The organism is Photobacterium sp. 270122K, from assembly GCF_059941365.1.
The window spans coordinates 57672-115342 of the sequence record NZ_JBPOEN010000007.1; the positions used below are offsets into that span (position 1 = coordinate 57672).

49 protein-coding genes, 3 tRNA genes and 3 rRNA genes (2 of these 55 cut by a window edge) are annotated in these 57671 nt (G+C 50.1%); 37 read left to right on the forward strand and 18 right to left on the reverse strand.

The window, feature by feature from the left end; genetic code table 11:
• The 19 genes from tsf to ACSF8W_RS13605 form a co-directional block, all read left to right on the forward strand.
• Positions 1-609 carry the 3' portion of a translation elongation factor Ts gene (tsf, locus tag ACSF8W_RS13515; protein WP_500847847.1) on the forward strand. 237 nt of this gene lie to the left of the window's left edge, so 609 of the gene's 846 nt are visible here — the last part of the coding sequence; its start codon lies beyond the left edge, outside the window; its stop codon occupies positions 607-609.
• A gap of 90 nt (positions 610-699) precedes the next feature.
• Positions 700-1428, forward strand: a complete 729-nt coding sequence (gene pyrH, locus ACSF8W_RS13520; protein ID WP_428478637.1) for a UMP kinase — start codon at positions 700-702, stop codon at positions 1426-1428.
• An 80-nt stretch (positions 1429-1508) separates the two neighbouring features.
• Positions 1509-2066 (forward strand): ribosome recycling factor, encoded by a 558-nt coding sequence (frr, locus tag ACSF8W_RS13525; RefSeq protein WP_428478636.1) that lies wholly within the window; start codon positions 1509-1511, stop codon positions 2064-2066.
• A gap of 83 nt (positions 2067-2149) precedes the next feature.
• Complete coding sequence (uppS, locus tag ACSF8W_RS13530; RefSeq protein ID WP_500847848.1) at positions 2150-2911, forward strand: undecaprenyl pyrophosphate synthase; 762 nt, start codon at positions 2150-2152, stop codon at positions 2909-2911.
• A gap of 151 nt (positions 2912-3062) precedes the next feature.
• Positions 3063-3911 carry a phosphatidate cytidylyltransferase gene (locus tag ACSF8W_RS13535; protein ID WP_500847849.1) on the forward strand — a complete coding sequence of 283 codons (849 nt, stop codon included), beginning with the start codon at positions 3063-3065 and terminating at the stop codon, positions 3909-3911.
• A 116-nt stretch (positions 3912-4027) separates the two neighbouring features.
• Entirely contained in the window at positions 4028-5224 is a 1197-nt protein-coding gene (gene ispC / locus ACSF8W_RS13540; RefSeq protein ID WP_500847850.1) for a 1-deoxy-D-xylulose-5-phosphate reductoisomerase, read from the forward strand.
• Positions 5221-6576 carry a sigma E protease regulator RseP gene (rseP, locus tag ACSF8W_RS13545; protein ID WP_500847851.1) on the forward strand — a complete coding sequence of 452 codons (1356 nt, stop codon included), beginning with the start codon at positions 5221-5223 and terminating at the stop codon, positions 6574-6576. Before ispC ends, rseP begins: the two co-directional genes overlap by 4 nt.
• Positions 6577-6612: 36 nt before the next feature.
• Complete coding sequence (gene bamA / locus ACSF8W_RS13550) at positions 6613-9018, forward strand: outer membrane protein assembly factor BamA (RefSeq protein ID WP_500847852.1); 2406 nt, start codon at positions 6613-6615, stop codon at positions 9016-9018.
• 19 nt (positions 9019-9037) lie between these two features.
• On the forward strand, positions 9038-9547 hold the full coding sequence (locus ACSF8W_RS13555; RefSeq protein WP_428478630.1) for an OmpH family outer membrane protein: 510 nt from the start codon (positions 9038-9040) through the stop codon (positions 9545-9547).
• 227 nt (positions 9548-9774) lie between these two features.
• Positions 9775-10803 (forward strand): UDP-3-O-(3-hydroxymyristoyl)glucosamine N-acyltransferase, encoded by a 1029-nt coding sequence (gene lpxD / locus ACSF8W_RS13560; RefSeq protein ID WP_500847853.1) that lies wholly within the window; start codon positions 9775-9777, stop codon positions 10801-10803.
• Positions 10804-10899: 96 nt separating this feature from the next.
• Positions 10900-11352 carry a 3-hydroxyacyl-ACP dehydratase FabZ gene (fabZ, locus tag ACSF8W_RS13565; protein WP_428478628.1) on the forward strand — a complete coding sequence of 151 codons (453 nt, stop codon included), beginning with the start codon at positions 10900-10902 and terminating at the stop codon, positions 11350-11352.
• Positions 11352-12140, forward strand: coding sequence for an acyl-ACP--UDP-N-acetylglucosamine O-acyltransferase (gene lpxA / locus ACSF8W_RS13570; protein WP_500847854.1), 789 nt, complete (start codon positions 11352-11354; stop codon positions 12138-12140). The genes fabZ and lpxA overlap by 1 nt, the downstream gene beginning before the upstream one ends.
• A gap of 1 nt (position 12141) precedes the next feature.
• On the forward strand, positions 12142-13293 hold the full coding sequence (lpxB, locus tag ACSF8W_RS13575) for a lipid-A-disaccharide synthase (protein WP_500847855.1): 1152 nt from the start codon (positions 12142-12144) through the stop codon (positions 13291-13293).
• Positions 13294-13352: 59 nt separating this feature from the next.
• Positions 13353-13958: a ribonuclease HII gene (rnhB, locus tag ACSF8W_RS13580; protein ID WP_500847856.1), complete on the forward strand. Its 606-nt coding sequence runs from the start codon at positions 13353-13355 to the stop codon at positions 13956-13958.
• A gap of 160 nt (positions 13959-14118) precedes the next feature.
• Entirely contained in the window at positions 14119-17598 is a 3480-nt protein-coding gene (dnaE, locus tag ACSF8W_RS13585) for a DNA polymerase III subunit alpha (protein ID WP_500847857.1), read from the forward strand.
• 56 nt (positions 17599-17654) lie between these two features.
• On the forward strand, positions 17655-18614 hold the full coding sequence (gene accA / locus ACSF8W_RS13590) for an acetyl-CoA carboxylase carboxyl transferase subunit alpha (RefSeq protein WP_500847858.1): 960 nt from the start codon (positions 17655-17657) through the stop codon (positions 18612-18614).
• Positions 18615-18794: 180 nt separating this feature from the next.
• Positions 18795-20165 carry a tRNA lysidine(34) synthetase TilS gene (gene tilS / locus ACSF8W_RS13595; protein WP_500847859.1) on the forward strand — a complete coding sequence of 457 codons (1371 nt, stop codon included), beginning with the start codon at positions 18795-18797 and terminating at the stop codon, positions 20163-20165.
• Positions 20166-20192: 27 nt separating this feature from the next.
• Entirely contained in the window at positions 20193-20504 is a 312-nt protein-coding gene (locus ACSF8W_RS13600) for a c-type cytochrome (protein ID WP_500847860.1), read from the forward strand.
• 224 nt (positions 20505-20728) lie between these two features.
• Positions 20729-21943, forward strand: coding sequence for an aromatic amino acid transporter (locus ACSF8W_RS13605; protein ID WP_500847861.1), 1215 nt, complete (start codon positions 20729-20731; stop codon positions 21941-21943).
• A gap of 162 nt (positions 21944-22105) precedes the next feature.
• Here ACSF8W_RS13605 and ACSF8W_RS13610 read toward each other — a convergent pair whose 3' ends face one another.
• From ACSF8W_RS13610 to tsaA, 6 genes are all read right to left on the reverse strand, one after another.
• Positions 22106-22294: a DUF4250 domain-containing protein gene (locus ACSF8W_RS13610; RefSeq protein ID WP_500847862.1), complete on the reverse strand. Its 189-nt coding sequence runs from the start codon at positions 22292-22294 to the stop codon at positions 22106-22108.
• A complete protein-coding gene (locus ACSF8W_RS13615; RefSeq protein ID WP_500847863.1) occupies positions 22294-22500 on the reverse strand; it encodes a YaeP family protein in 207 nt (68 codons plus the stop codon). Before ACSF8W_RS13615 ends, ACSF8W_RS13610 begins: the two co-directional genes overlap by 1 nt.
• Before the next feature lie 160 nt (positions 22501-22660).
• The gene (locus ACSF8W_RS13620) at positions 22661-23518 is read right to left on the reverse strand and encodes a GGDEF domain-containing protein (RefSeq protein ID WP_500847864.1); all 858 of its coding nucleotides are present in this window, start codon (positions 23516-23518) and stop codon (positions 22661-22663) included.
• A 76-nt stretch (positions 23519-23594) separates the two neighbouring features.
• Positions 23595-24743: a patatin-like phospholipase family protein gene (locus ACSF8W_RS13625; protein ID WP_500847865.1), complete on the reverse strand. Its 1149-nt coding sequence runs from the start codon at positions 24741-24743 to the stop codon at positions 23595-23597.
• Positions 24744-24844: 101 nt separating this feature from the next.
• Positions 24845-26560 carry a proline--tRNA ligase gene (locus tag ACSF8W_RS13630; protein WP_500847866.1) on the reverse strand — a complete coding sequence of 572 codons (1716 nt, stop codon included), beginning with the start codon at positions 26558-26560 and terminating at the stop codon, positions 24845-24847.
• Between the two features lie 138 nt (positions 26561-26698).
• Complete coding sequence (gene tsaA / locus ACSF8W_RS13635; RefSeq protein ID WP_500847867.1) at positions 26699-27388, reverse strand: tRNA (N6-threonylcarbamoyladenosine(37)-N6)-methyltransferase TrmO; 690 nt, start codon at positions 27386-27388, stop codon at positions 26699-26701.
• 193 nt (positions 27389-27581) lie between these two features.
• Here tsaA and ACSF8W_RS13640 point away from each other — a divergent pair, with 193 nt between their 5' ends.
• Both ACSF8W_RS13640 and ykgO read left to right on the forward strand, forming a co-directional pair.
• Positions 27582-27851, forward strand: coding sequence for a type B 50S ribosomal protein L31 (locus tag ACSF8W_RS13640; RefSeq protein ID WP_500847868.1), 270 nt, complete (start codon positions 27582-27584; stop codon positions 27849-27851).
• The gene (gene ykgO / locus ACSF8W_RS13645) at positions 27848-27973 is read left to right on the forward strand and encodes a type B 50S ribosomal protein L36 (protein WP_047875828.1); all 126 of its coding nucleotides are present in this window, start codon (positions 27848-27850) and stop codon (positions 27971-27973) included. The genes ACSF8W_RS13640 and ykgO overlap by 4 nt, the downstream gene beginning before the upstream one ends.
• A gap of 114 nt (positions 27974-28087) precedes the next feature.
• Here ykgO and ACSF8W_RS13650 read toward each other — a convergent pair whose 3' ends face one another.
• The 3 genes from ACSF8W_RS13650 to metN form a co-directional block, all read right to left on the reverse strand.
• Positions 28088-28903, reverse strand: coding sequence for a MetQ/NlpA family lipoprotein (locus ACSF8W_RS13650; RefSeq protein ID WP_500847869.1), 816 nt, complete (start codon positions 28901-28903; stop codon positions 28088-28090).
• Positions 28904-29029: 126 nt separating this feature from the next.
• Entirely contained in the window at positions 29030-29716 is a 687-nt protein-coding gene (locus ACSF8W_RS13655; RefSeq protein WP_500847870.1) for a methionine ABC transporter permease, read from the reverse strand.
• Positions 29706-30740: a methionine ABC transporter ATP-binding protein MetN gene (gene metN / locus ACSF8W_RS13660; RefSeq protein WP_500848017.1), complete on the reverse strand. Its 1035-nt coding sequence runs from the start codon at positions 30738-30740 to the stop codon at positions 29706-29708. The genes ACSF8W_RS13655 and metN overlap by 11 nt, the downstream gene beginning before the upstream one ends.
• 381 nt (positions 30741-31121) lie before the next feature.
• On the opposite strand from metN, the gene gmhB reads away from it, so the two are divergent.
• Together gmhB and ACSF8W_RS13670 are read left to right on the forward strand one after the other, a co-directional pair.
• The gene (gmhB, locus tag ACSF8W_RS13665) at positions 31122-31682 is read left to right on the forward strand and encodes a D-glycero-beta-D-manno-heptose 1,7-bisphosphate 7-phosphatase (protein WP_500847871.1); all 561 of its coding nucleotides are present in this window, start codon (positions 31122-31124) and stop codon (positions 31680-31682) included.
• Between the two features lie 337 nt (positions 31683-32019).
• Positions 32020-32358 (forward strand): hypothetical protein, encoded by a 339-nt coding sequence (locus ACSF8W_RS13670; RefSeq protein WP_500847872.1) that lies wholly within the window; start codon positions 32020-32022, stop codon positions 32356-32358.
• A gap of 209 nt (positions 32359-32567) precedes the next feature.
• Here the strand turns inward: ACSF8W_RS13670 and ACSF8W_RS13675 are convergent, their stop codons facing one another.
• The 7 genes from ACSF8W_RS13675 to ACSF8W_RS13705 form a co-directional block, all read right to left on the reverse strand.
• Complete coding sequence (locus ACSF8W_RS13675) at positions 32568-33785, reverse strand: tetratricopeptide repeat protein (protein WP_500847873.1); 1218 nt, start codon at positions 33783-33785, stop codon at positions 32568-32570.
• Between the two features lie 9 nt (positions 33786-33794).
• Positions 33795-34427: an energy transducer TonB gene (locus ACSF8W_RS13680; protein WP_500847874.1), complete on the reverse strand. Its 633-nt coding sequence runs from the start codon at positions 34425-34427 to the stop codon at positions 33795-33797.
• Between the two features lie 4 nt (positions 34428-34431).
• Positions 34432-34839, reverse strand: a complete 408-nt coding sequence (locus ACSF8W_RS13685) for an ExbD/TolR family protein (RefSeq protein ID WP_428478607.1) — start codon at positions 34837-34839, stop codon at positions 34432-34434.
• A gap of 24 nt (positions 34840-34863) precedes the next feature.
• Complete coding sequence (locus ACSF8W_RS13690) at positions 34864-35391, reverse strand: MotA/TolQ/ExbB proton channel family protein (protein ID WP_500847875.1); 528 nt, start codon at positions 35389-35391, stop codon at positions 34864-34866.
• Between the two features lie 9 nt (positions 35392-35400).
• Positions 35401-36762, reverse strand: a complete 1362-nt coding sequence (locus ACSF8W_RS13695; protein WP_500847876.1) for a MotA/TolQ/ExbB proton channel family protein — start codon at positions 36760-36762, stop codon at positions 35401-35403.
• Positions 36762-37529, reverse strand: coding sequence for a DUF3450 domain-containing protein (locus tag ACSF8W_RS13700; RefSeq protein ID WP_500847877.1), 768 nt, complete (start codon positions 37527-37529; stop codon positions 36762-36764). The genes ACSF8W_RS13695 and ACSF8W_RS13700 overlap by 1 nt, the downstream gene beginning before the upstream one ends.
• A 76-nt stretch (positions 37530-37605) precedes the next feature.
• On the reverse strand, positions 37606-40206 hold the full coding sequence (locus ACSF8W_RS13705) for a TonB-dependent receptor plug domain-containing protein (protein WP_500847878.1): 2601 nt from the start codon (positions 40204-40206) through the stop codon (positions 37606-37608).
• Between the two features lie 819 nt (positions 40207-41025).
• Here ACSF8W_RS13705 and ACSF8W_RS13710 point away from each other — a divergent pair.
• From ACSF8W_RS13710 to ACSF8W_RS13775, 14 genes are all read left to right on the forward strand, one after another.
• Positions 41026-42051, forward strand: coding sequence for an ABC transporter permease subunit (locus ACSF8W_RS13710; protein WP_500847879.1), 1026 nt, complete (start codon positions 41026-41028; stop codon positions 42049-42051).
• Position 42052: 1 nt separating this feature from the next.
• Positions 42053-43096: an ABC transporter permease gene (locus ACSF8W_RS13715; protein ID WP_500847880.1), complete on the forward strand. Its 1044-nt coding sequence runs from the start codon at positions 42053-42055 to the stop codon at positions 43094-43096.
• A gap of 25 nt (positions 43097-43121) precedes the next feature.
• Entirely contained in the window at positions 43122-44975 is a 1854-nt protein-coding gene (locus ACSF8W_RS13720) for an extracellular solute-binding protein (protein WP_500847881.1), read from the forward strand.
• A 17-nt stretch (positions 44976-44992) separates the two neighbouring features.
• Positions 44993-45859 (forward strand): ABC transporter ATP-binding protein, encoded by an 867-nt coding sequence (locus ACSF8W_RS13725; RefSeq protein ID WP_500847882.1) that lies wholly within the window; start codon positions 44993-44995, stop codon positions 45857-45859.
• 33 nt (positions 45860-45892) lie between these two features.
• Complete coding sequence (locus tag ACSF8W_RS13730; protein WP_500847883.1) at positions 45893-46729, forward strand: ABC transporter ATP-binding protein; 837 nt, start codon at positions 45893-45895, stop codon at positions 46727-46729.
• A 69-nt stretch (positions 46730-46798) separates the two neighbouring features.
• Positions 46799-48625: an extracellular solute-binding protein gene (locus tag ACSF8W_RS13735; RefSeq protein WP_500848018.1), complete on the forward strand. Its 1827-nt coding sequence runs from the start codon at positions 46799-46801 to the stop codon at positions 48623-48625.
• Between the two features lie 435 nt (positions 48626-49060).
• A 16S ribosomal RNA gene (locus ACSF8W_RS13740) occupies positions 49061-50605 on the forward strand.
• 68 nt (positions 50606-50673) lie between these two features.
• Positions 50674-50749: transfer RNA gene (locus ACSF8W_RS13745), tRNA-Glu, on the forward strand.
• Positions 50750-51059: 310 nt separating this feature from the next.
• A 23S ribosomal RNA gene (locus ACSF8W_RS13750) occupies positions 51060-53951 on the forward strand.
• Between the two features lie 243 nt (positions 53952-54194).
• Positions 54195-54310 (forward strand): 5S ribosomal RNA (gene rrf / locus ACSF8W_RS13755).
• Together the 16S, 23S and 5S rRNA genes with 3 tRNA genes alongside form the textbook arrangement of a ribosomal RNA operon.
• 108 nt (positions 54311-54418) lie before the next feature.
• Positions 54419-54495 (forward strand) — tRNA-Asp (locus ACSF8W_RS13760).
• A 37-nt stretch (positions 54496-54532) separates the two neighbouring features.
• Positions 54533-54609, forward strand: a tRNA-Trp gene (locus ACSF8W_RS13765).
• 765 nt (positions 54610-55374) lie between these two features.
• The gene (locus ACSF8W_RS13770) at positions 55375-55710 is read left to right on the forward strand and encodes a DUF1904 domain-containing protein (protein ID WP_500847884.1); all 336 of its coding nucleotides are present in this window, start codon (positions 55375-55377) and stop codon (positions 55708-55710) included.
• Between the two features lie 59 nt (positions 55711-55769).
• Positions 55770-56615 (forward strand): endonuclease/exonuclease/phosphatase family protein, encoded by an 846-nt coding sequence (locus ACSF8W_RS13775; RefSeq protein WP_500847885.1) that lies wholly within the window; start codon positions 55770-55772, stop codon positions 56613-56615.
• On the opposite strand, the gene ACSF8W_RS13780 is transcribed toward ACSF8W_RS13775, so the two are convergent.
• Positions 56602-57291, reverse strand: a complete 690-nt coding sequence (locus tag ACSF8W_RS13780) for a YIP1 family protein (RefSeq protein ID WP_500847886.1) — start codon at positions 57289-57291, stop codon at positions 56602-56604. The genes ACSF8W_RS13775 and ACSF8W_RS13780 overlap by 14 nt on opposite strands.
• Positions 57288-57671 carry the final stretch of a LysM peptidoglycan-binding domain-containing protein gene (locus tag ACSF8W_RS13785; RefSeq protein ID WP_500847887.1) on the reverse strand. Its footprint extends 1194 nt past the window's final position, so the window shows 384 of its 1578 coding nt (coding positions 1195-1578); its start codon lies off the right edge, out of view; the stop codon is at positions 57288-57290. Before ACSF8W_RS13785 ends, ACSF8W_RS13780 begins: the two co-directional genes overlap by 4 nt.

The window sequence follows — 57671 nt, forward strand, 5'->3', positions numbered from 1 at the left end:
ACTGACTTCGTTGCTAAAGACGGTAGCTTCCTTGCATTCGCTAACGAAGTTGCTGACGCAGCACTAGCTGGTCAAGCTTCAGTTGAAGAACTTCAAGCTCAGTTTGAAGAACAGCGTATCGCGCTTGTTGCTAAGATCGGTGAGAACATCTCTATCCGTCGCGTAGCATACATCGCGGGCGATAAAGTGTCTGCTTACACGCACGGCGCACGTATCGCAGTAGTTGTTGCTGGTAACGGCGACGACGAAATGCTTAAGCACGTTGCAATGCACGTAGCAGCTTCTAAGCCTGAGTACGTAAACCCAACTGACGTTCCTGCTGAAGTAGTAGCAAAAGAGCGTGAAGTTCAGGTTGAAATCGCAATGAACGAAGGCAAGCCTAAAGAAATCGCTGAAAAGATGGTTGAAGGCCGCATGAAGAAGTTCACTGGCGAAGTTTCTCTAACTGGCCAGGCATTCATCATGGAACCTAAGAAAACTGTTGCTGACGTTCTAAAAGAAAGCGGCGCATCAGTTTCTAACTTCATTCGTCTAGAAGTGGGTGAGGGCATCGAGAAAGTTGCTGCTCTAAGCTTCGCAGAAGAAGTAGCACTTGTGCAGAAAGGTTAATCCTTAGCGAATTGCTCTTAGAAGACCGTGGCCTAGGCTGCGGTCTTTTTACAACTCCATATCTTAAAGTAAGCCTGGAAGGTATCACTAATGACCACAAATCCTAAACCGACTTATCAACGTATTCTGCTTAAGCTCAGTGGGGAAGCACTGCAAGGCAGCGAAGGTTTTGGTATTGACGCACAAGTTCTTGACCGTATGGCTCAGGAAATCAAAGAACTGATTGAACTCGGTGTACAGGTTGGCCTGGTTATCGGTGGCGGTAACTTGTTCCGCGGTGCTGGCCTGGCAGAAGCAGGTATGAACCGAGTTGTGGGCGACCACATGGGTATGCTAGCAACCGTGATGAACGGCTTGGCAATGCGTGACGCACTACATCGTGCCTATGTGAACGCTCGAGTGATGTCTGCAATTCCGCTAAACGGCGTATGTGATAACTACAACTGGGCTGATGCAATCAGCCAGTTGCGTCAAGGTCGTGTTGTGATCTTCTCTGCGGGTACCGGTAACCCATTCTTCACAACCGATTCAGCTGCGTGTCTACGCGGCATCGAAATCGAAGCAGACGTTGTCCTAAAAGCAACAAAAGTCGATGGCGTCTTCACAGAAGATCCAGTTAAAAACCCAGACGCGAAGCTTTATGATAAGCTTAGCTATCAAGATGTTCTTGAACAAGAACTGAAAGTGATGGATCTTGCGGCATTTACCTTGGCACGTGACCACGGTATGCCAATTCGCGTGTTCAACATGAACAAGCCTGGTTCGCTTCGCCGTGTGGTGATGGGTGAGCAAGAAGGCACGCTAATCGCGAATCATTAAGTTTAACCGTAGTGCCAGCCTTGGCTGGCGCTATATGGGATCACAGTCCCGCATTTACCGAATCATTAAGGGTATTTATCGTGATTGATGCAATCAAACAAGATGCGCAAGAGCGCATGGGCAAAAGCGTTGAGTCGCTAAAAAGTCAGCTAGCTAAAGTGCGTACAGGCCGTGCACACCCAAGCCTACTTGATACTATTTACGTAGAATATTACGGCGCAAACACGCCGCTTAAGCAGCTAGCGAACGTTGTTGCTGAAGATTCTCGTACACTGGCTATTACAGTATTTGACCGTGAACTTACGCCAAAAATCGAAAAAGCGATCATGATGTCTGACTTGGGCCTAAACCCAATGTCAACCGGTACCGTTATTCGCGTACCATTGCCAGCGCTAACTGAAGAGCGTCGTCGTGATCTGGTTAAGATCGTACGTGCAGAAGCAGAGCAAGGCCGTGTTGCTATTCGTAACATCCGTCGTGACGCGAACGCCGACATCAAAGGTCTTCTAAAAGAGAAAGAAATCTCTGAAGATGACGATCGTCGTAGCCAAGATGAAATCCAGAAGCTAACTGATGCAGCTGTGAAGAACATCGATGCGATTCTTGAAGTCAAAGAAAAAGAGCTAATGGAAGTATAAGGTTCGCCTTAACTTGCTAAACGCTTAATGTGATTCAGGGCGCTGTGCGTACAGCACAGCGCTTTTTTTTTTGAGGGAGAGGTATGGCAGATACAATCGATTCTGCACTTTGCGCGGACAGCTTACCTAAACATGTTGCCATCATTATGGACGGTAACGGTCGGTGGGCAAAAGCCAAGGGCAAGCCTCGAGTGTTTGGCCACAAAGCCGGTGTGGATGCCGTACGCAAGACCGTCTCAACGGCCAATCGCCTAGGGATTCAGGCAGTGACCTTGTTTGCGTTCAGCAGCGAAAACTGGCGTCGCCCTGAAGATGAAGTGTCTTTGCTGATGGAACTCTTTATGACGGTATTAAGTCGTGAAGTGAAGCGTCTGCATAAAAACAATATCCGTTTGCGCATTATTGGTGATACCGGACGTTTCAGTGACCGCTTGCAACAAAAAATTGCGGATGCGGAAGCGTTAACGGCGGACAATACCGGTATGGTGCTGAATGTGGCAGCGAACTATGGCGGACAGTGGGATATCCTACAGGCCACCAAACGCCTCGCTATACAAGTGGCTGAGCAAGGATTGACAGCATCCGATATTACGGAAGATATGCTGGCAGCGGGCTTAACCACCGCCGATTTACCCGATGTGGATTTGTTGATCCGCACCAGTGGGGAATGCCGGATCAGTAACTTCATGCTATGGCAGACTGCCTATGCGGAGTTGTATTTCACTGAACAGCATTGGCCGGATTTCGACGAAGCCAGTTTTGCTCAAGCTGTCGCCTGGTTTGTGAACCGTGAACGCCGATTTGGCTGTACGGGTGAGCAAATTCAAGCGCTATTAGAACATTAATACCCAGTATGCCATGGCATAATGGGTATCTTTAATTTGGGGCATCTGACTTAGGTCTTGATGCCTTTTTTGCTGTTTGCCTGGAATGGCAACACTCTGGTTAGCACCAAGCGTCTAACCAGCAACAGAAGAAAAATCGAGAGGACGCAGTTTGCTTAAGCAACGTATTATCACCGCAGTCATCCTCGCTCCCTTAGTTATTGCAGGAATCTTCTTTTTACCTTTTCCTGCCTTCATTGCGGCGTTAGCGGCAATCACCCTGATTGGGTTTTGGGAGTGGACACAATTTGTTGAGACGAAGTCACGTGTTGTGGCGATGATTGTCCCTGTTATCAGCTTAGGGGCCTCGCTCTGCTTAATGCCGACCGATCCACAAGCCTTATCCGCATTAACCTCGTCACACCAAGGCATGCTCCTTATCGGTGGCGTGTGGTGGCTGGTCGCCTCCGCATTGGCCATTACCTATCCGCGCAGCGCGGCGGGGTGGTCAGGGATCTCCTCTTTAAAATACCTGTTCGGTTTACTGACCCTCCTGCCTTTCTTTTGGAGCATCTTGATGCTTCGCGCGGTAAATTACCTTGAAACCCCTTACCATGGTGCAAAATTAGTGCTGTTGGTCTGCTTGCTCGTCTGGGCGGCGGATACGGGCGCCTATTTCTCGGGTAAGCGATTTGGTAAGCATAAAATGGCACCGGCAGTGAGCCCAAACAAAACCATCGAAGGGTTAGTGGGTGGCGCATTGCTGGCGATTGTTGTGACGTGGGGCGGTGCCGCACTGATGGACATTCCGTTTGCGAGCGTGGGCAGTTTATTGTTCATTGCCGTGGTCACTGTGGTGGCGTCCGTCTTGGGTGATTTGGTTGAAAGCATGTTCAAACGTGTTTCTGGGATCAAAGACAGCAGTCAGATCCTACCGGGACACGGTGGGGTGCTTGACCGTATAGATAGCCTGACGGCTGCCCTGCCTGTGTTCGCCCTCCTGTATTTGTGGTTGGTGTAATCTCTCCTTGTTTTTCTTGTGCCTTGCCGGTGCCCCATCACGATGGATAGGCAATAAACCGGCAAGGTTGCCATGCTTAAATGGCCTGACAAAACATTCTAGTGTTAAGTGATAGTATGCGTAAGTTAACGATTCTTGGTGCAACAGGTTCTATCGGGAGCAGCACGCTAGCCGTCGCCGCTCAGAGCCCTGATTTGTTTGACGTAGTCGCATTAGCGGCAGGCAGCAACAGCCAAAAAATGTTTGAGCTGTGCCAACAATGGCAGCCAAAATACGCCGCGATGGCGTCTGAGCAGGCCGCCCAGGAATTGGCTGCGTTGCTGAAGCAACACCAGATCGCAACCGAAGTGCTGGCCGGTGAGGCTGGTATGTGCCACGTAGCGGCGTTGGATGAGGTGGACACCGTGATGGCCGCGATTGTCGGCGCTGCGGGGTTGTTGCCGACCATGGCGGCAGTGAAAGCGGGCAAACGCATTTTGTTGGCAAACAAAGAAGCCTTGGTCATGTCAGGCCAAATGTTCATTGATGCATGCCGTCAGTACGGTGCTGAATTGCTGCCGGTAGACAGTGAGCACAATGCGATTTTCCAAAGCCTGCCTGCCGATGTACAGCGTCAGATGGGTTACTGTGATTTGGCTGGTGCCGGCGTGAGCAAAATTTTGCTGACCGGCTCGGGCGGCCCGTTCCGCTATACCGACGTGGCTGAATTGGCTGCGGTGACGCCAGCGATGGCAATTGCTCATCCAAATTGGTCAATGGGACCTAAAATCTCCGTTGACTCTGCCACCATGATGAACAAGGGGCTGGAGTACATTGAAGCGCGCTGGTTGTTCAATGCCGCCCGCGAGCAGATGGATGTGATCATTCACCCGCAATCGGTGATCCACTCCATGGTGCAGTATAAAGATGGCTCCGTGATTGCCCAAATGGGCTTGCCGGACATGCGCACTCCTATCGCTTGTGCAATGTCCTATCCTGAAAGGGTAGACGCGGGTGTTGCGCCATTGGATTTCAGTCAGATTGGTGAGTTTTCGTTCCTTAAGCCTGACTTTAGCCGTTATCCTTGCCTTAAATTGGCCATGGATGCTTGTTATAGTGGGCAAGCGGCGACAACCACGTTGAATGCTGCGAATGAAGTCGCGGTAGCGGCATTTTTAGAGCACCGTCTGGGTTTCACTGACATCGCACGCATTAACAGCGAGGTGTTAGCACTGGCAAACCTGACCGAGCCAAGCGATTTGGCTGGTGTGCTTGAGCTGGATCGTCTAGCGCGTATTGCGGCTCAGACCCTGATTCAAAAGGTAACGCTATGATGGGAATATTGTGGAACCTTGGCGCCTTTTTGCTGGCGCTGGGTGTGTTGATTGCCGTGCATGAATATGGCCACTTTTGGGTCGCGCGCCGTTGTGGCGTGTTCGTCGAAAAATTCTCGATCGGCTTTGGTAAGGCCCTATGGCGTAAAGTCGGTAAAGATGGCACGGAATACACCCTTGCGATGATCCCGCTTGGCGGCTACGTCAAGATGCTGGATGAACGTGTCGAGGCGGTGCCAGAAGCGCGTCGCCACATGGCATTTAACAACAAAAAATTGTGGCAGCGCAGTGCGATTGTTGCGGCGGGGCCACTGGCGAACTTCTTGTTTGCCATTTTTGCTTACTGGGTGGTATTCCTGATTGGCTTGCCAGCGGTGAAGCCCGTGATTGGCGAAGTGGCGCCCCAATCGATTGCTGCAGACGCAGGAATTGTCTCAGGGATGGAACTAAAATCCATATCGGGACTCAAAACTGCAGATTGGGAATCGGTCAACATGGCCATGATTTCCCATATTGGTGATACGAGTATGTCGTTGACCGCCCGCGACCCACAAAGCGGTATGGTGGTCGATCGCACCTTGGATTTGACCCATTGGTCGTATGATCCTGAGAGTGAGCGAGTACTGACCACCTTGGGGATCACCCCGTTTTACCCGAAATTTACGCTAATCATTTCACAACTTGTGGAAGATGGAGCAGCAATTCACGCGGGATTACGGTTAAATGACAAAATTGTGGCTGTGGACGACCAACCGGTAACGACCTGGCAGCAAGTGGTAGATCGTGTTCGCTCACACCCTGAGCAAACATTGACCATGACCGTGAAGCGCGGTGAGGAGACAGTCTCACTGCCATTGACGCCAGCGCCGAAAACCCTCGACAATGGTGATGTCATTGGTTATGCCGGTTTTGCTTCAGCCCGCGACCCGTGGCCGGAAGCAAACCTGATCCACATGCAATATGGTCCGATTGAGGCCATTGGCAAAGCGTCTGAGCGCACGTGGCAGTTAGTGACCATTACGTTTGATATGGTGACCAAGCTGTTTACAGGCGATGTAGCGCTGAAAAACTTGAGTGGCCCTATTTCCATTGCTAAAGGGGCAGGGATGACGGCCGATATTGGTTTATTGTCGTTCCTCGGCTTTTTGGCCCTGATCAGTGTGAATTTGGGTATTGTGAATTTATTACCGCTTCCTGTGCTGGACGGTGGACATCTGATGTTCTTCGCCATCGAAGCAGTAACACGTCGTCCTGTTTCTGAACGCGTTCAGGAAATGGGCTATAGAGTGGGTTCAGCCATTTTGGTTGCGTTAATGGCCGTTGCGCTATTCAATGATTTTACCCGCTTTTAAATAAGAGCGTTTTAGCAAGGAATAATCAGAACAGTAATGGCGATGAAGAAACTGTTGATCGCATCACTGCTTTTCGGAAGCAGCGTTGCGCAGAGTGCGGATCAATTTGTGGTGGAAGATATCCGCTTTGACGGCCTACAGCGTGTGACGCTGGGGGCGGCGTTGTTAAAAATGCCTGTCCGAGTGGGTGACACAATTGATGATCGCGATGTCTCCGAATTGATCCAGTCGTTATTTGCGTCGGGCAACTTTGAAGATATCAAGGTATATCGTGACGGCAGCACCTTGGTGGTGGCCGTGCAAGAACGCCCAACGATTGCCAACATTACCTTCTCTGGTAACAAGGCTATCAAGGAAGAGCAGCTCAAAGAAAACCTCGATGCCTCCCGCATTCGCGTGGGGGAATCTCTCGATCGCACCACCCTGAGCAAAATTGAAAAAGGGTTGGAAGATTTCTACTACAGCGTCGGTAAGTACAATGCCTCGGTACAAGCAGTGGTCACGCCATTGCCGCGTAACCGTGCGGATTTGAAGTTTGTCTTCACCGAAGGGGTGTCTGCGGAAATTCAGCAAATTAACTTTGTCGGGAACACGGTGTTCACCGATGAAGAGTTGCTGGACAAGTTTAATCTGCAAGATGATCTGCCGTGGTGGAACTTCTTTGGTGAAAGAAAGTACCAGAAGCAAGTGCTGGCCGGTGACTTAGAAACCCTGCGTTCGATGTACCTCAATAACGGTTACCTGAAATACCGTCTTGATGCGACGCAAGTGGCGATCTCTCCGGATAAAAAAGGCGTATACATTACCCTGAAGGTGAATGAAGGCGAGCAGTACAACGTTGAAAACGTACAACTGCGCGGCGATCTGCTGGGTAAAGATGCGGAATTAGACAGCTTGGTGGCGATCAAAACCGGTGATGTTTACAACGGTGCTGAAGTCACGGCGTTGGAAGAGTCCCTCAAGCGTAAGCTGGGTGAGATGGGCTATGCCTATCCGCAGGTTAACACCTTGCCGGACTTCGATGACGAGAGCCAACAAGTCACCTTGATTGTGAACGTTGAGCCAGGCAAGCGCATTTACGTGCGTGATATTGCCTTCTCAGGGAACACGTCGACCAAAGATGAAGTCTTACGCCGTGAAATGCGTCAGATGGAAGGCAGCTGGCTGAACTCGCGCATGGTCGAACGGGGTAAAGAGCGTTTGAACCGTACCGGTTTCTTTGAAACCGTTGATGTACAGACCGTTCGTGTACCGGGCAGTGATGACGAAGTTGATCTGAAATACACGGTTAAAGAAGCCAACGCCGGTAACGTGAACTTTGGTGTGGGCTACGGTACAGAGTCAGGGATCAGCTTCCAGGCCGGTATCTTGCAGGATAACTTCTTGGGCACCGGTAACCGTTTCGGCATCAATGCCATGATCAACGATTACCAGAAAAACCTGAGCTTGGAATACCGTGACCCGTACTTCACCCTTGATGGGATCAGTCTGGGCGGTAAGGTGTACTACAACGAGTTTGAAGCCTCTGATGCGAACATCTCGGACTACACCAACCAAAGCTACGGTGCTAGCCTGACATGGGGTTTCCCGTTTGATGAACTGAACTTCTTTGAATTCGGTTTGGGTTACGACCACAACAAGATTTCGAATACCCAAGAGTATTACCAGATCGAAAAATTCAAAGCGATCCACGGCTTTAACCGTGGTGACAACGCGATTGAATTGGATGACTTAAACTGGTCAATTTCTTGGACCCGTAATAACCTGAACCGTGGCTACTTCCCAACCGCGGGTAACCACCAACGTGCGTCATTCCGTATGACGATCCCGGGGTCGGATGCCCAGTTCTTCAAAGCGCAGTACGATGTGCGTCAGTACTTCCCGATCACCGAGAAGCATGACTACACCCTATTGCTACGTGGCCGTTTAGGTTACGGGAACGGTTATGGCACCACCGATAACGGCAGCGATCAGTTGCTACCGTTCTACGAAAACTACTATGCGGGTGGTTTCTCTACCTTGCGTGGTTTCCGTTCTAACACGGTCGGTCCAAAAGCGGTTTACTTGGATTATACCAACGGGGGTAACAACCCAGAATTGATCGGAACCGACGATGCAGCCGGCGGTAATGCCGTGGCATTGGCCAGTATGGAACTGATTGTTCCAACGCCATTTGCATCCGAAGAAATCCGTAACCAAATTCGTACCAGCTTCTTTGTCGATGCCGGTACGGTGTGGGATACAGAATACGACTTGAGTGAATCTGAAGGTAAATACCTTCATGACTATTCTGATCCGTCTTTGATTCGAGCGTCTTATGGTGCCGCGTTACAGTGGATGTCACCGATGGGGCCTTTGGTGTTCTCGGTAGCGAAACCGATCAAGAAATACGAAGGCGATGATGAAGAGTTCTTTACCTTCACTATCGGTCGAACATTCTAAAAAATTTAAGGAGATACCTTTGAAACAGTGGATTAAAGCGGCTGGTCTTGGCCTAGTGATTTTGACTTCATCAATCTACGCTCAAGCAGCGGAAGCAGCGCAAAAAGTCGGTTATGTTGCAACGGGCCAAGCGATGCAGCAATTGGCACAGCGTTACAATGTGGCAGAAAAACTGCGTAAAGAGTTTAAAGACCGTATCGATGAATTGCGTGGCATTGAAGGCCGCATGAAAACCAAAGTTGATAAGATGAAGCGTGACGGCGAGCTAATGAGCGCGAGCGATCGCACCAAGCTGCAGCGTGAAATGGCAGCATTGGAATCTGACTATAAACTTAAAGCAAAAGCCCTGCAGGAAGATCAACGTCGCCGCGGTGCAGAAGAAGAGCAGAAACTGGTGAAGAAAATCCGTACTGCGATTCAGGATGTGTCAAAGCGTGAAGGCTATGATCTGGTGGTTGACGCGAACGCCGTGTTGTACGCCAATCCAAAAGACGATCTATCGTCAAAAGTGATTTCTGCTGTGAAGTAAGGCCTCGCCTTTCTCACACATAAACACAAAACAGAAGTCGAAAGAAGGGGGTGAACTTTGGTAAACTCCCGTCTTTCGGCTTGTTTTATATGGGTGTCTGGTTAATTTGACTGGTCTTACCAAGCGGAATGCGATTCTGGTGACGCTGGATACCATTACCGGTTGGTAGACAATGGGTAGACAATAAATAACCCGTACCAACAGAAGAATAGATAAAAAGGTTAATAATGGTTGCTATAACGCTTGCTGAACTGGCAGAAAAATTGGGTGCAGAGCTTCGTGGTGAAGGTGCTGTGGAAGTCCACTCTTTAGCTGGCATGGCGAAAGCGGGCGAGGGACAAATCACGTTCCTTTCTGACAGCAAATACCGCAAGATGCTGGCGGATTGCCAAGCCTCCGCTGTCATGCTGCGTGAAGGTGATGCGGAATATTTTTCAGGTAATGCCCTGATTGTTAGCGACCCTTATGTGTGTTACGCCCGTGTCGCACAATTGCTGGATACCACACCCGTTGCTGCTGCTGACATTGCACCGTCGGCATTTATTGACCCGACCGCCGTGTTGGGTGCAAACGTCGCGGTTGGCCATAATGCCGTGATTGAAGCCGGTGCCCGCATTGGCGATAACGCCCAAATTGGCGCGGGTTGCTTTATCGGTAAAGGCGCTCAAATTGGTGCGAACACCAAGCTGTGGGCGAACGTCACGATCTACCACAACGTGGTACTTGGCGATCACTGTTTGGTTCAGTCAAGCACCGTGATCGGTGCCGATGGCTTCGGTTATGCCAACGAGAAAGGCGAGTGGGTGAAAATTCCACAGCTAGGTACCGTACGTATTGGTAACCGCGTGGAAATTGGCGCGTGTACCACCATTGACCGTGGTGCGCTGGATGACACCATCATTGACGATAACGTGATCATCGACAACCAAATGCAGATCGCCCACAACGTGCAGATCGGATATGGTACGGCGATGGCGGGTGGTACAATTGTTGCCGGCAGTACTAAAATCGGTAAATACTGCATTATTGGCGGTGCGTCTGTGCTTAACGGCCACATTGAAATCGCCGATGGCGTGACCATTACCGGTATGGGTATGGTGATGCGCAGTATTGAAGAAAAAGGCATGTTCTCTTCTGGCATTCCCTTGCAGCCAAACCGTGAGTGGCGTAAAACCGCGACCCGCGTGATGAAGATTGATGAGATGAACAAACGTCTCAAAGCCGTTGAAAAACAATTGACCCCAAAAGGCGAATAATCGCGCCTTTACGTGGCAAGCGGCCCCGTTAGGATGGCCGCTTTGCGTGTCCATAACACACGCATTTCTCCTATTTGACTAGACAGGAATTCAGTTTTGACTAGCGAAAATAAAACGCTGAATATCACCGAGATTCAAGAGCTTCTTCCGCACCGTTACCCGTTCCTTATGATTGATCGCGTGACGCATTATGAAGAAGGCAAAACCCTGACAGCGATTAAAAACGTATCGGTCAACGAACCGCAATTTACGGGTCACTTCCCGAAAATGCCGGTATTCCCTGGTGTGATGATCCTTGAAGCCATGGCACAAGCGACTGGTCTGTTGGCCTTTAAAACCTTTGGTGCGCCAGCAGAAAACGAGCTTTACTACTTCGCCAGCATCGACAACGCGAAGTTCCGTAAGCCGGTTGTGCCGGGTGATCAGATGATCATTGAAGTTGAATTTCTAAAAGAGCGCCGTGGCATTGCTTTGTTCAACGGTGTAGCAAAAGTGGACGACCAAGTGGTGTGTTCTGCTGAGCTAAAATGTGCAAGACGAGAATTCTAATGATCCACGAAACTGCGCAAATTCACCCGTCAGCGGTGATTGAAGAAGGTGTGGTGATTGGTGCCAACACCACCGTGGGACCGTTTACTTACATCGCCAAAGATGTGGTGATCGGGGACGGTAACGAAATCATGTCCCACGTTGTGATGAAGGGCCCGATGACCATGGGCAATGATAACCGCGTGTTCCCGTATGCCATTCTTGGTGAAGAGTGTCAGGACAAGAAATACAACGGTGAGCCGACCCGCCTTGAAATTGGCGATCGTAACGTGATCCGTGAAAGCGTTCAGATCCACCGTGGCACCGTACAAGACAAAGGTGTGACCATTGTCGGTAACGACAACCTACTGTGTGTGAACGCACACGTGGCGCACGATGTTGTGATCGGTAACCACACCCACATTGGTAATAACTCGATTCTGGGTGGCCATGTGAGCGTGGGCGATTATGCGGGCGTAATGGCCTTGTCTGCCATCCACCCGTTCTGTTCGGTGGGTGCATACAGCTACATCGGTGGGTGTTCTGCCGTGGTGCAAGATGTGCCGCCTTACGTGCTCGCACAAGGCAACCACGCATCACCGTTTGGTCTGAACTTGGTCGGTTTGCAGCGTAATGGTTTTGAAAAACCAGAACTGCATGCCCTGCGCCGTGCGTACAAAGAACTGTACCGTTCAGGAAAAACACTGGCTGAAGTGAAGCCTATTTTGGCTGAAATGGCCGAAGAGTGGCCATCGGTTGGTCACTTCCTGGATGCTATCAACAACTCAGAACGCGGAATCATTCGTTAATATGACGAAGCCACTTCGTATAGGAATTGTCGCCGGGGAAATCTCCGGCGATATTTTAGGTGCCGGTTTTATGCAAGCCGTGCGCGCGCAGTACCCGGATGCGGAGTTTGTCGGCATTGCCGGGCCGCGTATGCAGGCCGAAGGTTGCGAAACCTTGTTTGACATGGAAGAGTTGGCGGTCATGGGGATTGTTGAAGTCCTTGGCCGTTTGCCTCGCCTGTTCAAAGTCAAAGCCGAACTGGTCACGTATTTTACGGACAACCCGCCGGATGTGTTTGTGGGCATTGATGCACCGGATTTCAATTTACGCCTTGAGCGTAACTTGAAAGATGCTGGGATCAAAACCGTCCATTACGTCAGCCCGTCAGTTTGGGCATGGCGTCAGAACCGCATTCACGGCATTGCGGCGGCCACCAATTTGGTGCTGGCCTTTTTGCCGTTTGAAAAAGCCTTCTACGATAAATTCAATGTGCCGTGTGAGTTTATTGGCCACACCATGGCCGATAGCATTCCGCTGGACACCGATCAACACGCCGCACAACAACTACTGGGGTTAGACAGCAGCAAGCGTTGGCTTGCGGTGTTGCCGGGGAGTCGAGGTGGCGAGATGGAGCTATTGGCTCCGCCGTTTATTGAAACCTGTCGTTTGCTCAAGCAGCAACATCCGGATCTCGGCTTTGTGGTCGCGCTGGTGAACTCAAAGCGCCGAGCGCAGTTTGAGCAGGCTTGGCAGGCTACCGCGCCAGAGCTTGATTTTGTGCTGGTGGACGATACCGCGCGCAATGTGATGATTGCGTCTGATGCCGTTTTGTTGGCATCCGGTACGGTCGCACTGGAATGCATGCTGGTGAAGCGTCCGATGGTGGTGGGCTATAAAGTGAAACCGCTGACCGCGTGGCTGGCCAAGCGCCTGCTGAAAACCAAGTATGTGTCGCTGGCGAACATTCTGGCGGATCGCGAGTTGGTGCCGGAGCTGCTGCAAGAAGACTGCACCCCTGAGAATCTTGTCCGGGAAGTGAACCGCTTCTTGTCGCCAGAGTATCAAGCAGACAACGCCGCCTTGATGGCCGAGTTCACCCGTTTGCATCAGCTGATCAAATGCGATGCGGATAAGAAAGCCGCACACGCCGTGTTGGCGCTCATCAATAAGTGATCGATCAGTGACGGTCAACAGTGGCCGTCACTCTCTCAATCTGTAAGTAGATAAAGACGATGGCAATAGAATTTCCCCCGTTTGAATACCCGGTTGCGTCTTGCATTGCAGGCGTAGACGAAGTTGGCCGTGGCCCGTTAGTGGGCGCAGTTGTGACCGCTGCGGTCATTTTGGATCCGAATAACCCGATTGAAGGGCTGACTGATTCGAAAAAACTTAGCGAAAAGAAACGCAACCTGCTGTTTGATGAAATCAAAGAGAAGGCCTTGGCGTGGTCATTGGGCCGCTGCGAGCCGGAAGAAATTGATGAACTCAATATTCTGCAAGCGACCATGGTAGCGATGCAGCGTGCGGTGGCGGGTTTATCTGTACAGCCTGATTTTGTGCTGGTCGATGGCAACAAAGTGCCGGCGTTACCGATGGCGGCGCAAGCCGTGGTGAAAGGCGACTTGCGTGTGGCAGAGATCAGTGCGGCCTCCATTTTGGCGAAAGTCACCCGTGACCGTGAAATGGAAGTGCTGGATGCGCAGTATCCGCAGTACGGCTTTGCCAAGCACAAAGGGTATCCGACCAAAGCGCACTTTGACGCCTTGGAAGCCCACGGTGCCATTGAACAGCACCGCAAGAGCTTTAAGCCAGTGAAGCGAATTCTCGGGCTTGACTGAGTCGTGTCACATAAGCCACTCGGCATAAGTGTTTGAAAAGACGGCGATGTAAAATTTGTCGCACAGCAAACGCCCTATCAAGGTGATTAGAGTCAACAGCGTGAGCGCTTTGGGCTATAATCACCTTCTTTGTTTTACCCACACATAATATTGGTTAGTCATGGCTGATCCTCGCTTTATTCATCTTCGTGTCCACAGTGACTTTTCAATGGTCGATGGCTTGTCCAAAGTTGGGCCGCTGGTTAAAACCGTGGCCGGCATGGGCATGCCTGCGATGGCATTGACCGACTTTACCAACCTGTGTGGTCTGGTGAAATTCTACTATTCTGCCCACGGGGCAGGTATGAAGCCGATCATCGGTGCTGACTTCAAAGTGATGTCAGAAGAGATGGGCGACGAGTTATGGGATCTGACCATACTGGCTGCCGATAATGAAGGCTACCAGAACCTGACCATGCTGATCTCCAAAGCCTACCAGCGTGGCCATGTGCAGCACATGCCGGTGATGGACAAAGCGTGGTTGATGGAACATGCCAAAGGCTTGATCTTGCTCTCTGGCGGTAAAAGCGGTGACGTGGGTAAAGCGTTGCTGAAAGGCAACCAGCAACTGGTTGATAAATGCGTGGCGTTTTATCAGACCTACTTCCCCGATGCGTATTATCTGGAGCTGGTGCGAACGGGGCGTCCTGATGAAGAGGCCTATTTGCACTTTGCGGTTGCCTTAGCCGAACAAGCCGATTTGCCCGTGGTGGCGACCAACGACGTGCGTTTTCTGACGGCCGATAAATTTGATGCCCATGAAATTCGTGTCTCGATTCATGATGGCTACACGCTGGTCGATCCCAACCGTCCGAAACTCTACAGTAACCAGCAATACTTGCGCACCGAAGACGAAATGTGCGCGCTATTTGCGGATATCCCTGAAGCGCTGGAAAACAGTGTCGAAATCGCCAAACGCTGTAATGTCACAGTGCGTTTGGGCGAATACTTCCTGCCCAACTTCCCGACCGGCGACATGAGCATTGAAGACTTTTTGGTCAAAGTGTCGAAAGAGGGCCTTGAACGCCGTTTGGCGTTTTTGTTCCCGGATGAGGCCGTGCGGGCAGAGCGTCGCCCTGAATATGACGACCGTCTGGATATTGAGCTGAAAGTGATCAACCAGATGGGCTTCCCGGGTTACTTCCTGATCGTTATGGAATTTATCCAGTGGTCGAAAGATAACGGCGTGCCGGTAGGACCGGGTCGAGGGTCAGGTGCCGGTTCACTGGTGGCATATGCGCTGGACATCACGGATTTGGATCCGCTGGAATTTGACCTTCTGTTCGAACGTTTCTTGAACCCTGAACGTGTTTCCATGCCCGATTTCGATATCGACTTCTGTATGGATAAGCGTGATCAGGTGATTGATCACGTGGCCGAAATGTACGGCCGTGATGCGGTATCCCAGATCATCACCTTTGGTACGATGGCCGCCAAAGCCGTTATCCGCGATGTGGGCCGCGTGCTCGGGCATCCGTACGGATTTGTTGATCGTCTGTCCAAACTGATCCCGGCAGAACCCGGCATGACGCTGGCGAAAGCGTTCGAGGCCGAACCGCAACTGCCACAAATGTATGATTCGGACGAAGAGGTCAAAGATCTGATCGACATGTGTCGGATCTTGGAAGGGGTCACGCGAAACGCCGGTAAACACGCCGGGGGCGTGGTGATCTCGCCGACCACTATCACTGACTTTGCACCGCTGTATTGTGACGCCGAAGGGGGTAACCCGGTCACCCAGTTCGATAAGAATGACGTGGAAACGGCCGGTCTGGTGAAGTTTGACTTCTTGGGGCTGCGTACCCTGACGATCATCGACTGGGCATTGGGGATGATCAACCCCCGCTTGGAAGCGGAAGGGAAAGCGCCGGTCAATATTGCGGCTATTCCGATGGCGGATGCGAAGTCCTTTGCCATGTTACAACGTTCGGAATCGACCGCGGTATTCCAGCTCGAATCCCGCGGTATGAAAGATTTGATCAAACGTCTGCAGCCCGACTGTTTTGAAGACATGATCGCACTGGTGGCCTTGTTCCGTCCGGGGCCGTTGCAATCGGGCATGGTAGATAACTTTATCGACCGTAAGCACGGTCGTGAAGAGATCTCCTACCCGGATGCGACGTGGCAGCATGAGTCGTTAAAAGAAATTCTGGAACCGACGTACGGCATCATTCTGTATCAGGAACAGGTGATGCAGATCGCACAGGTACTGTCTGGCTACACCTTGGGTGGTGCCGACATGTTGCGTCGTGCGATGGGTAAGAAAAAACCGGAAGAAATGGCCAAGCAGCGTGCCACGTTTGAACAAGGCGCGATAGATAACGGCGTTGACGGCGAGTTGGCGATGAAAATCTTCGACTTGGTGGAAAAGTTTGCGGGCTACGGTTTCAACAAATCCCACTCCGCAGCGTATGCCTTGGTGTCTTACCAAACCTTGTGGCTAAAAGCCCACTATCCGGCTGAATTTATGGCGGCGGTAATGACCGCCGATATGGATAACACCGATAAGATCATTGGCTTGGTGGACGAATGCTTACGCATGAAAATCGCCTTGCTGCCACCGGATGTGAACAAAGGCCTGTACCGCTTTAACGTGGATGACAATGGCGCCATTGTGTACGGTATCGGTGCGGTCAAAGGGGTGGGTGAAGGCCCGATTGAAAACATTATTGCCGCGCGTGAAAAAGGCGGCCACTTTAAAGATCTGTTTGATTTTTGTGCGCGAATTGACACGAAAAAGGTCAACAAGCGCGTACTGGAAAAATTGATTAAATCCGGTGCGATGGACCGATTGGGGCCAAACCGTGCCGCCATGATGGCCACGCTGGACGATGCGATTCGCGCCGCCAGCCAGCATCACCAAGCGGAAGCGTTTGGTCAGGCGGACATGTTCGGCGTACTGACTGCCGCCCCGGAAGAAGTGGAGCACGCGTACGCTAACATCCCAGAATGGCCGGAAAAAGTCTGGCTGGAAGGGGAACGCGAGACGCTCGGGTTGTACCTCACCGGTCACCCGATCAACGCCTATGTCTCGGAGTTGAAGCACTACACCACGTGGCGTTTGAAGGATGCCCATCCGACCGGACGCGACAAAGTGGTGAGTGTCGCGGGCTTGGTGATTGCTGCCCGCGTGATGACCACCAAACGCGGAACACGCATTGGCCTGTTGACCCTGGATGACCGTTCTGGTCGAATGGAGGTTATGCTGTATTCTGAAGCACTTGATCGCTATCTGGATCTGCTTGAAAAAGATAGAATAGTGGTCGTTTCAGGACAGGTCAGCTTTGATGATTTCAATGGTGGCCTTAAAATGTCAGCCAGAGAAGTACTCGACATATCGGATGCACGCGAAAAGCACCTGCGAGGGTTAGCGATTTCCGTGACAGAAGAGCAGATCGATCAACAGTTTTTTGAACGTTTCAGCACTGTGCTGGAACCGCACCGCGCAGGTACTGTACCTGTTTACGTGTATTATCAGCGCTCGAACGCACGTGCCAAATTGACCTTAGGGACAGAATGGCGTGTCACACCCGCAGATCAACTTATCTCAGATCTCAAAATATTACTGGGTGAGAAGCAGGTCGAGCTTGAGTTTAATTAAGTTAGCCCATCGTTATTGCATAGAGCAATGATGATGAGCAAAAGGATTGAAGTGGTATGAGCCTGAACTTCCTTGAGTTTGAACAGCCGATTGCAGAGCTGGAAGCCAAAATTGAAGCATTGCGTGATGTATCTAGCCGTGATGATTCTGAATCGGTTGATTTACATAAAGAAATTGAGCAACTTGAAAAGAAAAGCCTCGAGCTGACCAAAAAGATTTTTAACGATCTTGGCGCTTGGCAGGTTGCCCAGCTGGCGCGTCATCCACAGCGTCCGTATACGTTTGATTACGTTGAGCACATGTTTACCGAGTTCGATGAACTGGCGGGTGATCGTGCGTTTGCCGATGACAAAGCGTTGGTGGGCGGTATTGCCCGTTTGGATGGTCGCCCTGTGATGATCATTGGTCACCAAAAAGGCCGTGAAACCAAAGAGAAAGTGCTACGCAACTTTGGGATGCCAAAGCCGGAAGGTTACCGTAAAGCCTTGCGTTTAATGAAAATGGCTGAGCGTTTCAAGATGCCAATCATTACCTTCATTGACACCGCAGGTGCTTACCCAGGTGTGGGCGCGGAAGAGCGCGGTCAGTCTGAAGCGATTGCAACAAACTTGAAAGCGATGGCTGGTCTGACGGTACCGGTGATCTGTAACGTTGTGGGTGAAGGCGGCTCAGGCGGTGCATTGGCCATTGGCGTGGGCGACTGCGTGAACATGCTGCAATACTCCACGTATTCGGTGATTTCACCAGAAGGCTGTGCGTCTATTCTGTGGCGTGATTCGGATAAAGCCCCACAAGCGGCAGAAGCGATGGGGATGACGGCAGAACGCTTGAAAGAGCTTTCGTTGATCGACAACATCGTGGAAGAGCCATTGGGTGGTGCACACCGTAATGTGGCAGACATGGCGGCGTCATTGAAGCAGCAGATTGTGGCGACGTTGGCTGATTTGGATCAGTTGGACACAGAAGCATTATTGGCGCGTCGTTATGAGCGTTTGATGGGCTACGGTTACTGCTGATCGTCAGCATCAACCCTTGTATAAAGAGGTCAGCCAGCGGCTGGCCTTTTTTGTTTCTGCGCTTTTTGACTTTGTGCTTTTTTGACTCTGTACCTTGTAGACTTTGCGCCTTGTAGACTTTGCGCGATGATCCCCGCCTTTTGATATACTTGCTTTGTCACTGCTTTTGGAATGCTCTCAATGCTTTATGCAACCCTACACCGTTTTCTTCAGACGCAGCAAATCCCTGATACCCGTTACGTGCTGGCCCTTAGTGGGGGCATGGACTCGCGGGTGTTGTTGCATTTGCTGGCGCGCTATCAGCAGGCATACCCTGATGTGGTTTGTCAGGCGGTGCATGTGCACCATGGCCTGAGCGCCCATGCAGATACATGGGCAGCGCAATGTGTGGCGTGGGCGGCAGCGGTTGGCATTGAGTGTGTGGTCGAGCGCGTGACGCTGCCTGACGGGCCACGACAAAGCGTTGAGCAGTTAGCGCGTGATGCGCGTTATCAGGCGTTAGCAAAGCATGTGGATGCCCATACCGTGTTATTGACCGCCCAGCATGCCGATGATCAGCTGGAAACCTTTTTACTCGCGTTAAAGCGCGGCAGCGGCCCGGCCGGCTTATCTGCCATGCCGGCACACATGGCATTTGCTGCCGGACAGCATTACCGTCCGTTACTGGATGTCCCCCGAGAAGCCATTGAGCAGTATGCCCATACCCACCAGTTAGCGTGGGTGGAAGACGAAAGTAACCAAGATACGCGTTACGATCGTAATTTTTTGCGTCATCACATTACGCCAGTGTTAGCTGAACGTTGGCCGGGGATCCGCAAGGCGGTAGCGCGCAGTGCGGCATTGTGTGGCGAACAAGAGCGGTTACTGGAAGAGTTATTGGCTGTGCAATTGGCGCAGGCCGTACAGCCCGATGGCAGCTTGGCGATCGCGGCGTTGGGCAGCGAACGGCAAGGCAAAGCCCTGATCCGACTGTGGCTGGCGAAACAGGCTCTGTTAATGCCCTCACAGGCACAATTGGCTGAAATGTGGGACAGCGTGGTCGGTGCCAAGGCCGATGCCAATCCGCAATTGTGCTGGCATCAGTATACCTTGCGTCGTTTTCAGCAGCGGCTGTATGTGGTGCAACCGTATGCCGCGATCGATCAGATTGTGTTGCCGTGCCCGTTAGATACCCCGTGTGCGCTGCCTACCGGATTGGGCACCCTGTCGCTGCAACGTATTTCGGGGGCAAACGTGTTACCCCAATCGGCTCATACGACCTTGCGTGCACCAGAGAAGGATGAAGCGGTCACGGTGCGGTTTGCTGCACCAGCCGGGCTGGAAGTCTGCCCGGTAGGGCGATCGGGTAAGCGGAAATTGAAAAAGCTGTATCAGGAGTACGGCGTACCGAGTTGGCAGCGTCGTCGTTTACCATTGATTTTTTACGGTGAACAGCTGGTGGCAGTGGCGGGCATCTTTGTGGTGGCGGCCTTTGCGGGAGATGAGTGTGACATCGTGTGGCATACCGACGTGACAGTGCGACAGGCTGGCGGAAAAGCAGGCACACCCTAGAACAATGGACAAATGAAGGAGGAAGTAATGAAAAGCGTGTTAGCCAGTGTATTGTTAACGGCGGTCATGGTCTCGCCCGCCATGGCGGCGGGGGATCCTGTGGCAGGGAAAGCCAAATCGGTTATTTGTGCGGCGTGCCATGGGGCTGATGGCATTGCCACTATTCCAAGTTATCCAAATCTGAAAGGTCAAAATGCCCAGTATCTGACCAGCGCGCTGAAAGCGTACCAGAGCAAGGAACGCACCGGTGCGATGGCGCAGATGATGCAGCCGATGGCGGGGATGCTCAATGATCAAGATATTGCTAACCTTGCCGCGTACTATTCACAATTGAAATAGCGCTTGCTGGCGCGATCCCGTGATAAAAAGCAAACGGGAAAGGCACGACGATCACACATTGGTGGTGATCGCCGTGCCTTTTTTTATGTGGCGCAGGAATTTCTCCTGCAACGAATCACTGTGCGGGGTCTTTTTTGATAAAAAGATAATCTTCAGTTGCTTAAATAATCAGAACATATTATCGTACTAGCACGCTGATACATTAATCATATTTAGGAGTCATTATGAGTAAACCATCCACACTCGGGGGAGCCTGTATAATCGCCAGTGTTTGCGTCGGTGCAGGCATGTTGGGCCTACCCAGCGCCGGTGCGGGTGCGTGGACGCTATGGAGTGTGATTGCCATTTCTTTCACGATGATCATGATGACGCTATCGGGCTGGTTATTACTTGAAGCTCTTAAACATTATGAGTTTAAAGCCTCATTCAATACGGTGACCAAAGACGTTCTTAGCAGTAAGGTGAATGTTATCAATAACTTGTCGCTGTATTTTGTCGGTGGGATTTTATTGTATGCGTACATCTCAACCGCAGGGGATATTTTTGGAGGCATGCTTTCTATCGGCACGAAACCCGCGTCGGTTTTATTTGTAGCGTTGTGCTCGGCGTTTGTTTTGCACTCCACCCGTGCTGTTGACCGTATCTCCATTGTCTTGATCTTATTTATGATCATCAGCTTCGTGCTGGGTATTTCCGGTTTGGCTTCACAGATCAGTGTGCCGGTTCTTTTCGGGCAAGCTCAAGGTGATGCGCCGGCGTACTCCAGTTATGCCCTTGCGTTACTGCCGGTTGCGTTGACGTCCTTTGGTTACCACCATTCTGTGAGCACCATGCGTGATTATTATCAGGATGAGCAGCAAGCGAAAAAAGCGATCTTGGCGGGCACGGCCATTGCCCTGACCTTCTATTTGGTGTGGGTGATTTGTATCTTCGGTAACTTGCCTCGCGAATCTTTTGGTCCGGTCGTGAGTGCGGGCGGCAGTGTGGATGCGTTGTTGTCTGCCCTGACGACGGGTGTTGACTCTAACAGTATCAAGCAGGCGCTGAACATTTTCTCTATTGCTGCCGTGGTGTCTTCTTTCATTGGTGTTGGGCTGGGCGTGTTTGACTATTTAGCCGATTTCTTTGGCTTTGAAGATACCAAGCAAGGTCGATTCAAAACGTGGGCAGTCACTTTCCTTCCGCCATTGTTGTTCTCATTGGTGGCGCCGTTTGGCTTTGTGGCGGCGATTGGTTTAGCGGGTGCAGCAGCAACGATTTGGGCCTGTATTATTCCGGCGACCTTGGCGAAAACCTTGCGTCAACGCCAACCTGAACAAACCGGCTTTGTGGTACCGGGCGGGAACCTGACCATTAATGTCGTGATCACCTTTGGGGTCTTGACCGCGGCCTTCCATGTGTTGGCGATGGTCAATGTATTACCGGTATTCAAAGGCTAATCGCGAAGACTTAGCACCCAATACCTCAGCATCTTCAGTTATCAGTCTGATGTGCAATAAAAAACGGAAGCCTTGGCTTCCGTTTTTTTATGCTTTGTCTTTTGAGGTGGCAGGAGGGATGCTGTGATCACACCGGCTCAGTCCAAAATACAGCATGAGCGATTAACGAAATTGCTTCGCATCCGGCAGGTAATCGAACCCCGCGGCGGCCAGTTTGGCCACCAGTGCGTCTTTGTCGATATCATAGAACGCCACGAGGTTATCGAGATCGGTAAACTCATCACGTAACTTCATGTTGACGATGCTCATCAGCATCACCGGATCCATCTTTTCAAAGTTGCTTAAGTTCATTAGGCGTCCTCGTGATCGCTCATCAGCAGATTAGCGGCAGCGAAAGCCGCGCGCTCGCGTACGTCGAGTGGCAAGGTATCATTAGCAGCGATGTCGTTAAGTGTCGTAATGGTGCACTGAATGGCGTTCGGGATATAACCTTGGTCACCACTGCCAATTTGTGCATACATCATGCGGATCAATTCACAACAGTCATAAACTTTCATCGTTTTTCTTCCTTAAACAGTGATTTTATTAATGCCTGTACCGTGATTAAACCGGTCAAAGGCATTGATGAAATCACTGTCATGAGGCGAAGGCCTCGTGTGTTGCGTATCAGTATGAGAACAGGAATGACTATACCAGAGGTTACCGAAGAGGGGAAAATCACTTCGTGCGTTTATGTTGGTAGAGATGACGATCAGCGCGATCGATCAAGGTAGTCGTCGTGTCGCCAGGCTGGTGGTTGGTGAACCCACAGGAACAACCAATATTGAGCGCCTGCATCGTATTGTCGGTCAACATGCACTGTTGGATACGCTTGATCACATGCTGTGCCGAGGTGTCGCTGGCCGGTTGCAGTAAGACGGCAAATTCATCGCCCCCGATGCGGTAACAGCGATCAGACGCACGCACCGCGTGTTTTAGCAGGGTGGAAAAATGGCGGATCACTTTATCACCATCTGGGTGACCAAAGCGATCGTTCACCTGTTTGAAATTGTCGAGATCAAACATCGCTAAGGCTAATCCGACTTGGCGGCGCTCACTCATGGCCAGCGCATGGTGCAAGTCTTGCTCAAAACGACTGCGATTGCCCAAGCCTGACAGGTAATCCCGCAACGCCATTTGTTTTACGCGGCGGTATTCCAGCGCATTGATCAGCGGGCCGGCAAACAGGCGGTGGTAGGTATGAAGCAGATTGACTTCGTCTTTATCGAGCGGATAAGGGGTGTGGTACAGTAACTTCCCTAATTCATTTTGATTAAACCGTAGCAGAAAGGCCTGACGATACCCTGTCGCAGGGCCACGTCGTACCAATGTAGCGGTTTCCTCTTGTTCCCAAATCAAGCGGCTAAGATCGATTTGCTTTTCGATCTCACGGGCCAATACCTCAAACAAAAGGTGTAGGTCGAGTTTACCTTGCAGTCTTTGCAAAATAAGCAGGCGCTGATCCGCCCCAAGCGGCTTGGTACGGGGTTTGCAATTTTGTGCTGTATTTTGCGAGATCGTAATGTCTGGTTTCATACTAGCGTCAAAAAAATGTTAGGGCGGTCACTATAGTGGGTTGTGAAGACATTTCAATAGTTAATAAATAAATATATCAGTAGGATGATGATTTATTTAAAAAAGTGCGAAGTTCAGCTTCTTTTTCCAACACATCTTCATAACCCATCTGGATCAACGCCTGAATGTAAGCCGGCTCAAACAACAGGTAACTGGTAATGGCGGCGTCATTTTTTGGACTGATCCCAATCAGACGCATTAACGCACGGGTCATCGGAGGAAGGTGGCTGTAATACTGCTGCACGAGCGGCTCAAAGGAACGGCGTGGGGAGAGGTGAATATGCTCAATATTACGCATGTCGATGTTGTTGTTGGACGAGCTGTGGGTGTGTGCCAATTGGGTCAGTAAGGCATTGGTGCGAGATAAATTTTCTAAATCGGCGGCCAAGGTATCACTGAAAATGGTATCCATCAGGTGACCACCAAGGGTCGCGAGACCAGGGGCTTGGCGATGATCGGGCGGACTTTGCTGTTGATTAATGAGATCGATGATCAGAATTTTGTCGGCACCCATTTTCAGTGAGGGCCGTAACGGCGCTAATTGGTGAATGGATCCATCCCCATAGTAGCTCTGGCCTAAGCGGGTAGCTGGAAACACCAAGGGGATCGCAGCAGAGGCCAATAGATGATCGGTGGCGATTAAGGAACGGCGTCCTTTTGATTTCGCCCGATCCCATTCGGGAATAGAGGCATGACCTTGGAAAAAACTGACAGAATGGCCACTTTTGTAACTGGAGGCGGTAATCGCGATACCGTGTAAATGACCCGCGGCGATTTGTTTTTCCAAGCGCGGATAATTGTTCACTTGGTTCAGCAGGTGGCGTAAAGGACGGTTGTTGAGTAACCCAAAGGGAGGGCGATCGTGGTGCGTGGCTTGCAGGCGAGCAAAGCCTTGTCGTGCGAGATAGCCTGTTGTGCCCAGTGGGGTGGTGGTGAAGATGCGGCGGCTGTGCAGGCGAGACCAGATCCATTCCAGTTTTTTGACGCCCAAGCGAAAACAAGAGGCATAGCTGGCCAGCGCAATGGCATTGATGGCACCGGCAGACGTACCGCTGTAGATAGCAAAGGGACTATGGTGAACACGCGGATACCACTCGGCAATGGCTTTCAGTACGCCGACTTGGTAGGCCGCCCGTGCTCCACCACCGGTCAGTAGCAAACTGATCTTGGGTGTCGATCTGGTCATTTGCTCTCCTTGCGTGATGATCCTTAGTTAACTATATATGAAAATGCCCCCATAAAAAAAGCCTCCGCGAGGGAGGCTTTTTATGTGCTGACTGAAATCAATTAAGCCATTTTTTGCTTAAGGAATTCAACGATACCTTCTGCAGCAACGTTTTCTTTGTTGCCAGTGCGACGGTTTTTGTATTCCATCTCACCGTTATCTAGGCTGCGGTCACCGATCACGATAGTGTGAGGGATGCCGATCAGTTCCATATCAGAGAACATCACGCCTGGGCGTTCTTTACGGTCATCAAACAGCACTTCGATACCCATTGCAGTCAGTTCAGCGTATAGCTTCTCGGCCGCTTCTTGAACGCGCTCAGATTTGTGCATGTTCATTGGTACGATAGCCACTTGGAAAGGCGCAAGCGCGTCTGGCCAGATGATGCCGTATTTATCGTTGTTCTGCTCGATAGCAGAAGCGACAACACGGGATACACCGATACCGTAACAACCCATCTCTAGGATAGAGTTCTTACCGTTTGAATCGAGAACGCTACAGTTCATCGCTTCTGAGTACGTGGTACCTAGCTGGAAGATGTGGCCGACTTCGATACCACGCTTAAGCATTAGCGTACCTTGACCACATGGGCTTGCATCGCCTTCTACGACATTACGTAGGTCAGCCACTTGGCCTAGCTCTACGTCACGACCCCAGTTGATACCGAAGTAGTGTTTGCCGTCGATGTTGGCGCCCGCGCCGAAGTCACTCATTACTGCTACAGAGCGGTCAACGATGAATGGCAGCTCAAGACCCACAGGGCCTAGAGAGCCTGCACCTGCACCGATGAGTGCTTGCATTTCTTCTTCGGTTGCCATCTCTAGTGGAGAAGCCACTTCAGCCAGATTTTCAGCTTTGATTTCGTTTAGCTCGTGATCACCACGGATGATCAGTGCAACGATAGAAGCATCGATTTCATCAGACGCTTTAACGAACAGTGTCTTAACGGTTTTTTCGATTGACAGACCGTGTTGCTCAACCAATTCCGCGATAGTTTTCGCGTTTGGTGTATCAACCAGCGTCATCTCTTGTGTTGGCGCTGCACGCTCAACAGCAGGGGCTACTGCCTCTGCTTTTTCGATGTTCGCAGCGTAATCAGAGTCTGTCGAGAACGCGATCAAGTCTTCACCGCTTTCTGCCAATACGTGGAACTCTTGAGAGCCGTTACCACCGATAGCACCTGAATCGGCCAGTACTGGACGGTATTCTAGGCCCATGCGATCGAACGCTTTACAGTAAGCATCGTGCATCGCTTGGTAAGATTTCTCTAGGCCCGCTTTGTCGATGTCGAAGCTGTACGCATCCATCATGCAGAATTCACGTGCACGCATGACGCCGAAACGTGGGCGACGCTCATCACGGAATTTCGTCTGGATCTGGTACAGGTTCAGCGGAAGCTGCTTGTAAGAGCTCACTTCGTTACGCACAAGGCTAGTGATCACTTCTTCAGCTGTTGGGCTAAGTACAAACGGACGAACATGGCGGTCAGTAAAGCGAAGTAGCTCAGGGCCCATCTTTTCAGAACGGCCTGTCTCTTCCCATAGTTCAAACGGCTGCACAACGGGCATCAAGGTTTCGATTGCACCGGCATTGTCGATTTCTTGGCGAACGATGTTTTCGACTTTACGCAGAACACGCAGACCTGTAGGTAGCCAGGTGTATAGACCTGAAGCCAGCTTACGGATCATACCTGCACGTAGCATGAGCTGGTGGCTCACTACTTCTGCGTCGTTTGGAGTCTCCTTCAGGGTAGAAAGAAGATATTTACTGGTACGCATTGATGGTATCCGTTTGTTGATAGGTAAATAAGGGGATTGGGATTAACCCACCGCCACTAAGGCGTTAACGATACAGTTTACCAGCCAAATCCCCTTTCGCCAAAGGGATCAGACTGGCGCTGACAGATATTTGTGCGATTAGCGCAGGGCCAAGACAGTCACACCGCTATCGCTGACAGTGAAGCGAACATTGTAGTCAAACAGGTTGACCGCATATTCCTTGTCATCGGCTTTGCCTTTTTTGTACGCAGGGCGCGGATCTTGGGCTAACACTTCTTCGATCACCGCGCGTTGACGCGCCATGTGTTTGCCGACGAATTGGCGTTCGGCCTGCTCAGTGAAATGCACCGGTAAGGTATCCGGCTCTTCGCTGGCAAAGCCACCTTGTGCGTCTGGCAGGCTGTCGGAGTAAGGGATGTAAGGCTTGATATCGATAATCGGGGTGCCATCCACCAAATCCACGCCGCCCAGCTCAATGATCACATTGCCGTCTTGCTGGCGCACGCCGATCAACTCGACCGCTGACATACCGATGCCGTTAGGGCGGAACGTCGCACGACTGGCAAACACGCCGATACGCTCATTACCGCCTAAACGCGGGGGACGTACAGTGGGGCGCCAACCTGCTTCTAGATTTTGATCAAACAAAAACAGTAACCATAAGTGACTGAATTGCTCGATGCCACGCACGGCTTCAAGGGCATTGGCATCGCCTTGCAACACGATTTCAGATCGCGCACTAGGGACAAGACCCGGCTGGCGGGGCACTGCAAACTTTTCTTTGTATGGGGAGCGGATCACCCCAATCGGTTCAATCTGGTATGGCATGGATTCTGGCTCAAAACAGGGTTGCGCTGACCTTATCATAAAAATAGGACTTGATCTTTATTGAGAATAGTTATCAAATGTTATGTTATAACATATCGTGATTTATCTTGGGATATCAGTATCTCGGTATCGAGATGCCGGTAGAGATCGCTGAGCGTGAACGCAAACAGAGAGCAAACAAGAGGAGAAGGTGATGAAAGCAGGTATCCATCCCCAGTATCGAAAAGTGGTGTTTCATGACACCAGTGTGGATCAGTACTTTGTGGTGGGGTCGACGTTAGACACCGATCGCACGATTGTGTGGGAAGACGGGCAGACCTATCCGTATTTCACCTTGGATGTGTCATCGGCCTCGCACCCGTTTTATACCGGTAAACAGCGCGTGGTGCGCAGTGAAGGTCGCATGGCCAACTTTACCCGTCGTTTTGGTCAATTTGGCCGTGAATCAGGAGAGAAAGAATGAAAGTCGTGAGTTCGTTAAAAAGTGCGAAGCAGCGTCACCGTGACTGCCAAATCGTGAAACGCCGTGGCCGTTTGTACGTGATTTGTAAATCGAATCCGCGCTTTAAAGCGGTGCAGAAATAACGCGTGCTGTATCGAGACAAGGCGCGTGTGCTCTGGGTACAAAGAGAAAGCACAAAAAAAGCTGGCAGGTGCCAGCTTTTTTTATGTGGATGTAATGAGAGTGGGCGAGGGTGATTACCAGCCTTTCACCACGCCACCTTGGAAGATCTCTTGTGCAGCGTTGTACACGGCATCTGACTGGTAGGCTTTAATGAACGTCTGCACGTTCTGCGCATTGACATTGTCTTCACGCGCCACAATCAGGTTCACGTATGGGGATTCTTTGTCTTCAACAAAGATACCGTCACGCTCTGGCGTCAGGTTAATGCTGCTCGCGTAGGTGTTGTTGATGATCGCTAGCTGTACATCATCCAATGAACGTGGCAATTGTGCGGCTTCCAGTTCCACAATCTTCAGATCTTTTGGGTTTTCCACAATATCCAGTACCGTCGCGGTCAGGCCTGCACCGTCTTTCAGCTTCAGTAAGCCTTTTTGTTGCAGCAGCAGCAGTGAGCGGCCAAGATTCGTTGGGTCGTTTGGTACGGCAATTTGATCGCCCGCTTTTAGCTCATCAATATTTTTGATTTTGCTGGAGTACGCGGCAATCGGGTACACAAAGGTGTTACCGGCAATCGCAAACTTGTAGCCGCGATCTTTGATTTGTTGGTCAAGGTACGGTTTGTGCTGGAAAGCGTTAGCATCAATCGAGCCCTCTTCCAGTGCGGCATTCGGTGAGACGTAGTCAGTGAAAGACACTAACTCCACGTCCAAGCCGTATTTGTCCTTGGCTTCTTTGGCGGCGATTTCAGCGACTTGCTCTTCTGCACCCGCCATCACCCCAATCTTCACTTTGTTATTGTCTACGGTGGCTTCTTTCTCGCCACAACCGGTGAGGGCAAGGGCTGAGGCAAGGCCTGCTACGACAACCAAATTCTTTAAATTAAACGCCATGATACTTCTCCTTAAACTGGGGTTTTCCGTAATACTAGATGTTATAAGTGTGTTGTGTTTGCAATCGTGTATTGGGTTCGCGGCGATCCTGCCGCGATACCGAATGGGGCTGACGATGTGTTGTGGTTAGCGGTGATCCAGGCGTTTGACCCAATAATCACCGGCTGATTGAATCGCTTGAACCAAGATGATCAGCATGACAACCGTGATCAACATGACGGTGCCATCAAAGCGTTGGTAACCATAGCGGATACCGACATCCCCGAGGCCGCCGCCACCGACGGTACCGGCCATGGCGGAATAGCTCACCAAGGTCACCAAGGTGATCGTCACGGCATTGACGATGCCCGGCAAGGCTTCAGGCAGTAGCACTTTGCTGATGATTTGGGTGGGTGTTGCGCCCATAGCTTGTGCCGCTTCCACCAAACCATTGGGCACTTCCAATAGCGCCCCTTCAACGAGACGGGCGATAAACGGAATGGCGCCCACCGTGAGCGGAACAATGGCCGCTGCGGTACCGATGGAGCTGCCCACCACAAAGCGGGTAAACGGAATAATCGCCACCAACAGAATAATGAACGGAATAGAGCGCCCGATATTGGTGATCACGCTCAGAATGCGGTTCACGTTGCGGTTGGCCAGCAAGCCGTTATCTTTGGTCAAATGCAGGGCAACGCCGACCGGAATACCGATCAGAAAGCCAATCACACCGGATGTCAGTACCATTACCAGCGTTTGTCCTAATGCATCCATCAACAATTGGATCAGGCGTTCGTTTTCCGCCCACCATGTACTCAATGACTCAAGCGACATACCCTAATACCTCCACGTTGACTTTGTGATCACGAAGGAAGGCAATGGCTTGCTCCGCTGCGTGCTCGGTGCCGAGCAGTTCAGCCAGCATCAAGCCAAATTTTACGCCACCGGCATAATCCATATCAGAGCTTAATATGCTGATATCGATATCAAACTCGCGGGCAACTTGCGAGATCAACGGCGCATCTACCGATGCCCCGGTGAACTCTAAACGCACCAATGGGTAAGTCAGGGGTTGGCGCTCAGCCACCATGCGTTGGCGGTAATCTTCGGGGATCGACAGATCCAGCGTCGAGCGAATGAACTCCCGTGCCAGCGCGGTTTTCGGGTGGGCAAAAATATCACCGACCGGGCCTTTTTCGACGAGCTCGCCATCACCAATGATCGCCACTTCCGAGCAAATGCTTTTCACCACATCCATTTCGTGGGTGATGAGCAAAATGGTGAGGTTAAGCTGACGGTTAATTTCTTTTAGCAACGTCAGAATGGAATGGGTGGTGGCCGGATCCAAGGCGCTGGTGGCTTCATCGCATAACAGCACTTTAGGATCAGAGGCTAACGCACGGGCAATCGCTACGCGCTGTTTTTGTCCGCCGCTTAAATTGGCCGGATAGGTATCGTGCTTTTCTGCCAGGCCGACCAGTGTCAGTAATTCGGTGACTTTGGTATTGATCGCGCTTTTATCTGTGCCAGCAAGCTCTAAAGGCAACGCAACATTGTCAAACACGGTTCGGGAAGAGAGGAGGTTAAAATGTTGGAAGATCATCCCGATCTTACGTCGTGCTTGAGATAAGGCTTTACCATTAAGCTGGGTTAAGTCGGTGCCATCGACAATGACTTGGCCATCCGTAGGACGTTCAAGCAGGTTTACGCAGCGGATCAGGGTACTTTTGCCTGCACCTGATGAACCAATCACCCCAAAGATGGTGCCTTGAGGGATGGTCAGGTTGATATCTCGCAAGGCATGAATCGCTTTGGTGCCCTGATAGAAGATTTTATTGACTCGGTTTATTTCAATCATCGTCATTCCTGCATCCTATACCGTGTTGATGATCAGCCGACCCTTCATTGGTCGCTACCGGTATATTGTTGTGTTGTTTTGCAATTTTTCGTTATTTTTATATTGTGTGTTCACGGAGTGTTAACCACATCTATGGGTTTGATGCTATGGGTTAACATATGTGAAGTCAATAGATATTTTTACGTCTGGACGTCTAAATGGCTCTGCCGCTGTTTTGCCCTGAGAGCGGCCCTGAAACATGGTCTGTTGTCCCTGTCAGAACGCCTCGCCTGAGCGGCGCTTGACGGGTATTGTGGGCGAGCGGAGAGAAACAGGTGAATCCGAACCTGAGGCGTGCCATAATTTGACCCTATATAGAGACAGTAAATCAGAGGGCTGACCTTGTCCAAACCAGCAGTTTTTATCGATCGTGATGGTGTGATCAACGTTGATCACGGTTATGTACATACCGTTGATGATTTTGAATACATCGATGGGGTGTTTGAGGCTTGTAAAAAGCTTAAAGACATGGGCTACCTACTGGTGCTTGTGACGAACCAAGCTGGCATTGCGCGTGGCATGTACACGGAAGATGAATTTCTAACCCTGACCGAGTGGATGGACTGGAACTTTGTCGATAACGGCGTGGAGTTTGACGGTATCTATTATTGTCCGCACCACCCAACCGAAGGGCAGGGGGATTACCTGCAAGACTGTGACTGCCGTAAGCCTAAAGCGGGTATGTTTAAGTCTGCGAGCGATTTCTTGAAAATCGACATGGCGAATTCTGTAATGATCGGTGACAAAGCCGATGACATGACAGCGGCCGCAGCGGCAGAGGTAGGCACGAAAATTTTGGTGCGTACAGGTAAGCCAGTGACAGACGCTGGTGAAGCGTTGGCGGATGTGGTGCTAAATAGCGTCGCGGATGTCCCTGCATGGTTGGCTGCGCGTTCTGCGTAACGTTCATCAGTTACTACCATAAGTAACGCCCATCACTCATGCGCAGCATGGAATGAATGCGATGAAGCCGCCTGTTTAGGCGGTTTTTTTACGCCTGCGGTTTGGCGCGTATAGGGGCGACGACGTGTTGGCGAATTTAGCCGAAATGCGAACAGATTTGCCACGCGTCTTATATTGCAAAGCGACTAAAATTGTTAACCCACTGATCTCATAAGATCTTTTTTCTGGCACGCATACTGCACTAGTTAGCTTGCAAGGTAACTAGACATGCCTGCCCACCATGAAAGGCAGTAGGGGCTAATGAGCAGGTGATAAGCAGCGTACAGGAGCGAGCGAAATGAGTAAGACAATAGCGGGTGCAGTGGTGGGTGTATGGATGGCAATGGTAATGAGCGCGCCTGTGCATGCCCAAGCAGGCAGTGATTGGCAGTATGATTTGGATGCACAAATGCAGCGTCAAAAGGTCGAAGCGATTAGCACGGTCACCGCTGAACTAGAGGCGCAGATCGCTTCAACGGTGACCCGAGCAAATGTATCGACCTTAGAGGACATGACACAGCGTCAAGCGACACAATTGGCGGAGGTGACCCCCGTTCATTCAGACACGGTAGAAATGATGAACGACGATGACCACTCAGATGTGGTCGCCAGTGTTCGCCGCGAAGCTGAGCAGTAAGGCGTGGGGAAATGTTGAAATTAACGCCGTTGAAAATAACGTGGCAGAAAAAGCCTGTGATATTCACGCATAAAAAAAGGGAAGCGTATGCTTCCCAAAACAGTGTGACTGACTCACACAGAGATTCAATAATGTGTTGAGCGCCCCAGCACGCAAGGCATAAGGGCGCGCGGACTGGGGCATTGACCGAGGATGAACCGAGAAACGGTTTAGCTTTGATCCTGTAAGAAGTTAATCCAAGGGCCGGCGATCGCTTGCATTTCTTTTGATTGCGCTGCCGTTTTCATTGCTTTCAGTGCGTTAGTCGGTTGCTCCAACTCGAAATAGGCCATGCCGCGTAGGTAGGCTAATTCCGCTTTGTCATCCCCTTTCGCATCGGGTGCCGCTTTCAAGGTAAATTGTGTGGCCGATTTGTATTGTTTGTCTTGAATCATCAGACGGGCAATCTTCATCTGCGTTTTTACCGTTGGCTTCATTTCATAGGCTTTACGATACGCAATAATGGCGTCGTCGAGCGCTTTGGCTTGTTGCCAGTAGTTACCCAATTTATCTTGGTTTTTTGCGGTACGGGCAATGGTGCCTTTCCCCATTTCATCTTCTAGCGTTTTGGCCGCGCGGTATGGGATCCCCAAATAGGCTTGGAAGTTGGTCAAGCGAAGTAACTCTTTCTCCTCGCTAAGCAGGCCAAATTTATGGGCAAGCTCTAGCGTAGCCAATGAGTTTTTCTCCTGATTTAATTCCATGTAAATCCCTGACAACTGCATCCAATACTGCTTTTTCTTCGGATACTTGGTGGTCAGGGTTTTGAGTACCCCCGCGACACTTTTGAACTGCTTAAGCTCATAGTGGGCGGCCATCAGCAGCACATACCACGACTCACTCGGCTTCTTGCTCATGGCAATGGCCTTTTTCGTCGGGGCGATGGCGTTACGGTAATCTTCAAGCTGTACATACGCACTGGCGAGCGTGATATACGCATGTGCCTGTGGTTTTTCATCGGTGGTTTTTGCCACCTCAAACCATTGTTTCATGGTTTTTACGGACTGCTTGAAGTTGCCTTCTGCCAATAACAACTGCGCCAGGCTATAACGTACCTGCTGTGCGACGGGCACGGGCAGGGCATTGGTTTTTAGCGATTTGGTGAAATACTCCGCCGCTTTCGGGTAGTTATCTTTCAGTGAATATAAAAAGCCCATCTGTTGCAGCAAAACAGCGCGATCATACTCTTTCTTGCCTGAGCTATTGATGGCTTTGTTCAGTCTTGCGATGGCATCACTGTAGCGTTCTGTGGCAATCAACTCCTGCACTTTGTTGACGGTACGGAAGGTGCGATCACTCAGTTCTGGGGTGCTGGCCAGTGCCGGTGCCGCGAGGGCACCGGATAGCAAGATGAAAGAAGCCAGCAAATGTTGATAATATTTCTTCATTGTTGACTCCTAGTTTACCGAGAACTCAATTTCTTGTGAAAGACGTGCGCTAACGGGTTTGCCATCAACCTGTTTCGGTTTGAAGGTCCATTTCGATACCGCTTTACGCGCCGCTTTGCCCAAGCCCAGTTTGCGCGGGGACTCTTTGAGTACCTTCACATTCTCGACACCACCACGGGCATTGACCGTGAACTCCACCAACACCACGCCTTTTTCCAGCCCAGAACGGGCGGCTTTACGTGGCATTTGTGGCTGGAAGGTTGCCAGTGGCATCGGGCCACCGCTGCCTTTGACTTGCGCGCCACCGCCTTGGCTGTAATGGCCAAGTACGGAGCCCCCTGTGACATTAACTGGTAAATCCAGCTTTGGCATGTCCATGGGCATCTGCTCCATCACCGGTTTGACCGTTGAGGTGACTTTCATCTCAGGCGGCGGTGGTGGACGTTTGGGTGGCGGCGGCTTTGGCAGCTCGCGTTTTTTCTCCTGTATTTTTTCATCGGGTTTAACGCGAATGAAGTCGACCATGCGTAAGTCTTCATTCGACGTTAGCTCGTGGCGCTCTTTGTTTACTAGCTTGTCCATCCCCCAGAACAATCCCAGGGAGACAACGAGCGCCAGTGCTAATGAGGCCAGATACCGCATAGGCTTAATCCTTATTGGTTGCGGCAATGGAGATGCTTTGTACACCTGCCATTCTGATCTGGTCCATCACCTTCACGACAATACCGGATTTGGCTTCTTCATCAGCCTGAATCACCACGGCACCATCTGGGCTTTCAGCACGCAGACGTTCAATGTTGGCGCGAACCGCATCCACTTCTACGCGGCGTTTATCGACCCATACGTCACCCGATGCGCCCACGGCGACCATAATGTTGCCTTTCTTGACGGTCTGCGCGGTGTTGGCGCTTGGGCGGTTGACGTCGATACCGGCTTCTTTTACGAACGATGTTGTTACAATAAAGAAGATCAACATGATAAATACGATGTCGAGCATCGGTGTCATGTCGATAGCTGCTTCGTCACTGCTATCGCTGCTGTAGCGTCTTTTCATGACCTATCCCTCAATTCCTTTTACTCAGGCAATATGCTTCAACTTATCTTCCAGCTTTTGCGTGGAGACCTTAGCGAGGTGGTCGAGTCGTGAGCTGAAAAACAGCCCCGAAAGAGAAGCGACCATGCCCGCAAGGGTTGGGATTGTTGCCTTTGAGATCCCCGACGCCATGGCGCGGGGGCTTCCTGTTCCTGTTACCGCCAAAATATCAAACACTTGAATCATACCTACCACCGTACCGAGCAAGCCCAGTAGGGGACACAGCGCAATCAGCACTTTTACGATGGGCAGACCCCGTTTGTTTTCTACATCCTGCAAGGAAACCATTTCCTGCCGAATGGCTTTGGCATTCCAGCTTTTGTGCTCGCTGCGGGCCGCCCAAGCGGCCTCGGCTTTTTTGATGGCCTTTGGCAGCACGGCGGTAAAGTAAAACCAGCGTTCTAGCAGTACCGTCCATAGCATGAAGCTGAGGATGAAGATGGCCATTAAGACATCCCCACCCATACCGAGGAAGCGTCGTATTGACTCAATCTCTTCAATTAACCACCACATAGTGCCTCCTTAGCTGTCGGCAGCGTGCAGTTTTTCCTGGTAACGCGCGATAAAGCCTGCACTTTGCTCTTCCAGCATTTGCACCAGACGGCGGCTCTTACTGTGTACGAGGGTGTAGCAGAACAGCAGTGGAATCGCGACAACAAGGCCTAGCATTGTGGTCACAAGGGCTTCAGAGATACCCCCTGCCATCAGTTTCGGGTCACCGGTACCAAACAAGGTAATCGCCTGGAAGGTGCCGATCATCCCCATGACTGTACCCAGTAGGCCGAGTAGCGGAGCCACTGAGGCAAACAGTTTGATTGATACGACGAAGCGCTCAATGCTTGGGGCATTACGCAAGATGACTTCATCCATTTTCGCTTCTAGATCTTCAAGGTTGTCACCTTTGTGATCCAAGTAGGCTTCCATGATTTCGCCAATAGGGTTGCCTTTCAGTACTTTATCCGTCTTGGTTTGCTTGCGCATTTTGCTGCCGATAAGCGTCAGACGTAGGAAACAGAAGAGAGCAATCAAAGCACCTAGCGCACCCATACCGAGGATCACGTAACCCACGATACCGCCCTGGTCGATACGCTCTTGTACCGTTGGGCTCTGTACCAGTAGGGACAGAATCACACCGCGAGACGGGTCAATAAACAAGGGTTCGTAGCTGCCGTTGGCCGCTTCAAAGCCAGGGACGTTACGCATGATGTTTTTGGTTGGCTGACGAGACAGTTCTTCAAACTTGCCCGTCTGCGGGACGTAAGTGACATACTTACCGTCAGCAATGGCATTGAACTCACCCACGATGGTGACATCACGCACGGCTTCTTTACCTTCACCGTACACGACCGTGGCCGGTGTGGTGGTGGTGTTACCTGATACAATCACTTGCTGCAAAATGGTGTGCCAGAAACCTTCTAGCTCTTGCGTCGATGGCAACTCTTTACTTTCAGCCAGTTTGGTCAGCAGAGCATTACGCTCTGGGAACTGGACGGCGTTTTGTGATGCCGCAAACAAGCCTTTAAACTCACCGGCGTACTGACGAACGACCCCAAACATTTCGCCCAGCGTGCCTGAACGCTGACGTAACGTTTCAGTGAGTTCAGTCAGTTGTTTGTCGTTGTCATCAAAAGCGGCTTTTAGTTGTTCGCCGCGTTCTGTTGTGGCTTTGAGTTCAGCACGGGCTTGTTTAAGCAGTGCGGCTTGCTGGTTACGGTCAGAACGGAATTCCGCTTCACGTTGTTTGTTTTCTTTTGACTCAACAATACTTTCGGCTTTCACCGATTTAAGCAGTTCAGCCAAGGATGCCGGTGTTTCGGCCTGGGCCGGTGCGGCGATAACCAGTGCGGTCAATAGGGCCGCAGCCAATGATTTGAATCCTTTCATTATCCTTCCTCCCCAGCAAATACAGGTAGCTTAATCAAGGCGGGTGGCGCTTGCTTCTTCGCTATACGTAGGCCTTGTTGTACCGCGATACGGTAACTTTGTGGCAGGATTTCCCATTGACGTGTGGTTTGGTTCCACATGCCCGTTTCACCCCCATCCGGAGATTGGTAAAGCAGGGCAGTACGGCCAATACGGAGGAAGTCATAGGTCAAGGTCTCGCCGTTACGTTCTAGGCTGGCCTTGTACGATTCAATCGAGCGTGAGAAGCCTTCTTCGATTTGGTAGGCCTCCATCACTTTACGGAATTTTTCCGATGTGGTGACATCAGCGCGATCCATCATTTCACGCAGTTCGCTGATGCGGATACTACGCTCGTCGTTTTGGAAAGGGAGGTCGAGTGCGACAAACTCATCAAGCGCATCAATCATCTTGAGGGTGAGCGGCACAATTTCCATCGCAGTCTGGTCAATTTGTGCGATTTGACGTGTCAGTGAATCCAGTTCACCTTGCTGCGAGTCAACCATACGGCCGATCTGCTCGTTATAGACCGTCATGCTGTCCAGTTGGCGCAAAATGCCTTTGTACTCCGCCAGCATGGCCTCAGTACTGTCAGCGTATTTGTCTACTTTTGCCTGCGAGGTCGCTGCTGCTTTATCGGCTTTTGCTTGTGTCGCAACGACAGTGCCAGAAGGGGCAGCCAGTGCGCTGGCGCTGAGGGTGAGCATGGCGGCAGTGATTGCACTTACGCCAAAGTCCTTTAACGTCATAGTTGCATCCTTGTCATTGTGTTAGTCAGTCGGTAAAAAGGACGCGGGCACGGTGGCCCGCATCAGGTGTTTATTATTAGAAGTCTTGTGAGTATTTCACGAAGAAGACACGGCCTTGGATGCTGTATAGATCCTCTTCGTATGTGACACCGTCAGATTCGAAGCTTGGGTCTTCATCGAAGATATTACGAACACCGGCAGTAAAGCGTGCGTCCCACGGAGCCTGGTAGTTGTAAGCAACGTTCCATAGGGTCTGGCTCGAGATGTGACCTGTTTGGTTATAATCCTTGTCAACGTCTTGTGCTTGGTCAGCAATGTGATCCGCAGACAGGTACACGTCATGATCGTCGAACGCATTCAGGCCAACACCGGTTTGGAAGCGGTACTGCGGCAGGCCGTTACGGCCAATTTGGTTATTGGTAGGGCCATTAACAAATTCTGGTGATTCATATTCAAGTACATATGAACCGCTAAAGTCATAACGTAGTGAACCCCAGTCCAAGTCGTAGATGTAGTTCGCTTTAAAATCGATACCGGACGTATTCAGCGTACCAATGTTTGAAAGCGGTACCGTCGCGCTGACAATGTTACCGTTATCATCACGAACAACATTTGGGTTCGTTGTGCCCGTGTTACGTTCCTGATCAATCATGCTTTGCAGCGTGTTCATGACGATGGTGTCTTCAATTTGGATGTTGTAGTAATCCAATGTCAGATCCAAATCATCAACCGGCGAGTAGCTGATCCCGAAGTTAAATGAACGTGACTTTTCCGCATCCAACTCTTCGTTCGAGGTACGGGTTGTGCTGTATTGCTTCTCTGGGCAATCGGCATCGGAAATGCCATTGGCTTCACAGTACACGTAGTCTTTGGCGTAGTCGTTTGACTCGCTGTCAGCCCCGTAAAGGTTAGACAGGGATGGTGCACGGAAGCCAAGACCAGCACCGGCACGGAACATCAAGTTGTCCAATGGCTGGTAACGGAACGATACTTTCGGTGATACAGAACTGCCGAAATCACTGTAGTGATCGTAACGAGCAGCAATGTTCATTTCTAACTCGTCCGTGAACGCGATCAATGATTCAGCAAAGAACGCATAAGTCGTACGGTCGCCGCCTGCAGAGTTACCAGCACTGCCGATAATATTGCCGGCTTCACTTTGCGCATCGTACTGATCGAAATAATCATACGTGGTGTATTCAGCACCCACGAACAATGGGATGGTGATATCGCCCACTTCGGCTACATCGAACTGCAAACCGGCATTGAACTGGTGCATTTCCATCTGGCTTTCACGCGAGGTGTTCGCGGCCAAGTCGTCGGTTGCGCTGGCGCTGAACTCACCGTTTTGGAATTCACCCTCATCGACCAAAGCTTCAACCGCAGGACGTAATACATAACCCGTACCACGCTCCTGACTGTTAGAGAAGTTCAGGTGATAGCCGGTTTCCCAAATCATTTCACCAAATGTGTCATTATCAAAGGTGCCATCTAAGCCTAGCTTCATGTCGGCTTGAAAATCCGTCACGCTGGTATCACGGGTACCGACGTTAGTGAAGCGGTAGTAAACCGATGCAGGACCTTCTGCGGGATCTAAACCATTTTCAGCAAAGAAATCTGCACCACCGGCCGTAGTTGGGTCGACAGAGAAAATACCCGCTGCTGGGGCAAAACGACCAAAGCTTTCATTACGACTCAGCAATATTTGTGAGTTAAAGGTGGTGGTGTCGGTCAGAAACAAATTACCGTTCACAAAGACAGTGTTACGTTCTAGAGAGGCTGTCTGTGCCGCATCTGCGGTGTAGTCATAACCACACATGTCGCCGAGGCCTGGGTAGTTGGTGACGCCAACAAAGCCATCGCCGTTACAGTTACCTGTTGCAGGGTCAAACGAACCCGCGAGCGGTTTCAGCTCGCCATTGTGGTAGACGTTACGGCCGAAGATACTCACGCCCGACATATCAAAGTAGTTTGCAGAGTCGGTATTTGTCGAGCTGAGGTAATCACGGTCACGTTGGTAAATTTCGTCTTTAGTGTCGTGTTCAAATGAGAAGTAAATGTTGCCTTTCTCGCCAGAGGTACCGGCTACGAAGGAGACATTCTTCTCATCGCCACCTTCACGGGAAGGGATACCGCCACCCACGGTGACGTTCAGACCATCAAATTCATCTTTCAGGATGATGTTAACCACACCGGCTACAGCATCAGAACCATAGACGGCTGAGCCGCCGTCTGCCATGACTTCGACGCGCTCAACGATAGCGGCAGGGATCACGTTAATGTTCGCAGCACCACCACCCATGGTCGCAGAACCAGGAAGGCGCTTACCGTTAACCAGTACCAGGGTGCGCGATGCGCCTAGGCCACGGAGAGAGACGGTTGCTTGGCTCTGCCATGAGCTACCAGAGCTCTCACTGTATGAACCAAATGAGTTGTAAGAGGTTTTACGCAGTACATCGGCAATCGACACATCACCCGCACGTTCAATTTCAGCGCGACCAATAACAGCAACGGGTGTACTTCCTTCCATGGAAGCTCGTGTCAAACGAGACCCCGTTACTTTCATCTTTTGAAGTTTTTCTACCTGCTGTTCTTCAGCATAAGCGGCTGAGGCGACAAAACTCGATCCCAGCGCCAGACTGATAGCAACAGATAAGGCTGTTGTCTTTTTATTCATCCTTGCTGCTCCCTTTCTTTATTATTCTTCCTGTACCCGGCAGTCAATTGCCGAAGCGAACATTAACGTTTCGTTAACGTTGTGTGGAAGATATACATGAAGCTGAAACTTGAAGTCAAACCAGTGAGTTTTATGTGCAAGAAATGATAAAACAAGATTAAATGCTGCAGAATTTCTCATTACAAAATTTATTGTCGACTCTGTCACTTATCAAGGAATTATTGATTAATTGTGAACGGGTTTTGATGGATTTGTTGAAAGGCTTGATAAATGTCGTGTTAGATCCAAATAATGGTTCAATTCACTGTATTTTATCCTGCTGGTGGTTTTATTAACCTTAAATTAACAATTGGGTCAATTAATGGGTGAATTCTCTGTGGGCATATAATGTGAATTATTCGCATCCCTTGCAGGTTGGGGTTTTTAACGTGAATTGTGCTTGTAGGGTATTAGGCGGTGTGAGGCAGGGTTCATCAAATTGTCATCATTTTGCGCTAATGGCCGTCGTTGCATGTGGCGTAATTGCGCTGTTTTTTACAGGGTTTTTAGATTTTTATCTTTTATTTGTTGTTGAAGCACATTGGTCGCAAAATGTGACACGATTGGGTCAAAATAGTTAACCTAACTTGATGGCAGGTACAAATCACTGTAATTATGGCGTTAAGAAAAATAAATGGTGTTCAAGTTGGATGCTGAGAAAGTGAAATTGTTCAGGATGAGCAAATATTCATGGTGAATTGCGAGCTGATAAGCAGGCGAAGGTGAAATTAGCCATGTATCTGTCTGTCTCCGCCGAATAGACATGGAGTTGATGTAAGTATGTTGTCATATTTTCTACGTCGTATGGCGTTGGTTATTCCGACGTTTCTCGGCATTACGATTTTAATTTTTACTATCACACGATTTGTGCCAGGGGGCCCCGTAGAACGTATGCTCGCGAATATGCAGGCACAAGGGGATGGCGCTGCCGCCATGACCTCTGCTGGCGGTAACTCTGCACTCTCTGAAGATCAAATCGCAGAGTTAAATGCGTTTTATGGTTTAGATAAGCCAGTGGTGGAAGCTTATATTGACTGGGTCAGTAAATTGATGGTGCTCGATTTTGGTGAGTCGACGCGCTATTACGAGCCTGTTTACGATATGATCGCGGAGCGTCTCCCTGTCTCCCTCTTTTATGGCGGTATGACCTTTTTTATTAGTTATTTCATTTCTATTCCGCTCGGTTATTACAAAGCCCTCAAACACGGTTCGGTGTTTGATTCTAGTTCCTCCATCCTGATTTTCGTCGGCTATGCCTTGCCCGGTTATGTGGTGGGTGTGTTGTTGATCACCTTGTTTAGTTATCACCTGGAATGGTTTCCGATGGGCGGGTTTGTCGGTGACGATTTTGATGATTATGAAACCGTGCTTGAACGCGTCAAAGATGTGATGTGGCATGCGGTATTACCGCTGATCTGTTATTTGATCGGTGATTTCGCCACGCTCACCATGACCATGAAAAATAACCTGATGGAAAACTTGTCGTCAGATTATATCCGTACCGCGATTGCGAAAGGTCTGCCATTCCAACAAGCCGTGCGTAAACATGCACTGCGAAATAGTTTAATTCCGATTGCCAGCCATTTCGGTAATTCCTTGTTGTTCTTTATGACCGGTTCTTTCTTGATTGAGGTGATTTTCAATATCGATGGTATTGGCTTGTTGGGGTATGAGTCCATTATTGAGCGTGATTATCCGGTGGTGATGGGGATTGTGGCCATTAATGCCGTGATGCTGTTGATCGGGAATATTTTGTCGGATGTGTGTGTGGCCTTGGTCGACCCTCGCGTGAAGTTTGGAGCATAATATGTTGAATTTTAATCCTCTAACGCTAAAAAAGATCAAACGCTTTAAGGAAATTAAGCGTGGTTATTGGTCATTCATTATTTTATCCGTGCTGTTAGTGTTATCGCTATTCGCTGAATTACTGATTAACAGTAAAGCGTTGGTGGTGAAATATAACGGCTCCTACAGCTTCCCCGTCTTTTCAGATGTGCGCTTGGGCAATGAGTTTGGTCAAGCCAAGGCCAGTGAGGCCGATTACCGCCTACTGAAAACCACGTTTGAGGCAGAAGGTGGCGATAATTTTGTCATTATGCCAATTGTGCCGTGGAACCCGTATGAGCAGGATTTCTCCGGTGATTATCCGCCCAATCCACCGAGTGCCGATAATAAGCATTATCTGGGCACCGATATTATCGGGCGTGACATTTTGGCGCGCCTTGTTTATGGGTTCCGTACCGCGATGGGCTTTGCGTTACTGACCATGGCGATCTCGTATGCCATTGGTACGGCTGTCGGGTGTGCCATGGGCTTTTTCGGTGGCAAGTTTGATTTGTTCGTCCAGCGGTTGATTGAAGTGTGGTCAATGGTGCCGTTCTTGTACGTGATCATGATTCTTGTCTCGATCACCCAGCCGACGTTTTCATTGTTTGTTGGGATCAACGTGCTCTTTGGGTGGATGGGCATGACCTGGTACATGCGGACCATGACTTATAAAGAATCGGCCCGTGAATACGTGATGGCAGCCAAAGCGCTGGGGGCATCAACAGGGCGTATTTTGTTTAACCATATTTTGCCTAATACCATGGTGATGATTGTGACGCTCGCGCCGTTTACGATTGCGGCCAACATTACTGCACTGACGGCATTGGATTATCTCGGATTAGGCTTGATGCCACCCACGCCAAGTTGGGGCGAATTGCTGCAACAGGGGAAATCGAATCTGGATTCACCATGGATTGTATCTTCGGTCGTGTCATCGATTGTGTTGGTCTTGGTGATGGTGACCTTCATCGGGGAAGCGATCCGTGCGGCGTTTGATCCGAAAAAATTCACGCGCTATGTGTAATTGCCTGGCGAAACAAGGATGTCATATGAAAAATAACAATAAGTACGCCCTGTCGGCATTGGCGATGGCAATCACGGCGTTGAGCGCCTCTTCATGGGCGGTATCACTGCCTGCGGATATTGCGTGGCAGACAAACCTCAATGAGCCGTTGTTTGCGTCGCCGGACGCGAAGCGGGGAGGTACATACCGTAACTATATGCGCAGCTTCCCACAAACCCTGCGTTCAGTGGGGCCGGATGCAAACTCGGGATTGCGCCAGTATTTTATGGATGAAACCCCCAAGTTAGCGCAGCGCCACCCGAACACCGGAAAATGGATCCCACAGTTAGCCACCGCATGGGCGTTTGGCGACGATCATAAAACGGTGTATTTCCAGTTGGATCCGAACGCACGTTGGTCGGATGGCGAGAAAGTCACCGCCGATGATTATCTGTTCATGCTCAAGTACTACCGCTCTAAAGACATTATTGATCCGTGGTACACCGATTTCTTCACTAACCAGATTGACGCTGTCGCGAAGATTGATGATTACACCATTGCTATCACGTCAAAAGTGGCGAAAGGTAATGACGAGTTGCTCTACATGATGACCCTTCCCAGTAATGGTTTGCAGCCGCGTCCCGCCCACTTTTTTACTAAAATTACCGATGAGAATAACGACGGCATGGACGATAACTTCGTCCGTAAATTTAATTTCAAAGCCGAGCCGACCACAGGGCCGTACACCCTCGATAAAGTGAAAAAAGGCAAGAGTGTGACCTTTAAACACGTTGGGGATGATTGGTGGGGATACAGTAACCGTTATTACCAGCATCGCTATAACGTGGATAAAATCCGATTACGTGTGATCCGTGATGCGGACATTGCGAAAAAGCATTTTGAAAAAGGCGATTTAGATGCCTTCGGGTTGGTTCAACCTGAGTTATGGCATGACAAGTCAAACACGGCATCGTATCAAAATGGCTATATCCATAAGTTGTGGGGCTATAACGAAGTGGTACAAGGTGCGGGTGGGGTGTGGATGAATACCGCCCAACCCATGCTTGATGATCTCAATGTGCGTAAAGGGATCACGTACGCGACCGATTTTGATGGTTTGATCAAAAACGTGTTGCGGGGGGATTACCTGCGTAAACCGCATGGATTAGGTACGGGTCATGGGGATTACGATCATCCGGAGCGTACACCACCGGCTTTTCAACCAGAAAAAGCCGTGAGCTACTTTGAAAAAGCGGGCTTTACTGAGGTGGGCGCAGACGGCATTCGTCTCAATAAAGAAGGCCTGCGCTTATCTTTTGCCGTGACATACAGTCGCCCTGCGCGTACGCCGCGTGTGGCGTACTTGAAAGAGCAGGCCAAGCAAGCCGGTTTGGAGTTAACGCTGAACTTGGTCGATGGTTCATCGGCGTTTAAATACATTCTTGAGAAAAAACACGAGTTGGCTTACTTGACCATGGGCGGCGGGAAAATTCCTGCGTATTGGGAATATCTCCATTCGGTGAATGCGAAGCCACAAACCAATAATCACACTAACTTCCGCTCGCCAGTCATGGATGAAAAAATTGCAGCGTATTTGGCGGAATTTAACACGGCTAAAAAGCAGGCGATTTCCCATGAGATCCAGCAAATGGTGACAGACGCGCATGTGATTGTGCCGGGCTACATGGCGCCCTTTACCCGTGAAGCGTACTGGCGTTGGATGAAGTTCCCTACGCCCGCGATGACGAAAGACACCCGCTACCTGTTTTCTAATGAAGGGTATCTCACGCTGGGCACGTACTGGATCGATAAGGACTTGAAAAAACAAACGAAGTCAGCGATGAAGAAAAAGAAAACCTTTGAACCCGTGGTTGTCGTTGACGACACCTACAAGCCGTAACAGTAGGGAGGTGAGAGATGCAGGACGATATCATTTTAAGTGTGCGTGATTTAGAAACGGAATTCACCACCGACGACGGCGTAGTGAAGATCCTTCATGGCGTCAATTTTGATGTGCGAAAGGGCAGAACACTGGGATTGGTGGGCGAGTCCGGTTGTGGGAAAAGCGTCACCTCGATGTCCATCATGGGGTTATTGCCGAAACCGTATGGGCAAATTACCAACGGGCAAATTTTATATCGCGGTACGGATTTGGTGACATTGCCACCGGAAGAGATGTACGCCATGCGTGGCAATAAAATTTCGGTGATTTTTCAGGATCCGATGACTGCGCTAAATCCTGTTCATACCATTGGCCGTCAGATCAATGAAGTGCTGGAGTTGCACCGTCCGGATTTGGATAAAGCCCAGCGTAATGCGTATTCGTTGGAGATGCTGAAAAAAGTCAAAATCCCGATGCCGGATAAACGGCTTAATGAATACCCACACAACTTGTCGGGCGGCATGCGTCAGCGTGTGATGATCGCCATGGCACTGGCGTGTAAACCTGACATACTTATTTGTGACGAGCCGACAACGGCGCTGGATGTGACCGTGCAGGCATCCATTCTGGAACTGATGAATGAGTTACAGGAAGAAACGGGCATGGCCATGATCTTTATTACCCATGATTTGGGTGTCGTGGCGGAAATTTGTGATGATGTCGCTGTGATGTATGCGGGGAAAGTGGTGGAATTTGCAGATATTTTTGATCTGTTCGATAACCCGCAACACCCTTATACCGCACGGTTAATGGGGCTGATGCCGAGCTTGGACAGCAAGCCAAAACAGCCGATCGAAATTAAACCGATTGATGTGTCACTGTTTCCTGAATTTAAAGGGTAAGCCCACGAAATGAGGCGATGTAAAGAGGACGTTATGACAGAAGTATTACGGATAGAAAACCTCAAACAGCATTTTGTGTCAGGTAAAGGGCTCCTTAAAAAAGGCTACACCGTGAAAGCCGTTGATGGGGTGTCATTCACCGTTGCCCGAGGTGAAACCTTGGGCTTGGTCGGGGAGTCAGGCTGTGGCAAAAGCACCTTAGGTCGTACCATCTTAAAACTGTATGAGCCGACAGAAGGCAAGATTTTCTTCGAAGGCCAAGACATCACGGATTTATCGACCAAAGCAATGCGCCCATTGCGCAAAGATATGCAGATTGTCTTTCAAGACCCGATGGAATCGCTTAATCAACGCCATACCATTGGTATGATTCTGGAAGAACCGTTCATTATTCACAAAGTCGGTACGCCGCTTGAACGCAAGACGTGGGTGAAAGAACTGTTGGTGAAAGTGGGATTACCAGAAACGGCCGTCAACCGTTATCCCCATGAGTTCTCGGGCGGCCAGCGTCAGCGGATCGGTATTGCGCGTGCGATTGCACTTAAACCCAAACTATTGATTTGTGATGAATCGGTGTCGGCATTGGATGTGTCGGTACAAGCGCAGATCCTCAACTTATTGCTGCAACTGCAAAAAGAAATGAACTTGGCGATCATATTCATTTCTCACGACCTGTCAGTGGTGAAACACATCTCTGATAACGTGGTGGTGATGTACTTCGGTAAGGTCGTCGAAATGGGCCCGGCACAAGAGATTTACGCCAACCCGCAAGCGGATTACACCAAGACATTGCTCTCTGCGATCCCTATCACACACCCGAAAGACAGGAAGCGTAAGCGGCGGGCGGAAACAAACCCCCATGTTGCCTAAAGACAGGTCTTGACCCATAAGAACGAAAAAAAGCCGCATGAAAGCGGCGCTATGATAAAGGAAGGAACCATGATGAGAAGGACGTTACTCGCCACTGCTATGCTATTGCCGGCCCTGTCATGGGCGGCAGTGCCAGACAATGTAGAGTGGATCACCAATAACAACGAGCCGTTGTTTGCCTCACCCGACGCCGAGTTCGGCGGTACACTGCGTACTTCTCTCTCAAGTTTTCCTCAGACATTTCGTTCTGTGGGCCCTGATGGGAACGGTGCTTTTCGTGTATGGCTTGTCGATGGACAGCCACAACTGCTGCAACGTCATCCAGATACCCTGAAATGGATCCCTGATGTGGCCACACATTGGGCTTTTGGTGATGATAATAAAACGATTTATATGAAGCTTAATCCTAAGGCTGTGTGGTCAGATGGTGAACCACTGACAGCGTCTGATTTCTCTTATATGTTGAAGTTCTTTCGCTCAAAAGACATTGTTGACCCGTGGTACAACAGCTATTACAGCGAGCACATTAACCGGATTACGGCTTTAGATGATCACACGTTAGAAGTGGTGTTCACAAAAGAAAAAGATCAGGACGATTTGCTCTACAGTAGCCACCGTTTAAAACCACGTCCTGAGCATTTCCATAAGCCTAAGACGGACAAGAATAATGATGGGGTGGATGACAATTATGTGCGTCGTTTTAATTTCAAACCAGAGCCGACCCTTGGGGCATATCATGTCGGTAAGGTGAAAAAGGGTAAATCGATTACCATGCAGCATGCTGGTGAAGATTGGTGGGGGTACAGTAACCGTTATTACCAGAACCGATATAATGTGGAAAAAATTCGCATAAAAGTGATTCGCGATGCGGATATTGCGTTTAAGCATTTTCAAAAAGGGGACCTGGATGTTTACTCTCTCGGTCGTCCGGCATTATGGCATGATAAATCCAATACTGAGCCATTCCAGAAAGGGTATATCCATAAGTTCTGGGGCTATAGTGAAATAGAAGTTGGCGCGGGTAATTTTTGGTTAAACACGGATAAACCTCTATTGAATGATATTCATGTTCGTCAGGGGATTGGCCATGCACTTGATGTCGATGGATTGAATAAGAATGTCCTGCGCGGTGATTTCGTTCGTAAGCCCAATGCAATGGGCGTAGGGGCGGGCGCATTTACGAACACCGACATCAAACCGTTGTCATTTGACCCGGCAAAAGCGATTGCTGCATTTGAAAAAGCGGGTTTTACCACCATTGGCAGTGATGGAATCCGCGAGAATGCGCAAAAGCAGCGCTTGAGCTTTGCAGTCACTTATAGTCATCAAATTCAAACGCCACAGCTGGCTTATTTGAAAGAACAAGCCAAAGCATCGGGTTTAGAATTGGTCATGAACCTAGTGGATGGGTCGTCAGCGTTTAAATTTGCCCTTGAGAAAAAGCATGATATATCTTATCACGGAATGGGGGTGTTCCCACGGCCACAGTATTGGGGTTACTTCCATAGTGATAATGCAGGTAAGCCGCAAAATAATAATTTCACCAATTACAGTTCGCCAGAATTGGATGCTCTGATTGGAGAGTATCGAACGGCTTTTTCTACGACTAAGAAAGAGAACTTGTCACGTCAAATCCAGCAGATTGTTCATGATGCGACAGTCATTATCCCAAGTGTGATGGCGCCATACACACGTGAAGCTTACTGGCGATGGATGAAATACCCGGATCAACCCATGCAAAAGAAATCACAGCTATTGTTCACCATTGGTGGTCTCTATGACTTGGGTTTGTATTGGATAGATGGCGATCTAAAGAAAGCCACCAAAAAAGCGATGAAAAAAGGTGTGACGTTTGATCCTGTGACGATAATGGACACGAAGTACAAACCTCAATAAAGGTTGTCATTGTCTCTTACTGTTATTCTTACGGTAAAAGGTAACGGCGAAAAGAAGGCACAGCATGCGCTGTGCCTTCTTTTTTTGTATTTTTTATACTGATAAATCATATCTGTGTGTATTTTGTTCGCTTGTTCGTTTTTTCTCGTTTTTTTTGATTTTAGGGCTTGTCAGCGTGAACGAAGTCCCTATAATGCGACCTCACTGACACGGAGAACGGCAACTTAAGTCGCTAACCCGTCAGTGTTGTTCTTTAACAATTTGACCATGCAATCTGTGTGGGCACTCGTGAAATGATAGTCAACAAAAGAATTATCAATGAAACTGAGTGACCAAATCGAATCGTAAGATTCGGCACAGTCAATTCGTTCATTACTTCGGTAATGAACAAACACAGTATTTCATTGAGCCGCTATTTATAGCAGCAAACACTTTTAATTGAAGAGTTTGATCATGGCTCAGATTGAACGCTGGCGGCAGGCCTAACACATGCAAGTCGAGCGGTAACAGGAAAGAAGCTTGCTTCTTTTGCTGACGAGCGGCGGACGGGTGAGTAATGCCTGGGAACATGCCTTAGTGTGGGGGATAACCATTGGAAACGATGGCTAATACCGCATAACGTCTACGGACCAAAGAGGGGGATCTTCGGACCTCTCGCGCTAAGATTGGCCCAGGTGGGATTAGCTAGTAGGTGGGGTAAAGGCTCACCTAGGCGACGATCCCTAGCTGGTCTGAGAGGATGATCAGCCACACTGGAACTGAGACACGGTCCAGACTCCTACGGGAGGCAGCAGTGGGGAATATTGCACAATGGGGGAAACCCTGATGCAGCCATGCCGCGTGTGTGAAGAAGGCCTTCGGGTTGTAAAGCACTTTCAGTTGTGAGGAAGGTTCATGCGTTAATAGCGTATGGATTTGACGTTAGCAACAGAAGAAGCACCGGCTAACTCCGTGCCAGCAGCCGCGGTAATACGGAGGGTGCGAGCGTTAATCGGAATTACTGGGCGTAAAGCGCATGCAGGCGGCTTGTTAAGCCAGATGTGAAAGCCCGGGGCTTAACCTCGGAATAGCATTTGGAACTGGCAGGCTAGAGTCTTGTAGAGGGGGGTAGAATTTCAGGTGTAGCGGTGAAATGCGTAGAGATCTGAAGGAATACCGGTGGCGAAGGCGGCCCCCTGGACAAAGACTGACGCTCAGATGCGAAAGCGTGGGGAGCAAACAGGATTAGATACCCTGGTAGTCCACGCCGTAAACGATGTCTACTTGGAGGTTGTTCCCTTGAGGAGTGGCTTTCGGAGCTAACGCGTTAAGTAGACCGCCTGGGGAGTACGGTCGCAAGATTAAAACTCAAATGAATTGACGGGGGCCCGCACAAGCGGTGGAGCATGTGGTTTAATTCGATGCAACGCGAAGAACCTTACCTACTCTTGACATCCAGAGAAGCCGAAAGAGATTTTGGTGTGCCTTCGGGAACTCTGAGACAGGTGCTGCATGGCTGTCGTCAGCTCGTGTTGTGAAATGTTGGGTTAAGTCCCGCAACGAGCGCAACCCCTATCCTTGTTTGCCAGCACGTAATGGTGGGAACTCCAGGGAGACTGCCGGTGATAAACCGGAGGAAGGTGGGGACGACGTCAAGTCATCATGGCCCTTACGAGTAGGGCTACACACGTGCTACAATGGCGTATACAGAGGGCTGCCAACCAGCGATGGTGAGCGAATCCCAGAAAGTACGTCGTAGTCCGGATTGGAGTCTGCAACTCGACTCCATGAAGTCGGAATCGCTAGTAATCGTAGATCAGAATGCTACGGTGAATACGTTCCCGGGCCTTGTACACACCGCCCGTCACACCATGGGAGTGGGCTGCACCAGAAGTAGATAGCTTAACCTTCGGGAGGGCGTTTACCACGGTGTGGTTCATGACTGGGGTGAAGTCGTAACAAGGTAGCCCTAGGGGAACCTGGGGCTGGATCACCTCCTTAAACGATAGACTGCTGTTTTATGCAGTGTCCACACAGATTGCTTGGTTAATAGTAAAGACAAATACCGGGTCCCGTTCGTCTAGAGGCCTAGGACACCGCCCTTTCACGGCGGTAACAGGGGTTCGACTCCCCTACGGGACGCCACTTTCTAAATGTTCTCATCGAGAATGATTAGAAAGTGGATACTTCGGTAAACACATGTTCTTTAACAATTTGGAAAGCTGACTAGTAAATTCAATCGAATGATTGAATTACAAATAGTTTTTATTCTTTAAGAATGAAAACGAGTTCTCAAAACAAACACATTCAAGTGTCTTGTGTACTTTTGTCTTCACTTTTTAAAAAGTGGAAATAAAAGATGAGTCCGGCGAAAAACCAATGTCCTTATCTTTCTTGATCGAAGATAGGTGACGAACCTTGGTTGTTTGAACATACAGACCTCTTGGGGTTGTATGGTTAAGTGACTAAGCGTACACGGTGGATGCCTTGGCAGTCAGAGGCGATGAAAGACGTAGTAACTTGCGATAAGCCCAGATTAGGTAGTAACAACCATTTGAGTCTGGGATTTCTGAATGGGGAAACCCACGTGCATAAGCACGTATCGTTACGTGAATACATAGCGTAACGAGGCGAACCGGGGGAACTGAAACATCTAAGTACCCCGAGGAAGAGAAATCAACCGAGATTCCGGTAGTAGCGGCGAGCGAAACCGGATTAGCCCTTAAGCTAGTTTGATGTCAGGTGAATGTGCTGGAAAGCACAGCGATACAGGGTGATAGCCCCGTAACCGACAACATCTTATCAGTGAAAACGAGTAGGACGGGACACGTGTTATCCTGTTTGAATATGGGGGGACCATCCTCCAAGGCTAAATACTCCTGACTGACCGATAGTGAACCAGTACCGTGAGGGAAAGGCGAAAAGAACCCCTGTGAGGGGAGTGAAATAGAACCTGAAACCGTGTACGTACAAGCAGTAGGAGCAGGCTTTGTCCTGTGACTGCGTACCTTTTGTATAATGGGTCAGCGACTTAATTTTAGTAGCAAGGTTAACCGTTTAGGGGAGCCGTAGGGAAACCGAGTCTTAACTGGGCGTTCAGTTGCTAGGATTAGACCCGAAACCAGGTGATCTAGCCATGGGCAGGTTGAAGGTGAGGTAACACTTACTGGAGGACCGAACCGACTAATGTTGAAAAATTAGCGGATGACTTGTGGCTAGGGGTGAAAGGCCAATCAAACCTGGAGATAGCTGGTTCTCCCCGAAAGCTATTTAGGTAGCGCCTCGGACGAATACTACTGGGGGTAGAGCACTGTTAAGGCTAGGGGGTCATCCCGACTTACCAACCCTTTGCAAACTCCGAATACCAGTAAGTACTATCCGGGAGACACACGGCGGGTGCTAACGTCCGTCGTGGAGAGGGAAACAACCCAGACCGCCAGCTAAGGTCCCAAAGTTATAGCTAAGTGGGAAACGATGTGGGAAGGCTCAGACAGCCAGGATGTTGGCTTAGAAGCAGCCATCATTTAAAGAAAGCGTAATAGCTCACTGGTCGAGTCGGCCTGCGCGGAAGATTTAACGGGGCTAAGCTATACACCGAAGCTGCGGCAATGTGACTTGTCACATTGGGTAGGGGAGCGTTCTGTAAGCGGTTGAAGGTGTGTCGTAAGGCATGCTGGACGTATCAGAAGTGCGAATGCTGACATGAGTAACGATAAAGGGAGTGAAAAACTCCCTCGCCGGAAGATCAAGGGTTCCTGTCCAACGTTAATCGGGGCAGGGTGAGTCGACCCCTAAGGCGAGGCCGAAAGGCGTAGTCGATGGGAAACGGGTTAATATTCCCGTACTTCTTATAACTGCGATGGAGGGACGGAGAAGGCTAGGTGGGCTTGGCGACGGTCGTCCAAGTTCAAGTATGTAGGCGGTAATCTTAGGCAAATCCGGGATTACTTAACGCTGAGATACGATGTCGAGACACTACGGTGTTGAAGTCATTGATGCCATGCTTCCGGGAAAAGCTTCTAAGCTTCAGGTTATAAGAAATCGTACCCCAAACCGACACAGGTGATCAGGTAGAGAATACCAAGGCGCTTGAGAGAACTCGGGTGAAGGAACTAGGCAAAATGGTACCGTAACTTCGGGAGAAGGTACGCTCCTAGCGGTGATGAGACTTGCTCTCTAAGCTGCCGGGAGTCGCAGATACCAGGTGGCTGCAACTGTTTATTAAAAACACAGCACTGTGCAAAATCGAAAGATGACGTATACGGTGTGACGCCTGCCCGGTGCCGGAAGGTTAATTGATGGGGTTAGACTTCGGTCGAAGCTCTTGATCGAAGCCCCGGTAAACGGCGGCCGTAACTATAACGGTCCTAAGGTAGCGAAATTCCTTGTCGGGTAAGTTCCGACCTGCACGAATGGCGTAATGATGGCCACGCTGTCTCCACCCGAGACTCAGTGAAATTGAAATCGCAGTGAAGATGCTGCGTACCCGCGGCTAGACGGAAAGACCCCGTGAACCTTTACTACAGCTTGGCACTGAACATTGACCCTACATGTGTAGGATAGGTGGGAGGCTTTGAAGCAGTCACGCTAGTGATTGTGGAGCCGTCCTTGAAATACCACCCTTGTCGTGTTGATGTTCTAACGTCGCCCCCTTATCGGGGGTGCGGACAGTGCCTGGTGGGTAGTTTGACTGGGGCGGTCTCCTCCCAAAGAGTAACGGAGGAGCACGAAGGTGGGCTAATCACGGTCGGACATCGTGAGGTTAGTGCAATGGCATAAGCCCGCTTGACTGCGAGAATGACAATTCGAGCAGGTGCGAAAGCAGGTCATAGTGATCCGGTGGTTCTGTATGGAAGGGCCATCGCTCAACGGATAAAAGGTACTCCGGGGATAACAGGCTGATACCGCCCAAGAGTTCATATCGACGGCGGTGTTTGGCACCTCGATGTCGGCTCATCACATCCTGGGGCTGAAGTCGGTCCCAAGGGTATGGCTGTTCGCCATTTAAAGTGGTACGCGAGCTGGGTTTAGAACGTCGTGAGACAGTTCGGTCCCTATCTGCCGTGGGCGTTGGATGATTGAGAGGGGCTGCTCCTAGTACGAGAGGACCGGAGTGGACGAACCTCTGGTGTTCGGGTTGTCACGCCAGTGGCATTGCCCGGTAGCTAAGTTCGGAATCGATAAACGCTGAAAGCATCTAAGCGTGAAGCGAGCCTCAAGATGAGTCATCCCTGAACCTATAAGGTTCCTAAAGGGTTGTTGGAGACTACGACGTAGATAGGCAGGGTGTGTAAGCGCTGTGAGGCGTTGAGCTAACCTGTACTAATTGCCCGTGAGGCTTAACCATACAACACCCAAGGGGTTTTACGGACTCCACGAACACTTGAATCGTGTATGAGAACAAACTAGTTAACTTTTCCAGATTGTGAAGATATTCCACCTACCCAAGGTAGCGCCGGAATAAAGTACGATAGCAAGACAATTTGTGAGTCGAGCGAAGGAGTTTAGCCTGCTAAATGACTGAGTGAGAGAGCAAATTAACACAGCTAGCGGGCTTTATAACCAGCGGAATATTTTCAAACAGAATTTGCTTGGCGACCATAGCGTTATGGACCCACCTGATCCCATGCCGAACTCAGTAGTGAAACGTAACAGCGCCGATGGTAGTGTGGGGCCTCCCCATGTGAGAGTAGGACATCGCCAGGCTTTAACTTCTTGTCTTCAGATTTTTAAGAAAAATCTGAAAGCAAAAAAAGCTTAGATACTTGTTCTGAACGACAGGTGTCGGATAAAGAGAAATCTTTATCTCCGTGTGGAGCGGTAGTTCAGTTGGTTAGAATACCGGCCTGTCACGCCGGGGGTCGCGGGTTCGAGTCCCGTCCGCTCCGCCACTTTATTCAGACAAAGTTAAGTCTTTAAAACAACTACAGGGGTGTAGCTCCAATTGGCAGAGCAGCGGATTCCAAATCCGCGTGTTGGGAGTTCGAATCTCTCCACCCCTGCCACATTTAAAGCCTCAGCAGAAATGCTGGGGCTTTTTTACGTTTGGTGTTTTGTGGTGGCGAATATTTCAGAAATTGGCAGAGCCGAGGATTCCGCCATACCAAACATCAGCGCGTGTTGGGAGTTTGAATCTCTCTACCCCCTGCCACTTTCAAGGCTCTAGCAGAAATGCTGGAGCCTTTTTCATTTCTGGCATTCATTGGCAGAGCCGCGGATTCCGCCATACCGAACATCAGCGCGTGTTGGGAGTTTTAATCTCTCTACCACCCTGCCACCTTCAAAGGCTCTAGCAGAAATGCTGGAGCCTTTTTCATTTCTGGCATTTATTGGCAGAGCCACGGATTCCGCCATACCGAACATCAGCGCGTGTTGGGAGTTTGAATCTCTCTACCCCCTGCCACTTTCAAGGCTCTAGCAGAAATGCTGGGGCCTTTTTCATTTCTGGTATTCATTGGCAGAGCCGCGGATTCCGCCATACCGAACATCAACGCGTGTTCGGCTCTCTCTCTTTCCCCATATCTATCTATACATCTTTCAATATTGCGATCTTAGTGTGCAGTGTCGTGTGAGCTTGAATCGTTGATGTGATAGCGCATACTTAAAGGTCGTAATAAATCATGAATTTACTCTCACTAAAGCACCTTGAGCGGATGATTTTTCAGGATAATGAGCGGTGAATTAACGGAGAAATGACAAAATGGACTGCAGAAAAGGCGTGTTAAATGGTAAGGTGTGGCCTTTCCGCGTTAGAAAAAAGGGGCTAAACCATGCCGCATCTTCGTTTTCGAGCCGTAGAATTTGATCATTTAAAAGCCTTATCAACCCAGTTAGTGGATGATTTGCTGCCGTTGATGGTGTGTCCTCGTGAGGATTTCACACTAGAACATATCACCACGACCTTTATCTTTGATGGTGATGTCTCAGAAGCTTACCCGTTTGTGGAAGTGTTGTGGTTTGATCGTGGCCAAGCGGTGCAAGATGAGGTCGCACAAGTGATCACAAATGCCGTTAGACAGGCACTGCATGACCCTCAGTTAGATGTCGCGGTGATCTTCACCCCGTTATCCCCCTCTGCGTATTACGATAACGCCAGCCATTATTAAAGGCCGCCGTTATTCTTCTGTTTGTTTATTCCCTCGTATTGTTGATTGATAGGTAAAGCATGGCGCGTTATACCAAAGTGGCCGCTGGATTCGGTGTGATTGCCGGCGCATTAGGGATCAGTGCATTAAACTGGTCATTTGATGTTTCAGAAGTGCCGGAAGTGAGTGCTAATGTGCTAGCTCCGACGTTTTCTTATACCTGTATTCATAGCGAAATGGCACAGCCGCTGGATGATAATGGTGATTTAACGGTATCCGTGTGGAACATTTATAAACAACAAAAAGACAACTGGCGTCGTGAGTTGGAAAAGGTCACGCAAGACAGTCGCTTAGTGTTATTGCAAGAAGCCAGCTTGAATGTACCGTTGAAAGAGTACCTGGATACCGCACAGTGGAAAGTGCGTATGGCCAATGCGTTCCGTTTCCTCAATACGCCTGCTGGGGTGATGAACTTATCAAGCGTGAATGCCAAAAGTACCTGTGCGTATTTGGCGGTAGAACCGTGGTTACGGCTGCCAAAATCCGCACTCTTGTCGGAGTTTAACCTTTCGAATGGGCAAACGTTGGCGGTGGTGAACCTGCATGGTGTTAATTTTTCGGTCGGCTTAGACGAGTATAAAGCGCAGTTTAACAAGCTGAAAAAAGTGCTGGATAAGCACATTGGGCCGATTATTTTGGCGGGAGACTTTAATACGTGGCGACAGGGTCGCTTGGATGTGGTGACGCAGTTTGCGGAGAGTTTAGGCTTGGTGGATGTGCAGTTAGCTCACGATCAACGGATCAAAGTGTTTGGTAAACCGTTGGATCATCTGTATTACCGTCAATTGAACTTGGTGAAAGCAGAGGCACCCGCCACGGATGCCTCTGATCATAACCCGATCATTGCGCAATTTACGCTGCAATGATCAGAATAGGCCATAACACGATGGTCATTACCCAAGGTAGACTGGCGACGATAATGCATTTTGCACGATCGTAGTCTGTCCATGCGCCGACCACGGCGTAGCTCAGGGCGATATACCAGGGCGTAAGCAATGGAATAGACGTGGTAAAGGCTGACCATGGGCTGTTTAACGGTAGCTTGAGTAACCCATTCAGGCTATTCAGATCCGCTGCATTTGGGAGGATCGGGCTGGTGTTAAACAGTGCATTAAGGTAGCTCGCGATATCACCGATCACCGCCGGTAGCATAATGAAGCAGGCCGCTGCCAGCCATTTACCGTAGCCATGTTGGTAACTGCTGCTCTTCGTTGACAGGTGCAGCCACAGTGCCAGGATGAAAATACAGGCGGTACGGCCTGTGATATCACTGAACACTTCCCCGGCTAACAGCACTTCTTTGGTAAGCCAATCCGCTTGGATCTGCTCATCTACCGCGGGTAGTTGTGCCAGTAAGCTTTGCTGTAACCACGCTAAATCGACATGATTAAAGTACGTTCCCCAGAAAAAGAACGGCCCGAGGATCACCAGTAAATAGGGTAATATGGCCCATTTTGGACGCTGGTGAACGGCAGCAAAGCAGTCCACCGGTGAACGAAAGGTGTCTAGCAGGGCAATAATGGGGTTGCGGGACGGCGTCATACACTCACCTTCGTGACATCCACATACAGCTTCAGTTGCTGGCCAGGTTTCAGGTATTTCTTGCCGCTGATCTGGTTCCATTTCACCACATCAGACACTTTCACCTTGTAACGCTGGGCAATCGAGCTCAGGTTATCCCCTGAACGTACTTTATAGTAGACCGTGCGGATCACACCGCCGCTGGCTGAATCTTTCCATAGCGTGAGTTTTTGACCGACGCCAAGGGTCGATTTCTTGCTTAACCCATTCCATTTCGCCAATGCATCGATAGACACTTTTTGGCTGCGCGCGATGCTCCACAAGCTGTCGCCGCCTTTTACGATGTAATCGGTGCGGTAACCGCTGCCATGGCTGCGTTGTGTTTTGCTTTCAAGGCGCAT

What these genes read in the sequence shown, in the direction of transcription:
- ACSF8W_RS13680 (WP_500847874.1), bottom strand. Translation starts at nt 34,427, where the DNA reads ATGCGGTATCTGGCCTCATTAGCACTGGCGCTCGTTGTCTCCCTGGGA.
- ykgO (WP_047875828.1), top strand. Translation starts at nt 27,848, where the DNA reads ATGAAAGTCGTGAGTTCGTTAAAAAGTGCGAAGCAGCGTCACCGTGAC.
- ispC (WP_500847850.1), top strand. Translation starts at nt 4,028, where the DNA reads ATGCGTAAGTTAACGATTCTTGGTGCAACAGGTTCTATCGGGAGCAGC.
- ACSF8W_RS13620 (WP_500847864.1), bottom strand. Translation starts at nt 23,518, where the DNA reads ATGAAACCAGACATTACGATCTCGCAAAATACAGCACAAAATTGCAAA.
- ACSF8W_RS13775 (WP_500847885.1), top strand. Translation starts at nt 55,770, where the DNA reads ATGGCGCGTTATACCAAAGTGGCCGCTGGATTCGGTGTGATTGCCGGC.
- ACSF8W_RS13780 (WP_500847886.1), bottom strand. Translation starts at nt 57,291, where the DNA reads ATGACGCCGTCCCGCAACCCCATTATTGCCCTGCTAGACACCTTTCGT.
- ACSF8W_RS13715 (WP_500847880.1), top strand. Translation starts at nt 42,053, where the DNA reads ATGTTGAATTTTAATCCTCTAACGCTAAAAAAGATCAAACGCTTTAAG.
- tsaA (WP_500847867.1), bottom strand. Translation starts at nt 27,388, where the DNA reads ATGCCATACCAGATTGAACCGATTGGGGTGATCCGCTCCCCATACAAA.
- ACSF8W_RS13630 (WP_500847866.1), bottom strand. Translation starts at nt 26,560, where the DNA reads ATGCGTACCAGTAAATATCTTCTTTCTACCCTGAAGGAGACTCCAAAC.
- pyrH (WP_428478637.1), top strand. Translation starts at nt 700, where the DNA reads ATGACCACAAATCCTAAACCGACTTATCAACGTATTCTGCTTAAGCTC.
- ACSF8W_RS13730 (WP_500847883.1), top strand. Translation starts at nt 45,893, where the DNA reads ATGACAGAAGTATTACGGATAGAAAACCTCAAACAGCATTTTGTGTCA.
- ACSF8W_RS13695 (WP_500847876.1), bottom strand. Translation starts at nt 36,762, where the DNA reads ATGAAAGGATTCAAATCATTGGCTGCGGCCCTATTGACCGCACTGGTT.
- ACSF8W_RS13700 (WP_500847877.1), bottom strand. Translation starts at nt 37,529, where the DNA reads ATGACGTTAAAGGACTTTGGCGTAAGTGCAATCACTGCCGCCATGCTC.
- dnaE (WP_500847857.1), top strand. Translation starts at nt 14,119, where the DNA reads ATGGCTGATCCTCGCTTTATTCATCTTCGTGTCCACAGTGACTTTTCA.
- ACSF8W_RS13710 (WP_500847879.1), top strand. Translation starts at nt 41,026, where the DNA reads ATGTTGTCATATTTTCTACGTCGTATGGCGTTGGTTATTCCGACGTTT.
- ACSF8W_RS13610 (WP_500847862.1), bottom strand. Translation starts at nt 22,294, where the DNA reads ATGAACTTAAGCAACTTTGAAAAGATGGATCCGGTGATGCTGATGAGC.
- uppS (WP_500847848.1), top strand. Translation starts at nt 2,150, where the DNA reads ATGGCAGATACAATCGATTCTGCACTTTGCGCGGACAGCTTACCTAAA.
- ACSF8W_RS13770 (WP_500847884.1), top strand. Translation starts at nt 55,375, where the DNA reads ATGCCGCATCTTCGTTTTCGAGCCGTAGAATTTGATCATTTAAAAGCC.
- tilS (WP_500847859.1), top strand. Translation starts at nt 18,795, where the DNA reads ATGCTTTATGCAACCCTACACCGTTTTCTTCAGACGCAGCAAATCCCT.
- ACSF8W_RS13685 (WP_428478607.1), bottom strand. Translation starts at nt 34,839, where the DNA reads ATGAAAAGACGCTACAGCAGCGATAGCAGTGACGAAGCAGCTATCGAC.
- accA (WP_500847858.1), top strand. Translation starts at nt 17,655, where the DNA reads ATGAGCCTGAACTTCCTTGAGTTTGAACAGCCGATTGCAGAGCTGGAA.
- lpxA (WP_500847854.1), top strand. Translation starts at nt 11,352, where the DNA reads ATGATCCACGAAACTGCGCAAATTCACCCGTCAGCGGTGATTGAAGAA.
- ACSF8W_RS13615 (WP_500847863.1), bottom strand. Translation starts at nt 22,500, where the DNA reads ATGAAAGTTTATGACTGTTGTGAATTGATCCGCATGATGTATGCACAA.
- ACSF8W_RS13640 (WP_500847868.1), top strand. Translation starts at nt 27,582, where the DNA reads ATGAAAGCAGGTATCCATCCCCAGTATCGAAAAGTGGTGTTTCATGAC.
- ACSF8W_RS13675 (WP_500847873.1), bottom strand. Translation starts at nt 33,785, where the DNA reads ATGAAGAAATATTATCAACATTTGCTGGCTTCTTTCATCTTGCTATCC.
- rnhB (WP_500847856.1), top strand. Translation starts at nt 13,353, where the DNA reads ATGGCAATAGAATTTCCCCCGTTTGAATACCCGGTTGCGTCTTGCATT.
- ACSF8W_RS13690 (WP_500847875.1), bottom strand. Translation starts at nt 35,391, where the DNA reads ATGTGGTGGTTAATTGAAGAGATTGAGTCAATACGACGCTTCCTCGGT.
- metN (WP_500848017.1), bottom strand. Translation starts at nt 30,740, where the DNA reads ATGATTGAAATAAACCGAGTCAATAAAATCTTCTATCAGGGCACCAAA.
- ACSF8W_RS13650 (WP_500847869.1), bottom strand. Translation starts at nt 28,903, where the DNA reads ATGGCGTTTAATTTAAAGAATTTGGTTGTCGTAGCAGGCCTTGCCTCA.
- ACSF8W_RS13670 (WP_500847872.1), top strand. Translation starts at nt 32,020, where the DNA reads ATGAGTAAGACAATAGCGGGTGCAGTGGTGGGTGTATGGATGGCAATG.
- ACSF8W_RS13735 (WP_500848018.1), top strand. Translation starts at nt 46,799, where the DNA reads ATGATGAGAAGGACGTTACTCGCCACTGCTATGCTATTGCCGGCCCTG.
- lpxD (WP_500847853.1), top strand. Translation starts at nt 9,775, where the DNA reads ATGGTTGCTATAACGCTTGCTGAACTGGCAGAAAAATTGGGTGCAGAG.
- ACSF8W_RS13725 (WP_500847882.1), top strand. Translation starts at nt 44,993, where the DNA reads ATGCAGGACGATATCATTTTAAGTGTGCGTGATTTAGAAACGGAATTC.
- ACSF8W_RS13705 (WP_500847878.1), bottom strand. Translation starts at nt 40,206, where the DNA reads ATGAATAAAAAGACAACAGCCTTATCTGTTGCTATCAGTCTGGCGCTG.
- ACSF8W_RS13720 (WP_500847881.1), top strand. Translation starts at nt 43,122, where the DNA reads ATGAAAAATAACAATAAGTACGCCCTGTCGGCATTGGCGATGGCAATC.
- ACSF8W_RS13625 (WP_500847865.1), bottom strand. Translation starts at nt 24,743, where the DNA reads ATGACCAGATCGACACCCAAGATCAGTTTGCTACTGACCGGTGGTGGA.
- lpxB (WP_500847855.1), top strand. Translation starts at nt 12,142, where the DNA reads ATGACGAAGCCACTTCGTATAGGAATTGTCGCCGGGGAAATCTCCGGC.
- rseP (WP_500847851.1), top strand. Translation starts at nt 5,221, where the DNA reads ATGATGGGAATATTGTGGAACCTTGGCGCCTTTTTGCTGGCGCTGGGT.
- ACSF8W_RS13600 (WP_500847860.1), top strand. Translation starts at nt 20,193, where the DNA reads ATGAAAAGCGTGTTAGCCAGTGTATTGTTAACGGCGGTCATGGTCTCG.
- ACSF8W_RS13655 (WP_500847870.1), bottom strand. Translation starts at nt 29,716, where the DNA reads ATGTCGCTTGAGTCATTGAGTACATGGTGGGCGGAAAACGAACGCCTG.
- ACSF8W_RS13605 (WP_500847861.1), top strand. Translation starts at nt 20,729, where the DNA reads ATGAGTAAACCATCCACACTCGGGGGAGCCTGTATAATCGCCAGTGTT.
- bamA (WP_500847852.1), top strand. Translation starts at nt 6,613, where the DNA reads ATGGCGATGAAGAAACTGTTGATCGCATCACTGCTTTTCGGAAGCAGC.